Annotated in this window: 51 protein-coding genes and 7 pseudogenes (1 of these 58 running past the window's edge); 29 read left to right on the top strand and 29 right to left on the bottom strand. The window is 69.6% G+C overall.

What is annotated here, in order from left to right:
• Positions 1-2405, bottom strand: partial view of an excinuclease ABC subunit UvrA gene (gene uvrA / locus ACX28W_RS16120; protein WP_458999640.1) — the 5' portion only. It extends 652 nt beyond the left edge of the window; only the first 2405 of its 3057 coding nucleotides appear in the window; it begins with the start codon at positions 2403-2405; its stop codon lies off the left edge, out of view.
• Positions 2406-2627: 222 nt separating this feature from the next.
• Here uvrA and ACX28W_RS16115 point away from each other — a divergent pair, with 222 nt between their 5' ends.
• The 3 genes and pseudogenes from ACX28W_RS16115 to ACX28W_RS16105 all read left to right on the top strand — a co-directional run.
• Positions 2628-3314 (top strand): maleylpyruvate isomerase family mycothiol-dependent enzyme, encoded by a 687-nt coding sequence (locus tag ACX28W_RS16115; protein WP_458999639.1) that lies wholly within the window; start codon positions 2628-2630, stop codon positions 3312-3314.
• 10 nt (positions 3315-3324) lie between these two features.
• The gene (locus ACX28W_RS16110; protein WP_458999638.1) at positions 3325-3981 is read left to right on the top strand and encodes an MBL fold metallo-hydrolase; all 657 of its coding nucleotides are present in this window, start codon (positions 3325-3327) and stop codon (positions 3979-3981) included.
• A 249-nt stretch (positions 3982-4230) separates the two neighbouring features.
• Positions 4231-4433: pseudogene (locus ACX28W_RS16105) on the top strand (ABC transporter permease subunit); the annotation flags it as partial.
• A 1-nt stretch (position 4434) separates the two neighbouring features.
• On the opposite strand, the gene ACX28W_RS16100 reads toward ACX28W_RS16105, so the two are convergent.
• Both ACX28W_RS16100 and aroQ read right to left on the bottom strand, forming a co-directional pair.
• A complete protein-coding gene (locus tag ACX28W_RS16100; protein ID WP_458999759.1) occupies positions 4435-4659 on the bottom strand; it encodes a hypothetical protein in 225 nt (74 codons plus the stop codon).
• Positions 4660-4665: 6 nt separating this feature from the next.
• Positions 4666-5139, bottom strand: coding sequence for a type II 3-dehydroquinate dehydratase (gene aroQ, locus ACX28W_RS16095; RefSeq protein WP_458999637.1), 474 nt, complete (start codon positions 5137-5139; stop codon positions 4666-4668).
• 127 nt (positions 5140-5266) lie between these two features.
• On the opposite strand from aroQ, the gene ACX28W_RS16090 reads away from it, so the two are divergent.
• Both ACX28W_RS16090 and ACX28W_RS16085 read left to right on the top strand, forming a co-directional pair.
• On the top strand, positions 5267-6313 hold the full coding sequence (locus ACX28W_RS16090) for a S66 family peptidase (RefSeq protein ID WP_458999636.1): 1047 nt from the start codon (positions 5267-5269) through the stop codon (positions 6311-6313).
• A gap of 89 nt (positions 6314-6402) precedes the next feature.
• Positions 6403-7704 (top strand): MFS transporter, encoded by a 1302-nt coding sequence (locus ACX28W_RS16085; RefSeq protein ID WP_458999635.1) that lies wholly within the window; start codon positions 6403-6405, stop codon positions 7702-7704.
• A gap of 12 nt (positions 7705-7716) precedes the next feature.
• On the opposite strand, the gene ACX28W_RS16080 is transcribed toward ACX28W_RS16085, so the two are convergent.
• The 6 genes from ACX28W_RS16080 to ACX28W_RS16055 form a co-directional block, all read right to left on the bottom strand.
• Positions 7717-8817 carry a calcium:cation antiporter gene (locus tag ACX28W_RS16080; protein WP_458999634.1) on the bottom strand — a complete coding sequence of 367 codons (1101 nt, stop codon included), beginning with the start codon at positions 8815-8817 and terminating at the stop codon, positions 7717-7719.
• A 199-nt stretch (positions 8818-9016) separates the two neighbouring features.
• The gene (locus ACX28W_RS16075; RefSeq protein WP_458999633.1) at positions 9017-10012 is read right to left on the bottom strand and encodes a TerC family protein; all 996 of its coding nucleotides are present in this window, start codon (positions 10010-10012) and stop codon (positions 9017-9019) included.
• 283 nt (positions 10013-10295) lie between these two features.
• A complete protein-coding gene (locus ACX28W_RS16070) occupies positions 10296-12362 on the bottom strand; it encodes a TerD family protein (protein WP_458999632.1) in 2067 nt (688 codons plus the stop codon).
• Positions 12363-12405: 43 nt separating this feature from the next.
• A complete protein-coding gene (locus ACX28W_RS16065) occupies positions 12406-12972 on the bottom strand; it encodes a TerD family protein (RefSeq protein ID WP_458999752.1) in 567 nt (188 codons plus the stop codon).
• A gap of 208 nt (positions 12973-13180) precedes the next feature.
• Positions 13181-15310, bottom strand: coding sequence for an excinuclease ABC subunit UvrB (gene uvrB / locus ACX28W_RS16060; protein WP_458999631.1), 2130 nt, complete (start codon positions 15308-15310; stop codon positions 13181-13183).
• A gap of 40 nt (positions 15311-15350) precedes the next feature.
• Positions 15351-16238, bottom strand: coding sequence for an MHYT domain-containing protein (locus ACX28W_RS16055; RefSeq protein ID WP_458999630.1), 888 nt, complete (start codon positions 16236-16238; stop codon positions 15351-15353).
• 279 nt (positions 16239-16517) lie between these two features.
• Here ACX28W_RS16055 and ACX28W_RS16050 point away from each other — a divergent pair, with 279 nt between their 5' ends.
• A complete protein-coding gene (locus ACX28W_RS16050) occupies positions 16518-17411 on the top strand; it encodes a glycerophosphodiester phosphodiesterase (RefSeq protein ID WP_458999629.1) in 894 nt (297 codons plus the stop codon).
• Between the two features lie 96 nt (positions 17412-17507).
• Entirely contained in the window at positions 17508-18062 is a 555-nt protein-coding gene (locus tag ACX28W_RS16045) for a methylated-DNA--[protein]-cysteine S-methyltransferase (RefSeq protein ID WP_458999628.1), read from the top strand.
• Between the two features lie 162 nt (positions 18063-18224).
• Here ACX28W_RS16045 and ACX28W_RS16040 read toward each other — a convergent pair whose 3' ends face one another.
• On the bottom strand, positions 18225-18653 hold the full coding sequence (locus ACX28W_RS16040) for a VOC family protein (RefSeq protein WP_458999627.1): 429 nt from the start codon (positions 18651-18653) through the stop codon (positions 18225-18227).
• A 97-nt stretch (positions 18654-18750) separates the two neighbouring features.
• Here ACX28W_RS16040 and ACX28W_RS16035 point away from each other — a divergent pair, with 97 nt between their 5' ends.
• Positions 18751-19656, top strand: coding sequence for a pseudouridine-5'-phosphate glycosidase (locus ACX28W_RS16035; protein WP_458999626.1), 906 nt, complete (start codon positions 18751-18753; stop codon positions 19654-19656).
• A gap of 110 nt (positions 19657-19766) precedes the next feature.
• Entirely contained in the window at positions 19767-20675 is a 909-nt protein-coding gene (locus ACX28W_RS16030; RefSeq protein ID WP_458999625.1) for a carbohydrate kinase family protein, read from the top strand.
• Positions 20676-20748: 73 nt separating this feature from the next.
• Here the strand turns inward: ACX28W_RS16030 and ACX28W_RS16025 are convergent, their stop codons facing one another.
• On the bottom strand, positions 20749-21540 hold the full coding sequence (locus ACX28W_RS16025; protein WP_458999624.1) for a methyltransferase domain-containing protein: 792 nt from the start codon (positions 21538-21540) through the stop codon (positions 20749-20751).
• A 250-nt stretch (positions 21541-21790) separates the two neighbouring features.
• On the opposite strand from ACX28W_RS16025, the gene ACX28W_RS16020 reads away from it, so the two are divergent.
• Positions 21791-22918 carry a magnesium and cobalt transport protein CorA gene (locus ACX28W_RS16020; RefSeq protein WP_458999623.1) on the top strand — a complete coding sequence of 376 codons (1128 nt, stop codon included), beginning with the start codon at positions 21791-21793 and terminating at the stop codon, positions 22916-22918.
• An 85-nt stretch (positions 22919-23003) separates the two neighbouring features.
• On the opposite strand, the gene ACX28W_RS16015 is transcribed toward ACX28W_RS16020, so the two are convergent.
• The 4 genes from ACX28W_RS16015 to ACX28W_RS16000 form a co-directional block, all read right to left on the bottom strand.
• Positions 23004-23432, bottom strand: coding sequence for a CBS domain-containing protein (locus ACX28W_RS16015; RefSeq protein ID WP_458999622.1), 429 nt, complete (start codon positions 23430-23432; stop codon positions 23004-23006).
• A gap of 126 nt (positions 23433-23558) precedes the next feature.
• Entirely contained in the window at positions 23559-23972 is a 414-nt protein-coding gene (locus tag ACX28W_RS16010) for a PPOX class F420-dependent oxidoreductase (protein ID WP_458999621.1), read from the bottom strand.
• A 59-nt stretch (positions 23973-24031) separates the two neighbouring features.
• Positions 24032-24673 (bottom strand): nucleoside/nucleotide kinase family protein, encoded by a 642-nt coding sequence (locus ACX28W_RS16005; protein WP_458999620.1) that lies wholly within the window; start codon positions 24671-24673, stop codon positions 24032-24034.
• 17 nt (positions 24674-24690) lie between these two features.
• Complete coding sequence (locus ACX28W_RS16000) at positions 24691-25089, bottom strand: winged helix-turn-helix transcriptional regulator (RefSeq protein WP_458999619.1); 399 nt, start codon at positions 25087-25089, stop codon at positions 24691-24693.
• A gap of 99 nt (positions 25090-25188) precedes the next feature.
• Between ACX28W_RS16000 and ACX28W_RS15995 the strand changes: the two are divergent.
• The 5 genes and pseudogenes from ACX28W_RS15995 to ACX28W_RS15975 all read left to right on the top strand — a co-directional run.
• Positions 25189-25350 (top strand): annotated as a pseudogene (locus ACX28W_RS15995) (NAD(P)H-binding protein); the annotation flags it as partial.
• Positions 25351-25384: 34 nt separating this feature from the next.
• Positions 25385-25843 (top strand): NAD(P)-dependent oxidoreductase, encoded by a 459-nt coding sequence (locus tag ACX28W_RS15990; RefSeq protein ID WP_458999758.1) that lies wholly within the window; start codon positions 25385-25387, stop codon positions 25841-25843.
• Positions 25844-25914: 71 nt separating this feature from the next.
• Entirely contained in the window at positions 25915-26610 is a 696-nt protein-coding gene (locus ACX28W_RS15985) for a DUF2293 domain-containing protein (RefSeq protein WP_458999618.1), read from the top strand.
• Between the two features lie 336 nt (positions 26611-26946).
• Entirely contained in the window at positions 26947-27426 is a 480-nt protein-coding gene (locus ACX28W_RS15980) for an anthrone oxygenase family protein (RefSeq protein ID WP_458999617.1), read from the top strand.
• 146 nt (positions 27427-27572) lie between these two features.
• Positions 27573-29060: a glutamate synthase subunit beta gene (locus ACX28W_RS15975; protein WP_458999616.1), complete on the top strand. Its 1488-nt coding sequence runs from the start codon at positions 27573-27575 to the stop codon at positions 29058-29060.
• 23 nt (positions 29061-29083) lie between these two features.
• On the opposite strand, the gene ACX28W_RS15970 is transcribed toward ACX28W_RS15975, so the two are convergent.
• Positions 29084-29614, bottom strand: coding sequence for a carboxymuconolactone decarboxylase family protein (locus ACX28W_RS15970; protein WP_458999615.1), 531 nt, complete (start codon positions 29612-29614; stop codon positions 29084-29086).
• 41 nt (positions 29615-29655) lie between these two features.
• Between ACX28W_RS15970 and pdxR the strand changes: the two genes are divergently transcribed.
• Both pdxR and ACX28W_RS15960 read left to right on the top strand, forming a co-directional pair.
• Positions 29656-31125: a MocR-like pyridoxine biosynthesis transcription factor PdxR gene (gene pdxR, locus ACX28W_RS15965; protein ID WP_458999614.1), complete on the top strand. Its 1470-nt coding sequence runs from the start codon at positions 29656-29658 to the stop codon at positions 31123-31125.
• A 600-nt stretch (positions 31126-31725) separates the two neighbouring features.
• On the top strand, positions 31726-32010 hold the full coding sequence (locus ACX28W_RS15960) for a fused DSP-PTPase phosphatase/NAD kinase-like protein (RefSeq protein ID WP_458999613.1): 285 nt from the start codon (positions 31726-31728) through the stop codon (positions 32008-32010).
• 184 nt (positions 32011-32194) lie between these two features.
• On the opposite strand, the gene ACX28W_RS15955 is transcribed toward ACX28W_RS15960, so the two are convergent.
• Together ACX28W_RS15955 and ACX28W_RS15950 are read right to left on the bottom strand one after the other, a co-directional pair.
• Positions 32195-32458, bottom strand: coding sequence for a DUF397 domain-containing protein (locus tag ACX28W_RS15955; RefSeq protein ID WP_458999612.1), 264 nt, complete (start codon positions 32456-32458; stop codon positions 32195-32197).
• Positions 32459-33319, bottom strand: a complete 861-nt coding sequence (locus tag ACX28W_RS15950) for a helix-turn-helix domain-containing protein (RefSeq protein WP_458999611.1) — start codon at positions 33317-33319, stop codon at positions 32459-32461.
• A gap of 191 nt (positions 33320-33510) precedes the next feature.
• Here ACX28W_RS15950 and ACX28W_RS15945 point away from each other — a divergent pair, with 191 nt between their 5' ends.
• The 6 genes and pseudogenes from ACX28W_RS15945 (at position 33511) to ACX28W_RS15920 (ending at position 41303) form a co-directional block, all read left to right on the top strand.
• Positions 33511-34101, top strand: coding sequence for an ATP-binding protein (locus ACX28W_RS15945; RefSeq protein ID WP_458999610.1), 591 nt, complete (start codon positions 33511-33513; stop codon positions 34099-34101).
• Positions 34092-34553 (top strand): hypothetical protein, encoded by a 462-nt coding sequence (locus ACX28W_RS15940; protein ID WP_458999609.1) that lies wholly within the window; start codon positions 34092-34094, stop codon positions 34551-34553. The genes ACX28W_RS15945 and ACX28W_RS15940 overlap by 10 nt, the downstream gene beginning before the upstream one ends.
• A gap of 258 nt (positions 34554-34811) precedes the next feature.
• Positions 34812-35357: pseudogene (locus ACX28W_RS15935) on the top strand (ABC transporter ATP-binding protein); the annotation flags it as partial.
• A gap of 404 nt (positions 35358-35761) precedes the next feature.
• Complete coding sequence (locus ACX28W_RS15930; protein WP_458999608.1) at positions 35762-36928, top strand: site-specific integrase; 1167 nt, start codon at positions 35762-35764, stop codon at positions 36926-36928.
• Positions 36913-38655: a hypothetical protein gene (locus tag ACX28W_RS15925; RefSeq protein WP_458999607.1), complete on the top strand. Its 1743-nt coding sequence runs from the start codon at positions 36913-36915 to the stop codon at positions 38653-38655. The genes ACX28W_RS15930 and ACX28W_RS15925 overlap by 16 nt, the downstream gene beginning before the upstream one ends.
• Before the next feature lie 68 nt (positions 38656-38723).
• Positions 38724-41303, top strand: coding sequence for an integrase (locus ACX28W_RS15920; protein WP_458999606.1), 2580 nt, complete (start codon positions 38724-38726; stop codon positions 41301-41303).
• 198 nt (positions 41304-41501) lie between these two features.
• Here ACX28W_RS15920 and ACX28W_RS15915 read toward each other — a convergent pair whose 3' ends face one another.
• Together ACX28W_RS15915 and ACX28W_RS15910 are read right to left on the bottom strand one after the other, a co-directional pair.
• Positions 41502-42338, bottom strand: coding sequence for an alpha/beta fold hydrolase (locus ACX28W_RS15915; RefSeq protein ID WP_458999605.1), 837 nt, complete (start codon positions 42336-42338; stop codon positions 41502-41504).
• The gene (locus ACX28W_RS15910; protein ID WP_458999604.1) at positions 42335-42928 is read right to left on the bottom strand and encodes a TetR/AcrR family transcriptional regulator; all 594 of its coding nucleotides are present in this window, start codon (positions 42926-42928) and stop codon (positions 42335-42337) included. Before ACX28W_RS15910 ends, ACX28W_RS15915 begins: the two co-directional genes overlap by 4 nt.
• Before the next feature lie 503 nt (positions 42929-43431).
• Here ACX28W_RS15910 and ACX28W_RS15905 point away from each other — a divergent pair.
• Positions 43432-44754, top strand: a pseudogene (locus ACX28W_RS15905) (ABC transporter ATP-binding protein); the annotation flags it as partial.
• 2 nt (positions 44755-44756) lie between these two features.
• On the opposite strand, the gene ACX28W_RS15900 reads toward ACX28W_RS15905, so the two are convergent.
• The 3 genes from ACX28W_RS15900 to ACX28W_RS15890 form a co-directional block, all read right to left on the bottom strand.
• On the bottom strand, positions 44757-44930 hold the full coding sequence (locus tag ACX28W_RS15900) for a hypothetical protein (RefSeq protein WP_362070486.1): 174 nt from the start codon (positions 44928-44930) through the stop codon (positions 44757-44759).
• A gap of 274 nt (positions 44931-45204) precedes the next feature.
• Entirely contained in the window at positions 45205-45903 is a 699-nt protein-coding gene (locus ACX28W_RS15895) for a DUF899 domain-containing protein (RefSeq protein ID WP_458999603.1), read from the bottom strand.
• 138 nt (positions 45904-46041) lie between these two features.
• Entirely contained in the window at positions 46042-47415 is a 1374-nt protein-coding gene (locus ACX28W_RS15890) for an amidohydrolase (RefSeq protein WP_458999602.1), read from the bottom strand.
• A 152-nt stretch (positions 47416-47567) separates the two neighbouring features.
• Here ACX28W_RS15890 and ACX28W_RS15885 point away from each other — a divergent pair.
• Positions 47568-47804, top strand: a pseudogene (locus tag ACX28W_RS15885) (endonuclease/exonuclease/phosphatase family protein); the annotation flags it as partial.
• A 22-nt stretch (positions 47805-47826) separates the two neighbouring features.
• Here ACX28W_RS15885 and ACX28W_RS15880 read toward each other — a convergent pair.
• From ACX28W_RS15880 to ACX28W_RS15865, 4 genes are all read right to left on the bottom strand, one after another.
• Positions 47827-49704, bottom strand: coding sequence for an FUSC family protein (locus ACX28W_RS15880; RefSeq protein ID WP_458999601.1), 1878 nt, complete (start codon positions 49702-49704; stop codon positions 47827-47829).
• A 438-nt stretch (positions 49705-50142) separates the two neighbouring features.
• Positions 50143-50685: a hypothetical protein gene (locus tag ACX28W_RS15875; protein ID WP_458999600.1), complete on the bottom strand. Its 543-nt coding sequence runs from the start codon at positions 50683-50685 to the stop codon at positions 50143-50145.
• Positions 50682-51821 carry a helix-turn-helix domain-containing protein gene (locus tag ACX28W_RS15870; RefSeq protein WP_458999599.1) on the bottom strand — a complete coding sequence of 380 codons (1140 nt, stop codon included), beginning with the start codon at positions 51819-51821 and terminating at the stop codon, positions 50682-50684. Before ACX28W_RS15870 ends, ACX28W_RS15875 begins: the two co-directional genes overlap by 4 nt.
• A 153-nt stretch (positions 51822-51974) precedes the next feature.
• Positions 51975-52484 carry an ATP-binding protein gene (locus ACX28W_RS15865; protein WP_458999598.1) on the bottom strand — a complete coding sequence of 170 codons (510 nt, stop codon included), beginning with the start codon at positions 52482-52484 and terminating at the stop codon, positions 51975-51977.
• 187 nt (positions 52485-52671) lie between these two features.
• Here ACX28W_RS15865 and ACX28W_RS15860 point away from each other — a divergent pair, with 187 nt between their 5' ends.
• The 3 genes from ACX28W_RS15860 to ACX28W_RS15850 all read left to right on the top strand — a co-directional run bounded on the left by ACX28W_RS15860 (position 52672) and on the right by ACX28W_RS15850 (position 54448).
• Positions 52672-53520: a helix-turn-helix domain-containing protein gene (locus tag ACX28W_RS15860; RefSeq protein WP_458999597.1), complete on the top strand. Its 849-nt coding sequence runs from the start codon at positions 52672-52674 to the stop codon at positions 53518-53520.
• Positions 53517-53723 carry a DUF397 domain-containing protein gene (locus ACX28W_RS15855; protein ID WP_458999596.1) on the top strand — a complete coding sequence of 69 codons (207 nt, stop codon included), beginning with the start codon at positions 53517-53519 and terminating at the stop codon, positions 53721-53723. The genes ACX28W_RS15860 and ACX28W_RS15855 overlap by 4 nt, the downstream gene beginning before the upstream one ends.
• A gap of 308 nt (positions 53724-54031) precedes the next feature.
• The gene (locus ACX28W_RS15850; protein WP_458999595.1) at positions 54032-54448 is read left to right on the top strand and encodes a RidA family protein; all 417 of its coding nucleotides are present in this window, start codon (positions 54032-54034) and stop codon (positions 54446-54448) included.
• A 40-nt stretch (positions 54449-54488) separates the two neighbouring features.
• Here the strand turns inward: ACX28W_RS15850 and ACX28W_RS15845 are convergent.
• A pseudogene (locus ACX28W_RS15845) lies at positions 54489-54731 on the bottom strand (aspartate/glutamate racemase family protein); the annotation flags it as partial.
• Here ACX28W_RS15845 and ACX28W_RS15840 point away from each other — a divergent pair.
• Positions 54712-54917, top strand: a pseudogene (locus ACX28W_RS15840) (GntR family transcriptional regulator); the annotation flags it as partial. The pseudogenes ACX28W_RS15845 and ACX28W_RS15840 overlap by 20 nt on opposite strands.
• On the opposite strand, the gene pip reads toward ACX28W_RS15840, so the two are convergent.
• Positions 54914-55876: a prolyl aminopeptidase gene (pip, locus tag ACX28W_RS15835; RefSeq protein WP_458999594.1), complete on the bottom strand. Its 963-nt coding sequence runs from the start codon at positions 55874-55876 to the stop codon at positions 54914-54916. The pseudogene ACX28W_RS15840 and the gene pip sit on opposite strands and share 4 nt — an antisense overlap.
• Positions 55877-56192: the final 316 nt, after the last annotated feature.

Below are 56192 nucleotides of genomic sequence, written 5' to 3'. Positions count from 1 at the left end.
CCGAGGGCCTCCTCGATCGGCATGTCGAGGACCTCGGAGATGGACTTGCCCTTGTAGTGGACTTCCAAGGTCTCCCGATTGTAGCGCGCCCCGTGGCAGACCTCGCAGGGGACGTACACGTCCGGCAGGAAGTTCATCTCGATCTTGATGGTGCCGTCCCCGGAGCAGTTCTCGCAGCGGCCGCCCTTGACGTTGAAGGAGAAGCGGCCGGGCAGGTAGCCCCGCACCTTCGCCTCGGTCGTCTCGGCGAAGAGCTTGCGGACGTGGTCGAAGACTCCGGTGTATGTCGCCGGGTTCGACCGGGGGGTGCGGCCGATGGGCGACTGGTCGACGTGCACGACCTTGTCCACGAGGTCGTCGCCCGCCACGCGCGTGTGCCGCCCGGGGACGCTCCGTGCGCCATTGAGCTCGCGCGCCAGGTGCGTGTACAGGATGTCGTTCACCAGCGTCGACTTGCCCGAGCCCGAGACGCCGGTGACCGCGGTGAGCACGCCCAGGGGGAAGGACACGTCGATGTCCTGGAGGTTGTTCTCGCGGGCGCCGTGCACCGTGAGCTGACGCCCCGGGGCGGTGGGGCGGCGGAGGTCCGGCAGCGGGATCTCCTTCTTGCCCGACAGGTACTGGCCGGTCATCGACTCGGCGTTGGCGAGCAGCTCCTTCAAGGGGCCGCTGTGCACGACCTTGCCGCCGTGCTCGCCCGCACCGGGACCGATGTCGACGACCCAGTCGGCGACCTTGATGGTGTCCTCGTCGTGCTCGACGACGATGAGCGTGTTGCCCATGTCGCGCAGTCGGACGAGGGTCTCGATCAGGCGGTGGTTGTCGCGCTGGTGCAGGCCGATGGAGGGCTCGTCGAGGACGTAGAGGACGCCGACGAGTCCGGAGCCGATCTGGGTGGCCAGGCGGATGCGCTGGGCCTCGCCGCCGGAGAGAGTGCCGGCCGCGCGGTTGAGCGACAGGTAGTCGAGGCCGACGTCGACCAGGAAGCGCAGTCGTTCGTTGACTTCCTTCAGGACGCGTTCGGCGATCTTCTTGTCGCGTGCGTCGAGCTTCAGCTCGCCCAGGAAGTCCGCGCAGTCGCTGATCGACATCGCGGAGACCTCGGCGATCGACTTCTCCATGACGGTGACGGCGAGGATGAGCGGCTTGAGGCGCGTGCCCTCACAGGTGGGGCAGGGCACCTCGCGCATGTAGCCCTCGAAGCGCTCGCGGCTGGCGTCGCTCTCCGCCTCGCTGTGCCGCCGCTTGACGAAGGGGACGGCGCCCTCGAAGGGCGTGGTGTAGACGCGCTCGCGCCCGTACCGGTTGCGGTACCGCACCTCGATCTGCGTCTTGTGGCCGTGGAGCAGGGCCTTCTTGGCACGCTGCGGCAGACCGGCGAAGGGGATGTCGGTCCGGAATCCCAACGCGTCCGCGAGAGCGCCGATCAGGCGGCCGAAGTAGTCCTTGGTGTGCCCGTGCGACCAGGGGTGGATGGCGCCCTCGTCGAGGGACTTGTCCTCGTCCGGGACGATCAGCTCGGGGTCGACCTCCATGCGCGTACCGATACCGGTGCACTCGGGGCAGGCGCCGAAGGGCGAGTTGAAGGAGAAGGAGCGGGGCTCCAGCTCCTCGAAGGACAGGTCGTCGTACGGGCAGTACAGGTGCTCCGAGTACATGCGCTCGCGCTCGGGGTCGTCCTCGGGGAGGTCGACGAAGTCGAGCACCACCATGCCTCCGGACAGGCCGAGGGCCGTCTCCACGGAGTCGGTGAGGCGCCGCTTGGCGGAGTCCTTCACGGTGAGGCGGTCGACGACCACCTCAATGGTGTGCTTCTCCTGCTTCTTGAGCGTGGGCGGCTCGGTGAGCTGGATCGTCTCGCCGTCGACCCGGGCCCGGCTGTACCCCTTGGTCTGGAGATCGGCGAACAGGTCGACGAACTCTCCCTTGCGCTCGCGCACCAAAGGGGACAGCACCTGGAAACGGCTCCCCTCCGGCAGCTCCAGGACCCTGTCGACGATGGCCTGCGGCGACTGACGCGTGATGGAGCGGCCGCACTCGGGACAGTGCGGCTTGCCGATGCGCGCGAAGAGCAGACGCAGATAGTCGTAGACCTCGGTGATGGTGCCGACCGTCGAGCGCGGGTTGCGCGAGGTCGACTTCTGGTCGATGGAGACCGCCGGGGAGAGGCCTTCGATGAAGTCGACATCCGGCTTGTCCATCTGGCCGAGGAACTGTCGGGCGTACGAGGAGAGCGACTCCACGTAGCGCCGCTGCCCCTCGGCGAAGATCGTGTCGAAGGCCAGCGAGGACTTGCCCGACCCCGACAGGCCCGTGAAGACGATGAGCGAGTCGCGCGGGAGGTCGAGCGAGACATTCTTCAGATTGTGCTCGCGCGCTCCACGGACGATGAGACGGTCGGCCACGCCGGTCCGCACCTTTCTTGAGAGAAGTGACAGGGGCGGGGCCCCCGTCCTTTTCAGACTAGGGGGAGCCACTGACAGCGCCGGTTGCTTTCCCTGGTTCACAACAATCCCGGGCCTTCCAGCATGCCCGACGCCACGCTCGAGCCTATAGCACGCACATTCGATTTGCGGGGGTGGCCGACCACCTTCACCCGAACGTGTGGCGGGGCTAGGGTCGGCCTCATGATTGATCATGTGCGCGACCTGGAGTCTGTACGTGACGCGACCGAACGGCTGCTCAACGCAGCCGCCGCATTGGACAACGCCGCCGTGGCCGAGCCGTCACGGCTCCCCGGCTGGAGCCGCGGCCACATCCTCGCCCACCTCGCCCGCAACGCGGACGCGCTCGTGAACGTCCTCGCCGGGCGCCCCATGTACGTCTCCGGGGACGCCCGCGACGCCGACATCGAGCGGGACGCACCGCGCCCCCTGGACGTACAGGTCACGGACGTGCGCGAGAGCGCGGCCCGCTTCCAGGAGGCGGGGACCGCGCCGGCGGACTGGTCGCGCACGGTGGAGCTGCGGGGCGGAGTCACGGACTCCGCGGCCATGGTTCCGTTCCGGCGGTGGGTCGAGGTCGAGCTGCACCATGTGGATCTGGGGATCGGCTACGAGCTCGAGGACCTCTCCGCCGAGTTCACCCAGCGCGAGATCAACTTCCTCACCTCACGGTTCCTCGGCCACCCCGACGTACCCGCCCTCGTCATCGAGGAGGACGACAAGCGCCGGATCCCCTCCGGCCGTCGCGAGGGCGAACCGGTCATCGTCACCGGCCGGCAGGCCGATCTGCTCGGCTGGCTCTCCGGCCGCCGCGACGGCTCCGGGCTGAGCACCGACGGCGGGCCGCTCCCAGAGCTCCCCCCGCTATAGGCTGGCCGTCATGACGTACAGCGGAGCAGTGAAGGTCGGCGGACCTGCGGACGTGCACGAGTTGCAGGACGTGATGATCTCCAAGGTCGCGGTCGGGCCGATGGACAACAACGCCTATCTGCTGCGCTGCCGGGCCACCGACGAGCAACTGCTGATCGACGCGGCCAACGACGCCGGCACGCTGCTCACACTGATCGGCGACGACGGCATCGCGTCCGTCGTCACCACCCATCAGCACGGTGACCACTGGCAGGCACTCGCGGAGGTCGTGGCGGCCACGGGCGCCCGCACCTACGCGGGCCGGGACGACGCCGAGGGCATCCCGGTGGCGACCGACGTCCTCGTGGGCGACGGCGACACGATCCGGGTGGGGCGCGTGGAGCTCACCGCGCGCCATCTCGTGGGGCACACGCCGGGCTCGATCGCGCTCGTCTACGACGACCCGCACGGACACCCCCATGTGTTCACAGGGGACTGCCTTTTCCCGGGCGGTGTGGGCAACACGCGCAAGGACCCGAAGGCGTTCGCCAGTCTCATCCACGATGTCGAGACGAAGATCTTCGAGATGCTGCCGGACGAGACCTGGGTCTACCCCGGGCACGGCGACGACACGACGCTGGGCGCGGAGCGCCCGCATCTGCCGGAGTGGCACGCACGGGGCTGGTGAACACCGGCTTGGTGACCACGGGGCTCGTGACTACGCACCAGGGGGCGTGAAGTCCATGAACGCGCGCCCCGTGTGAATCGAGCGCGCGCGCCGGTGGCACGCGTGCGCTCCCGGCGCGCGCGGTGCCGCAGTCCACTGGAGGCAGCCCCGCACAGGACGACGGCTCCTGTTGCGGAACGGGCCGTCGGCCTATCGATCCCCGCCCTCGACCGGCGGCCCCGGCAGGATGCTCGCCGGCCTGCGACAGGCCGCGCGGGCATCGAGTCCATCCACCCCTCGCAGCGCGCCGCGGCCCGCCCGCTCGGCCTCACCAATCGGCAGGCCCTGCGGTACGTCGTTCTCCCCCAGGCCGTGCGCCGCAAGTGCCTCCCCTGCTCAACGACTTGGTGTCCCTCCAGAAGGACACCGGGCTCGTGTCGATCGGCGGCGCGGTCGACACGATCGCTGCGGCCGTCACGCGAGAACTCGCCGAAGGTGCCCGTAGGCGTGGCGCCGGGCGCCGAGCACTCCCGGCATGCCGAGTCGGTAGAACGTGGGCTGTATCAGGACGCAGCCACCGGGTGCTTCGGTGACGCCCACGAAGCGGTCGGCGAGGTCGTGGTCGTCGGGGTCGAACCCGCGGGGTCCGGTGCCGTGCGGACCCGCGTGACACCCGCCATCGACAATCGGACTCCGCAAGTCCGCTTACGCCTCCGCCTGCCCCGTCCCCGCCAGCGCGGCGACCCGCTCCACCGCGAACGCGTACCCCTGCACTCCGCACCCCGCGATGACTCCGTCGGCCCGCAGCGAGACGTACGAGTGGTGCCGGAACTCCTCGCGCTGGTGAATGTTGGAGATGTGGACTTCCAACACCGGCAGCCCGTCACAGGTGTTGAGCGCGTCCAGGATGGCGACGGAGGTGTGCGAGTAGGCGGCCGGGTTGATCACGATCCCGGCGTGGTTCAGGCGCGCCTCGTGGATCCAGTCCACCAGCTCGCCCTCGTGGTTGGACTGGCGGAAGTCCACCGTGCCACCGTGCGCGGCCGCCGCCTTGGCACACAGGGCCTCGACGTCGGCGAGCGTGTCGGAACCGTAGATCTCCGGCTGCCGTTGTCCGAGAAGGTTCAGGTTCGGCCCGTTGAGAATCATGATCGGGGCGTTGGCGAGGGTGCGGGGCACGGTTCCTCCGGTCCTTCCAGGTCGGCCGGCCCTTTCAGGACCGGTCCTCTGCCGGTCCTTTCGGACCGCTGCTCAGACCCCGGTTTATCACGGTGCGGCGGGCGCTGACGGCCCGTACCCTCCCGCCATGACGACACCCTCGTATCCTCCCAAGCCTTCGCCGGGCGACCGGATGGCGGTGATCTCACCGTCCTCGGGGCTGCCGGGGCTGTTCCCGCTCCCGTACCAACTGGGCCTGGAACGGCTGCGCACGGAGTACGGCCTCGAACCGGTCGAGTACCCGACGACCCGCAAGATGGGCGCGACGCCGCGCGAACGCGCCGACGACATCCACGCGGCGTTCGCCGACCCGACGATCAAGGCGGTCATCTCGTCGATCGGCGGCGACGACCAGATCACCGTGCTGCCGCTGCTGGACCGGGAGTTGATCCGCGACAACCCGAAGCCGTTCTTCGGGGTCAGCGACAACACGAACCTACTCGCCTACCTGTGGAACGCCGGAGTCGTCGGCTACCACGGCGGCTCCGTGATGTGCGAGTTCGGCCGCCCCGGTGCCATGGACCCGCTGACCGCGGAGTCGCTGCGGGCCGCGCTGTTCACCTCCGGTCCGTACGAACTGCGCCCCGCCGACCGCTTCACCGACGTCAACAGCCCCTGGGAGGACCCGGCGACCTTCGACCGCGAGCCCGCCACTGAACCCGGTGGAGGATGGACCTGGCACCGCCCGGACCGCGTGATCGAGGCCCGCTCCTGGGGTGGCAATATCGAGATCCTGTCGTGGCTGCTGATGGCCGACCGCGAGATCGCGCCCGACCCTTCCGTGTACGACGGTCATGTGCTGTTCCTGGAGACCTCGGAGGACATGCCGAAGGCCGACGAGGTCTTCTGGATCCTTCGGAGCATGGGTGAGCGCGGCCTGCTGCGGCGCTTCCCGGCCCTCCTGATGGGCCGCCCGAAGGCGTGGTCGTTCGAGCGGCCCAACGGCGCCGAAGCGAAGGCCCGTTATGTGCGGGAGCAGCACGAGGCGGTACTCCGGGCCGTCGACATGTATGCCCAGGACATGATGGTTGTTCTCGACGTGGACTTCGGTCACACCGATCCGCAACTCGTCATCCCTTACGGGGGCACGATCCGCGTGGACGGCCCCGCCCGGCGCATCACGGTCACGTACTGACGCGGGCGCGCGGCGGTCGCGTACCGAAAGAAGACCGAGCCCCCCACGCGCCCCCGTAACCCACAGTCACCGTGGGTAGTTGACGCGGCATGCACGACGTACGCACCGTAAGGGCGCCCTCCATGCTCCGGCTCGCGGCCGCCTCGCTCGCCGGGACGGCCATCGAGTTCTACGACTTCTTCGTCTACGGGACCGCGGCCGCGCTGGTCCTCGGGCCGCTGTTCTTCCCGACGTTCTCGCCGCTGGCGGGGACGCTGGCGGCCTTCGCGACCTTCGGCGTCGGGTTTGTCGCACGCCCTCTCGGTTCGGTGCTGTTCGGGCACATCGGGGACCGGCGCGGGCGGCGACCGGTGCTCGTCGCCTCGCTGTTGCTGACCGGTGCGGCGACCGTCGCGGTCGGCTGCGTACCGACGTACGAGTCGATCGGTGCGGCCGCTCCCGTGCTCCTTCTCCTGCTGCGCTTTCTGCAGGGGCTGGGGCTCGGCGGGGAGTGGGGCGGGGCGGTGCTGCTGACCGCCGAGCACGCGCCCGCCGAGCGGCGCGGGCTGTGGTCGAGCTTCCCGCAGATCGGTCCATCGCTGGGGTTCGTGCTGGCCAACGGGGTGATGCTGGTGTTGTCGGCGACGCTGTCCGACGCCCAGTTCGCGTCGTGGGGATGGCGGGTGCCGTTCTGGGCCGCGGGGGTGCTCGCGGCGGCGGGGCTGTGGCTGCGCAGCTCGCTCGCCGAGAGTCCGCGATTTCTGGAGATGCGGGACCGTGCGCGTGTGCCGCTCGTCGAGGTGGTGCGCGACCACTGGCGGCTCGTCCTGCTGACGGCCGGTGGACTCGCGGTCGGCTACGCGGTGTTCTACGCGGTGACGACCTGGGCGCTGGCTTACGGCGTCGAACGGCTCGGTGTGAGCCGTACCGTGATGCTGGCCTGCATCATGGCCGCCGTGGTGGTGAAGGGCTCCCTGACGCCGCTGGTGGCCCTGCTCGGCGACCGCTACGGGCGGCGTCCGCTGTGCCTGGCGGGCTGTATCGGCGCGGCGCTGTGGATGTTCCCCATGGTCGCGCTGCTGTCGACCGGCGAACCTCTGCTGATGTTCCTCGGCTTCCTTGTGGCGCTGCTCGCGTTCATCACGATGTTCGCCGTGATCGCCGCGTATCTGCCGGAGTTGTACGAGCCTCGGGTGCGCTGCACGGGCGCGGCCGTGGGCTACAACCTGGGCGGCGTGCTCGGGGGTGCGCTCACGCCTCTCGTGGCGACGGCGCTGGCCGACGGAGAGCGGGTTCCCTGGGGTGTGGCCGCGTATCTGACGGGTGTCGCGCTGCTCAGTCTGGGGTGCTTCGCGCTGCTGCCGGAGACCCGGCCGGTGCCCCGTCTGGCGGTCGCACCGGCCACTGAGTGACCGTCGGGCCGGCTAGGGATTGACCGCGAGCTCCAGATACGCCGCGAACACCACCAGATGGACGCCTCCTTGGAGGGGGGTCGCGCGCCCGGGAACCACCGTCAGGGAGCTCACCACGACGGTCAGCGCGAGCAGCACCATGTGGGTGGCGCCGAGGCCGAGCACGAGCGGTCCGGAGAGCCAGATGGACGCCAGCGCGACCGCGGGGATCGTAAGGCCGATGCTGGCCATCGCCGAGCCGAGGGCGAGGTTCAGGCTGGTCTGCACCCGGTCGCGGCGGGCCGCACGGAGGGCGGCTATGGTCTCGGGGAGCAGCACGAGCAGTGCGATGATCACGCCGACCACGGAGTGCGGCATGCCGGCCGCCTCGACGCCGGACTCGATGGTGGGCGACACGCCCTTGGCGAGGCCGACCACGCCGACGAGGGCCAGGGCGAGCAGCCCCAGGCTGATTCCGGCGGAACGGGCGGACGGGGCGCCCGCGTGGTCCTCCGTATCGATCACTTCGCCCTGGCGGGTGATGGGCAGGAAGTAGTCGCGGTGGCGGACGGTCTGGGTCGTCACGAAGAGGCCGTACAGGACGAGTGAGGCGAGCGCGGCGAAGGTGAGCTGGGCGGTGGAGAACTCCGGGCCCGGCTTGCTGGTGGTGAAGGTCGGGAAGACCAGGCTGAGCGTGGCCAGCGTCGCGACGGTCGCCAGGGCGGCGCCGGTGCCCTCCGCGTTGAAGACGGCGAGCCCGTGCCGCAGCGAGGCGACGAGCAGGCACAGTCCCACGATGCCGTTGCAGGTGATCATCACGGCGGCGAACACCGTGTCGCGGGCCAGGGTCGAGCTCTTGTCGCCGCCGTCCGCCATCAGGGTGACGATGAGGGCCACTTCGATGATCGTGACGGCGACGGCGAGGACAAGGGAACCGAAGGGTTCGCCGACCCGGTGCGCGATCACCTCGGCGTGGTGGACGGCGGCCAGCACCGCCCCGGCCAGGACGAACGTCACCAGCACGACGACCACGCCAGGCAGGTCACGGCCCCAGGTGAAGGCCAGCAGGACCACCGCGGCCACGGGCAGGACAGTCGTCCATTGCGTCACGGGTGACCGGAGCCGAACGATCATGCAGCGATCGTCGCAGGCATGGACGGGCCCCGCATTCCGATGGCAGCCCGAACTCGATCACCACGAGACAGCAGGCCGGGGTGCCCTCAGAACGGAAGCGCTCAGCGCCCGAGCGAGCGCCGGAAGCGGTGCCCGGCAATTTCGCCGTGCACCGCTCCCTGGGGGCGATCGCGTCCGCGTCTTCCCGCTCCTACGAGGGTCAGACGTCGATGCTGTCCTTCTGCGTCCCGTCGGTCTCCAGGACCTCTTCCGCCGCCTGCTTCTTGGTGGCGATGAGGCTGGTGATCGTGGTGATGACGAGGACCGCGCAGATCACGCCGAGTGAGACCGGGATGGAGATCTCGGGGACGTGGACGCCGGATTCGTGCAGCGCGTGCAGCACCAGCTTGACGCCGATGAAGCCGAGGATGACGGACAGGCCGTAGCTGAGGTGGACCAGCTTCCTGAGCAGGCCGCCGATCAGGAAGTACAGCTGGCGCAGACCCATCAGCGCGAACGCGTTGGCCGTGAAGACGATGTACGGGTCCTGGGTCAGGCCGAAAATCGCGGGTATGGAGTCGAGCGCGAAGAGCACGTCGGTGGTGCCGATGGCGAGCATCACGACCAGCATCGGCGTCATGACGCGCTTGCCGTTCTGCTCGATCCACAGCTTGGTGCCGTGGTAGCGGTCGGCCACGCCGAAGCGCTGCTCGGCGGCCTTCAGCAGACGGTTCTCCTCGTACTCCTCGTCGTCCTTGTCGGCCCGGGCCTCCTGGATCAGCTTCCAGGCGGTGTAGATGAGGAACGCACCGAAGATGTAGAAGACCCACGCGAAACTCGCGATGATCGCGGCGCCCGCGGCGATGAAGATCGCGCGCAGCACGAGCGCTATGAGCACGCCGACGAGCAGCACCCGCTGCTGGTACTGCGAGGGCACCGCGAACTTCGCCATGATCAGGACGAAGACGAAGAGGTTGTCGACGCTCAGCGACTTCTCGGTGATGAAGCCCGCGAAGAACTCGCCGGCGGGCTGGCCACCGGAGAAGACGAGCAGTCCCAGTCCGAACAGTCCGGCCAGGACGATCCAGACGATCGTCCAGATTCCGGCTTCCTTGATCGATACGTCGTGCGGCTTGCGGCCGATGAAGAAGTCGATGGCGATGAGGGCGGCGAGGCCCAAGATCGTCAGGACCCAAAGGGTCAAAGAAACATCCACTGCGCCTCCGGCAGTTCGTAACGGCAAATTTCAGCGTCGTCGCTACCGGAGGTCTCTTCCACCCTGGACGGCTGTGACGCGTGATGCGCCCAGTGCCCACGGGCCGGCGCCCCGGGATCTGGCCAGATCCGTATTGACGGGTACGCCGCAGCAGGTAGGGAGTACTCCCCTCCGTACGGAAGACAGTACCTGAATCACCAAGGAAAGGTAAAGAGATTAGTAAAAGAAAGACCAAAAGCGCAGGTCAGATCGTTTACTGATGCTTGGTACAACCCTCCGCAGGTCAGCGATTCCGCGGGTGGCGGGCCGCCGCCACCTGGGAGAGCACCTGCTGGAGCACCTGGCTGCCCGCCGGGACGAGCGCGGGCTCGTACGTCCAGGCGTGCCCGACCCACGGGTCGGCGAGGTGATCGTCGGGCACTGGGGTGAGTCGCAGCAGCGAACGCCAGAGAGGGTCCAGCAGCGGCCCGTAGGCGGCGGCGTCCTCCCTGTCGGCCACCATCATCAGATGGACGCCGACGGCCGGGCCCTCGTCCGCGAGATAGCGCAGCTGGGTCACGGCACGGTCGTCGAAGCCGTGCGGGAAATCGTTGACGATCAGCAGTTGCTCGGCTGTGTCGAGGTCCTGCGGCAGTGCGTCGGCCGCTCCGCCGCGCACCGCCATCTGCACCAGGTCGACGCGCTGGGTGAGCCGCGCCAGGACGTCGGCCACGCCGCCGGCGCCGACCGCGGGCGGGCCGTCGAGCACTCCGGACCGGACCAGCGGCGCGAGGGACGAGGCTCCTGAACCGGCCGGGTCGATGACGTGCACCGCGAACTCGCGTGCGGGATGGACGGCGAGCAGCCTCGCGGCGTGCGCCACCGCCGTGTCCATGGCCAGTCGGCGCAGCTCGTCGGAGTCGGCGAGCGAGTCGTCGAGGGTGGCCCGTCCGCTGTCGATCCACAGGCCGCGCTCGAGCGGCAGCCGGACCAGCATCGGGATGCGCAGGCCCTCGCTCTCAGGCAGATGGAGGTCGCCGAGACGTAGGGCCATGGGGATCTCCATGGGCACCCGGTAGCCCTGCCAGACGGGGTTGTCCCAACGCGCGTAGGCCGCGGGCAGTGCGGGCTCGACCACCTGAGCCTCGGCAGTGAGCTGGGCGAGGTCCCGGTCGAGCGCCGCGCGGGCCTGGTCGACCAGACCGGCGTGCTTGGCCTGAGCCGCCTCGCGCGCGGCGTCACCCTGTCCGCCGATCCGGCTGCGCGGGTCGGACAGGACCTCGTCGAGCTCCTGCTCCATGCGCGAATCGGCGAAGTCGACGGCGCTGCGATACGCGGCCGTGGTGCGCGCCAGGTCCTCGAACATGCCCCACACCTGGTTGTGGAGCCGCTCCTCCATGGACCAGCCCGTCGCGTCGCCCGCCACGGGCCGCGCGGGCTGCCCGGGCGGTGCCGGTGACGCGGTCGGCGAGGGTGTGGGAGGCGCGGCGGTCCGCCGGCCGGGGTGACTGTAGTCGACCGGGCCGCCGACAGCCGCGGACGGACCGGAGATGGCTGAGGGGTCGGTCTGCGCGGGGCCGCTGCCCTGGTAGCTCGTCTGCGGCAGCGCCACTCCTTGCGAAGCGGGCGCGTCGTACGGAGACTGCTGCGGCGGTACGGTCCCGGAGGCGCCCTGCGGTCCGGCGTACGGCTGATCCAGTCCCGAGGCCGAGGTGGCCGCCTGCCGTGAGCGGTCGGCGTCCGACGTACGCGGTGGAGGTGCCGACACCGAGCGGGCCAGGCCCTCGGCGACGGCTTCATTGATGCTGCCCGCGAGCTGCTGGGCCTCCGGCAGGCCCTGGTCGGTCAGGAGTTCGGCGAGGCCGCCCGCGTACCCCTGGCCGACCGCGCGCACCTTCCAGGCGCCCTGCCTGCGGTAGAGCTCCAGAGCGACGACGGCCGACTCGGCGTCCAGGCCGGTGATGGTGTAGCTCGCGACCTCGGCGCCGTCGAGGCCGGTGACCGCGACGTAGGGCGCGGCGAGGGCACCGAACCGGATCGGGCCTCCCGCGCTCTCGGCTTCGCTCGACGCTCGACCTGACGTACCCCCATCGCCGGTCGGCAGCGCGAGCAGCACATTGACCCGGTGTACGGCCACCGGCAGGGCGTCCAGGTCGAACGCGAGGCGGTGGTCGGCCGCCGCCTGCTGGGGGACCTCGAGTCCGGGCAGTGTGGGCGCGCCCGGGTGGGCCACCCATTCGACACCCCGGACCCGGCCCTGCTCGTCGCTGAGCGTGACCCCGGCCACGATCGGCCTGCCGGCCGATACGCGGACTTCAAGACGGACCTGGGAGAGCGGGTGGTTCTGCCCGCGGACCAGCTCGGCCGTCATCGCCTTGTCCCCCTGTATCACTTCGTGGGCCGCGCCCGGCCGCCTACAGGTGCGGCAGGATCGCGGGCATCAGGTCCTGGAAGGTACGGCCGTTGGCCGGCGTGCCGAGGGCCGTCATCTGCCAGCCCGTGCCCGCACGGTGCACCTTCGCCATGATCTGGGCCGTGTACTGTCCGCCGCCCGCCAGCGTGTAGCGGGCGAGCTCCTGGCCGTTGGTCTCGTCGACCAGACGGCAGAACGCGTTCTGCACCTCTTGGAAGGTCTGGCCCGTGAAGGAGTTCACGGTGAAGACGATCTGGTCGATGTGGACCGGGATGCGCTGCAGGTCGACGAGGATCGCCTCGTCGTCGCCTCCCTGGCCGACGCCGCCGACCAGATTGTCACCGGTGTGCCGCACGGAGCCGTCGTCGCTGACGAGGTGGCGGAAGAACACGACGTCGACGGGCTGCTTGTCGGCGAACAGCACGGCGGAGGCGTCGAGGTCGACCTCCCGGGTGCGCGAGCCGAACAGACCGCGCCGGGGAGCCGCCTGCCAGCCGAGACCCATGCGCACCGCGGTGAGGGTGCCCCCGTCCTTCTTCTGCAGGCTGATGGCCTGGCCCTTGGTCAGATTGATACCGGGACCACTGGGCGTACTGCCCTTGGATACGTCCACCACGCGCTGTTCCCCTCTCGAGCTGTCCCCTGTTTCCGCGGACACCGCGGATGACCAGAACCCTACGCAGCGGCATCGACGGCGCCGAACCCTGGGGCGCATTTTGTGTCGGTGTTGCAACACAGTGCGCATATGCCCAGGTCCGGCATCGGCAGCGGGGACGTCAGGCCAGCCCCGCCTCCTTCATCTGCCGCAACTCCTTCTTCATCTCGGAGACCTCGTCGCGCAGTCGGGCCGCGATCTCGAACTGAAGGTCGGCCGCGGCGGCGCGCATCCGCTCGGTCAGCTCCTCGATCTGCTGGGCGAGCTCGGCCGCGGGGCGGTCGGTCGGCACCGTCTCCTTGGCCTTGCCCTTGGCGGACTTGGCCGCCTTGCCACCGAGCGAGGGCACGGGGGCCTTGGCTCCCTTGCCGTCCTTCGTCTTGCGGTAGCCCGAGCCGAGCAGCTGCTCCGTGTCGACGTCCTCGCGGGCGATCTGCGCCACGATGTCGTTGATCTTCTTTCGGAGGGGCTGTGGGTCGATGCCCCTCTCCTTGTTGTACGCGACCTGCTTCTCCCGGCGGCGGTTGGTCTCCTCGATGGCCTTCTCCATCGCCGGGGTGATCCTGTCGGCGTACATGTGGACCTGGCCGGACACATTGCGCGCCGCGCGGCCGATGGTCTGGATCAGCGAGGTGCCCGAGCGCAGGAAGCCCTCCTTGTCGGCGTCGAGGATCGACACCAGGGAGACCTCGGGCAGGTCGAGGCCCTCACGCAGCAGGTTGATGCCGACGAGGACGTCGAACTCGCCCGCACGCAGCTCGCGCAGCAGTTCGACGCGGCGCAGGGTGTCGACGTCGCTGTGCAGATAGCGCACCTGGATGCCGAGCTCCAGGAAGTAGTCGGTGAGATCCTCGGCCATCTTCTTGGTGAGCGTGGTCACCAGGACGCGCTCATCCTTCTCGGTGCGGCTCCGGATCTCGTGCACCAGGTCGTCGATCTGACCCTCGGTGGGTTTGACGACGACCTCGGGGTCGATCAGACCTGTGGGGCGGATGATCTGCTCCACATAGCCGTCGGCGCGGGAGAGCTCGTACTTGCCGGGGGTCGCCGACAGATAGACGGTCTGGCCGATGCGCTTTTGGAACTCCTCCCACTTCAGGGGGCGGTTGTCCAGTGCGGACGGCAGTCGGAAGCCGTGGTCGACGAGGGTGCGCTTACGGGAGGCGTCGCCCTCGTACATGGCACCGATCTGCGGCACGGTGTTGTGTGATTCGTCGATGACGAGCAGGAAGTCTTCCGGGAAGTAGTCCAGGAGTGTGTTCGGCGGGGAGCCGGGTTCGCGGCCGTCGAAGTGCATCGAGTAGTTCTCCACGCCGGAGCAGGAGCCGATCTGGCGGAGCATCTCGATGTCGTAGGTCGTCCGCATCCGCAGGCGCTGGGCCTCCAGGAGCTTGCCCTGCTTCTCGAGCTCGGCGAGGCGCTCCCCCAGCTCCTTCTCGATGTCGTTGACGGCGCGCTCCATGCGCTCGGGGCCCGCTACGTAGTGGGACGCCGGGAAGACGTGCAGCGAGGTGTCGTCGCTGATGACCTCTCCGGTGAGGGGGTGGAGCGTGGAGAGGGCCTCGATCTCGTCGCCGAACATCTCGATGCGGACGGCCAGCTCTTCGTAGACCGGGAAGATCTCGATGGTGTCTCCGCGGACCCGGAAGGTGCCTCGGGCGAAGGCCACGTCATTGCGCGTGTACTGGATGTCGACGAAGCGGCGCAGCAGGTCGTCGCGGTCGATCTCGTCGCCGACCTTGAGCTTGACCATCCGGTCCACGTACTCCTGCGGAGTACCTAGGCCGTAGATGCAGGACACCGAGGCGACCACGATGACATCGCGGCGGGTGAGCAGCGAGTTGGTCGCGGAGTGGCGCAGGCGCTCGACCTCCTCGTTGATCGAGGAGTCCTTCTCGATGTAGGTGTCCGACTGCGGGACGTACGCCTCGGGCTGGTAGTAGTCGTAGTACGAGACGAAGTATTCGACCGCGTTGTTCGGCAGCAGCTCGCGGAATTCGTTGGCCAGCTGGGCGGCCAGCGTCTTGTTCGGCGCCATGACGAGCGTGGGGCGCTGGAGCTTCTCGATCATCCACGCGGTGGTCGCGGACTTGCCGGTGCCGGTCGCACCCAGCAGCACGACATCCTTCTCACCTGCGCTGATGCGCTTGTCCAGCTCGGCGATGGCCGCCGGCTGGTCACCGCTCGGCTGGTAGGGGCTGACGACCTCGAAGGGCGCCACCGAACGTTCGATCTCTGATACGGGCCGCATGGGTTCCACCGTACGACCCCGCACTGACAACGGGGTCGGATCACCAGCTCTGCGGGGTGCGGGAGCTCCGGCGTCCACGGTCTCGTCCGGGGCCGGGCCGGTCCTGGCCGGGGCGGGGCGAGGGGCGGCGGCCGGGGTGCGGGGCGGCGGGGTGGGCCGGGATGCCGGGCTTACGATCCTTGGGGGTCCAGTCGGGCTTGCCCATGACCATCAGCGGGTCGAACATCACGACGACACCAGCGAGGCACAGGAAGACCAAGGGGCCGATCATCATGGGCGCGAGCAGCGCGGCGGCCGAGTCGCCTCCGGGGTTGTTGGACGTGCCGTGGAGATGGACGCTGAGGGCGGCCATGCCCACGTAGTGCATACCGCTGACGGCCAGCCCCATGACGAGAGAGGCGCCCACACTCCAGAGGAATCCCCGGACCTGTCCGGCGGCCCACAGGGCCGCGATGGCGGCGACGACGGCTATGACCACCGAGGCGGAGACGGTGAGCGTGTTGTACTCGAGTTTCCCGTTGAGGCGCATGCCGGCCATGCCCAGGTAGTGCATGGAGGCGACTCCCAGACCGGTGATGGTGCCCCCGGTGAAGAGCGCCGTTCCGGTGGCACCCCGGTAGCCGACGATGAAGATCCCGATGCCGACCATCACGATGGCCACACCCAGGCTCGCGAACGTCGTCGGTTTGTCGTAGCGGATCGGGGTCTCCTCGACCGCGAACCCCATCATGGCGATGAAGTGCATGGTCCATATGCCCGAGGCGATCGCCACCGAGCCGAGCGCGAGCCAGCCGGCGCGCCATGAGTGGGCGACGAGCATCGATCTGGTGGTGCAACGCAGCCCCAGCGCTCCGCCCAGACAGGCCATGAGGTACGCCACCAGCGGTGTGACGAGTCCGTAACTGAAGCCGTCGACCGTGCCCTGCATGCGCGGCTGCCCTTCCCGCCGTATTACACCCGAAATTCCCGGAAATGCCCCACCCTGAGGACCGTAGTAATGGCCAGGGTTGAGTGCAGAGAGTATGACCCCCACCGGAATGGTCGAACGATTTTCCGGCAAAGAATCACGATCCCGCCCCACTTGTGCGGCGCCAGTGAGCGGACTTGGACAACTCCATTCAATCCGTGTCCATCCCGCACCCCTCCTCCGTTGACCCTCTGCTGCCACTCTTGAGCTGTCCGTGATCGCTCGACGCGAGGAGTACGCATGCACGCGCGCGTTGCCGCCACGACCGCCGCGCTTCTCGGGAGTGCCGTCCTGATGGTGCCCGACCCCCACGCCACAGCGCCCGACCTCTACGCCCAGGTCGGCTCCCAGGGGAACCGCCCGATGATCGTCTCCCACCGCGGTGCTTCCGCCGACGCGCCCGAGAACACCCTGGCCGCCATCGACAAGGCGGCCGCGATGGGATTCGACTGGGTCGAGAACGACGTGCAGCGCACCAAGGACGGCGAACTCGTCGTCCTCCACGACGACACGCTGGCGCGTACGACCGACGTCGAGGAGGTGTATCCCGACCGGGCCCCCTGGAAGGTCAAGGACTTCACCGCCGCGGAGATCGCGCGACTGGACGCGGGGGGCTGGTTCAGCCCCTGCTACGCGGGCACGCGCGTGCCGACGCTGAAGCAGTACATGAACCGCGTCTCGCACAACCACCAGAAGCTCGTCCTGGAGATCAAGAACCCCGAGCTCTATCCGGGCATCGAGCAGCAGACCCTCAAGCTCCTCGGCAACGAGGGCTGGCTCGATCCGGACCACGTCGGGAACCGACTGATCGTCCAGAGCTTCAGCGCCCAGAGCGTGCGGACGGTGCACGATCTGCGTCCCGACATCACGACGGCCTTTTTGGGCACGCCGTCGGTCGAGCGGTTGCACGAGTACGCGCGGTTCGCCGACCTGATCAACCCGGACTACACCTCCGTCTCATCCGGCTATGTCTCCGCGGTCCACGCGCTCGACGGACCGCATGGCAGGCCCATGGAGATCTTCACCTGGACCGTAGACGACGCGGACACCGCTCGACGCCTGGCGGGCTACGGCGTGGACGGTGTCATCACGAACAAGCCCGACGTGCTCCGCAGTGCCCTGCAGCAGAGCTGAACGGCCCTCTCGTGGGCTTCTCTCCCCCCGTGGTGCGGACGCGGGGCGGTGTCCGGGCCACGGGTGTTGTCAGTGGCGCGCCGTACGGTGGGTCGCATGAACAGCCATGGGCAGGACGAGCACTGGATCGGGTGGACCGTCGTGGGCACGGACATCGGTCCGCTGCTGCTGGCGGCGACGCACGACGGTCTGGTGTGCGTGGTGTTCCACGCGACGGACGCGGTGCGAGACAAGGCGCTCGAGCGGCTCGCGTCGCGTCTGGGCACCGAGCCCGTCGAGGCTCCCGAGTCGCCGCTCCTGGCCGAGGCGATACGTCAGATCACGGCGTACTTCGCGGGCGAGCGGCGTGACTTCGAGCTGCCATTGGACTGGTCGCTGATCTCCGGGTTCAACCGCCAGGTGCTGCGCGAACTGGCTTCCGGCGTTCCGTACGGGGCGGTCGTGGGCTACGGAGATCTGGCCCGGCGGGTCGGCCAGCCGGGCGCGGCGCAGGCCGTGGGCGTGGCCATGGGCTCGAATCCGCTGCCGGTCGTCGTGCCGTGCCACCGGGTCGTGGAGAGCGATGGCGGCATCGGAGGGTTCGGGGGCGGGCTGGAGACCAAGCGGAAGCTGCTCGCGCTGGAGGGGGTGCTTCCGGAGCCGCTGTTCTGACGGCACCGACGGCACGGCGTCGACGACACTGACGGCACGACGACAACCGCGAGGGGAGGCGGCGAGCCATCATGGCGCCGTGCCCGCGGACGCGATACCGGCCCCGCGGCGATTCGCTTTTCAGGCTCGCGCCCACCGCGACGGTCACCGGGAGCCCGAGACCTACTCGTAGTGCCGTGCCTCGAAGACGTTTCCGTCCGGATCGCGGAAGTAGAAGCTGCGCTTGGCCATTCCACGGGCGCCGTAGGAGTCGTACGAGAAGCCCGAGAGAGGAACGGACCGCTCCTCCAGGCGGGCCCGCAGCGCGTCGAAATCGTCTTCCTGGAGGGACAGGCATACGTGGTTGACCGGATGTCCGGCGCTGTCGGAGCCTCCGGGGACCATGTTCATGTACGCCGCCAAGGGGAGGGGCGCGAGGTCGAAAATGGTCTCTTCATTGAGGCGTACGGAGGGGAACGACGCCTTCCCGGCGGCGTATTCGGCGACCTGCAGAGGCTCCAGGCCGACCGTCTTCCCGTAGAAGTCCGCCGAGGCGAGCGGATCGCGCACCCAGAGGACGACGTGGTCGAGACGTGGCGAGTTGTCCGTCATGCCCCCAGGCTGGTGTCGTACGCCGCAGGTCGCAAGGGTTTGGCCGGGCGCGCCGCCCGCCAGAGATGAGGAAAGGCGACCGACAGGAGGCAGGCGCGTGATCGTGGTGTCCGAAGAGGTACGGGAGGCGCTCGACGCGCGCCGGCCGGTGGTAGCCCTGGAATCGACGATCATCGCGCACGGGCTGCCGCGCCCGCGCAATCTGCAGGTCGCGCTGGAACTGGAGGACGTCGTACGGCGGGAGGGTGCCGCACCCGCGACGATCGCCGTACTGGACGGTCGGCCCCACGTCGGACTGGACAAGGAGCAGCTGGAGCGGGTCGCCAACGAGGACGGGATCCGCAAGCTGGGGCACCGCGACTTGCCGCTGGCGGTGGCGGCGGGCGCGAGCGGGGCGACGACCGTGTCAGCGACGGCGCTGCTGGCCGCGCTGGCGGGCGTCCGCGTGTTCGCGACGGGCGGGCTCGGCGGCGTGCACCGGGAGTGGACGGTGACGCAGGACGAATCGGCCGACCTGGGCCTGCTGGCGCGTACCCGGATCACGGTGGTGTGCGCGGGCGTCAAGTCGATCCTGGATGTACCGGCGACGCTGCAGCGCCTGGAGACGCTGGGCGTCGCGGTGGCCGGGTACGGCACCGATCGCTTCCCCGGCTTCTACCTGTCCGACTCGGGGCATCCGGTGGACTGGACGCTGGAGTCCCCAGGGCAGGTGGCGGATGTCATGCGCGCGCAGGACGCGCTGGACGGCCCGGAGTCGGCCCTCATCGTCGCGAACCCCGTCCCCGAAGAGGAGCAGCTCGATCCCGCGCTGCACGCGCGCGTGCTCACCGACGCGCTGCACGCGTGCGAGGCGGAGGCCGTGACCGGACAGGCCGTGACACCGTTCCTGCTCGACTATCTGGTGCGGCACACCGACGGCGCGTCACTGAGCGCCAATCTGGCGGCGGTACGCGGCAACGTACGACTCGCGGCGCGGATCGCGGCGGCCTGGGCCGGGGCGTGAGCGAGACGGATCGCGGCGGCCCGCGCCAAGGCGGGAGCCAGACGGATCGCAGCGGCCCGCGCCAAGGCGGGAGCCGAGCCGGTCGGGACGGTGCCGGCGCCGGTGCGGACGTGCCGACGGGGGCGCTGCTCGTCGTCGGTGACGTGGTCACGGACGTCGTCGCCCGGTACCGCGGGCCGCTCATGACGGGCACCGACACGGCCGCCGCGATCCGAACCCTGCCGGGCGGCGCCGGCGCCAACGTCGCGTGCTGGGCGGCCCATTGGGGCTGCGCGGACGTGCGGCTGCTCGGCCGGGTGGGAGCAGATGCCGCCGCCTGGCATGAACGCGAGCTGGCGGCTTGCGGCGTACGTCCCCTCCTCGTCGTCGATCCGCAGGCGCCGACGGGAACGGTGATCTGCCTGGTGGACCAGGGCGCCTCGGCCGAGCGGACGTTCCTCACGGACAGCGGGGCCTCCCTGCGCCTCGAACCCGGCGACTGGTCACCCACGCTGCTCGACGGTGTCGCGCGGCTGCATCTGTCCGGCTACCTGTTCTTCTCCGAGCCGAGCCGGGCGCTGGTGTCGGTGGCGGTGGAGTCGGCACGCGCGCGTGGCGTACCGGTGAGCCTGGACCCGGCGTCGGCGGGGTTCCTCGCGGAGCTGGGTGTGGACCGCTTCCTCGCGCTCGCCGAGGGCGTCGACCTCCTGCTGCCCAGTCGCGACGAAGCGTTCCTGCTCACGGGCCTGCCCGATCCTGCGGACGCGGCGGCCAAGTTGAGCCGCCACGTCCCGCTGGTCGTCGCGAAACAGGGGAGTGACGGAGCCCTCGTGGCCCGTTCGGGCGCCGTGCAGGCCCATGTCCCGGCGGCGCCCGCGACACCCCGCGACACCACAGGCGCCGGTGACGCCTTCACCGGAGCGTTCCTCGCCGCCCTCCTCGCGGGCGCCGAGCCCGAGGTCGCGGCGGTGGACGGGTGCAGGGCGGGAGCGGCGGCGGTGCAGCGGACCGGGGGGAGGCCGGAGGGGGCGAGCCGGTAGCGCCCGGCGCCCGCGCCGGCCCCTCTCCCCTATCCCTCCTTCTCCTGTCCGCCTGCCGGTGCGCCGCCGATCCCTACTTGCGCCCCCACGCGGAGATCATCGGCGCAGTCGCGAGATCCATCGTGCCGGAGGCCACGTTGGTCAGGTGGCGGTCGATGTCCTGGTGGGTGGCGAGGCCCGCGGCCACGAGCCGGTCGCGGATCTGACGGATCGTCGCGGACTCCAGGGCCGCGCAGGCGGGCGAGGTGACGGGGAAGTACCCTTCGGCCTCCACCTCGCGCAGGCCCGCCTCGCGGAGCAGTCGCGGGAGTTTGCGGCCGTAGGCGAGGTCGGCGCCGCGCTCGGCCAGCAGGGTGCGGAAGCCTTGGCGCAGCCGGTTCGCTAGCTGCTGCTCCGGACCGTACTCGTCGGGGCAGAGCAGGGGCTGCAGAGCGGGGTCGGCGTCCTCGAGGAGAAGTCTGCCGCCGGGCCGCAGCGCCTTGATCATTGACCGCAACGCCCGTTCCCGGTCCGGCACATGGACCAGCACGAGCCGTGCGTGCACGAGGTCGAAGCCCTCCCACGGTGGTTCCTCCGCGCCTACGTCGTGCACACGGACCTCGACCGGCGGGCGGGCCGCCGAGGCCGCCCACGAGGTGTCGATGTCGGTCGCGATGACCCGCCCGGTCGGGCCGACCTTTTTGGCCAGCCAGGACACCACCGACGTGCCGCCCGCGCCGACCTCCCAGCAGCGCCAGCCGGACCCGATGCCGAGGCGCTCGATGTGCCGGAACGTCGTGGGGTCGAAGACAGTGGCGAAGGCGTCGAAGCGCTGTGCCGTCTCGGCCTGCCGGTTGGCGAGGAGATATCCGTCGATTTGTGTCATACCGAGATCATCCCAGTTGACCCGCCTGACCGGAATGGCCGACGCTCCCGATGTCGACACCGGCGCGATTTGACGAGGTCCGCCCGTCCGCAGCTGCGGATTCCTCCGGGCGCAGGGCGCTCACCCCACCTCATGGGCCGGAACGGAATCTTCCGTTCCCACAGGCTTTTCCGGCGATCGATTCAGCCTGGCAAACTGTCGTGTCAAGGCGCAAAGTGCGGCGCGGGGAGATCCACGCAAGGAGATCCAGATGTCCATGGCAGGGAATCTGCGGAAGGTCACGGCCCTCGGCGCGGTCGACGGCCTCCGCAAGGTGGCACGGCTGGCACGGCGGCGCGCCCGTGTCGACCTGAGCCACCCCGCCCGGTCCCCGCTGGGCTCGGCGGTGGTGAACTGCGTGGCATATCAGGACGGCGCCCGAGTGCCCGGCGGCAGTGATCTGGTCGACACGGTCGAGCGGATCCGCAAGAGCGACGAGGGGTTCGTCTGGCTCGGCCTGCACGAGCCGACTGACCGGGAGTTCGCGGGCGTCGCCGAGCTCTTCGACCTGCACCCCCTGGCAGTCGAGGACGCGGTGGAGGCTCATCAACGCCCGAAGTTGGAGCGGTACGGCGAGACGCTGTTCGCGGTGTTCAAGACGGTTTGCTACGTCGAACACAAGGAACTGACAGCGACCAGCGAAGTGGTCAACACCGGCGAGATCATGGTGTTCGTCGGACCCGAGTTCGTCATTACCGTGCGCCACGGTCGGCACGGTTCCCTGGGCCCCCTGCGCGAAGAGCTGGAGGCCGACCCGCAGCAGCTGTCCAAGGGGCCGGCCGCGGTGCTGCACGCCATCGCGGACCACGTGGTCGACGACTATGTGAGCGTCACGGACTCCGTCCAGGCCGACATCGACCAGGTCGAGGCCGATGTGTTCGCCGAGGATGGCGCACGGGTCGACGCCGGCCGGATCTACCAGCTCAAGCGTGAACTCCTGGAGCTGAAGCGGGCCGTGGCCCCGCTCGCCCGCCCGGTCCAAGAGCTCGCCACTCGGCCGATACGCGTGGTCGACCCGGAAATACAGGCGTACTTCCGGGATGTCGCCGACCATCTGCTGCGGGTCACCGAGCAGATAGCCGCCTTCGACGAACTGCTCAACTCGATCCTGCAGGCGCACCTCGCGCAGGTGACGGTGGCGCAGAACGAGGACATGCGGAAGATCACGGCATGGGCGGCGGTCATCGCCGTACCGACGATGGTCTGCGGGATGTACGGCATGAACTTCGACCACATGCCGGAACTGCACTGGAGGTTCGGCTACCCCCTGGCCCTAGGCGTGATCACCGTCCTCTGTCTCGTTCTGTACCGGGGATTCAGGCGCAACGGCTGGCTGTGAGACGCATGAGACGCACCTCGCCCGGCGCGGCCGGCCGGACGAGAGCGTGTTCTCATGACCCGTGTGATCGGGGGATTCAGCGCGGTCAGGGCGTCGCGCTCCTCGCGTAGACGCTCTCGACCCAGGCGGCGAGCTGTTCGTCCGTCAGGTGCTGGGCCAGGTCGGCCTCACTGATCATGCCGACCAGCCGCTTGTCCTCGATCACGGGAAGTCGGCGTATCTGGTGCCCCTTCATCTCTTGGAGCACCTCGCCGACATCGGCGCCCGCCTCGATCCAGCGCGGGGTGCCCTGGGCCATTTCGCCCGCGGTGATCCGAGCCGGATCGTGGCCCATGGCCACACAGCCGACGACGATGTCGCGGTCGGTGAGGATGCCGCAGAGCCGTTCGTTCTCGTCGCTGATGGGCAGCGCACCCACGTTGAGCTCGCGCATCAACTGGGCGGCGCGGTCCAGGGTCTCGTGGGCGGGAATCCACTGGGCACCACGGTGCATGATGTCTCTAGCGGTGGTCATGAAGTACCTCCCGGTGCCGGACGGCCGGCGCGGCGCGGAACACACCGCGAGTCCCGGCGCCCTACATTCTTGCCGCGTCGCCAGGGATGCGCACCCGGAGGTCCACGGGGCGCGCAACCCCGAGGTTCAGACAGAGAAACCGACGATCTTCTGGGGAACGACGCGGATGATCAGGCGCACCTCGTCGTCCTTCTCACCGGGAGGGTCGATGCCGAGGTACTTGTGCGAGAGCTCGTAGGGGAGGCGCTTGTGCTCGTCGGGGAGGATTTCGGCGACACCGCGGATCTCGACCGAGGTGTAGGGGTTGGCGAGATCGAAGACCGAGAGGCTGACGCGGGGGTCGCGTTCGAGGTTGCGTACCTTTTGGCGGCCGGCGGTCGACGAGAAGACCACGGTGTCGCCCTCGCGCTTGATCCACACCACCGAGTTGTGCGGGGCGCCGCCGGGGCCGAGGGTGGCGACGTTGGCGAAGTTCTTGCCGTCGAGGAGCCTGCGCACAGAGTCACTGAAGGCGACCGATTGGCCTGAGGAAGGCGTCATGACCCCAGACTAACTACATGCGCATGCATATAAAAGTGCTGTGGGGTCGGCCCGTGCGATCAGCCGTTCCACGCGGGGCGACGGGGGTCGTCCGCGCGGACCAGCACGTCGGCCGTGGCTCCCGGGTCCACTTCCGTCTCGTAGCGCGCGAAGGCGGGGAGGGTCCAGTGCTCGGGCTCCGGAGTGCGGCGGCTCAGGGCACCCGGAGAGAGGAGGACATGGACGCTCAGGTCGAACGGGAACCAGTGATGCAGGAGGAGGGGGCCGTGGAGCAACAGCAGTCCACCGGGCGAAAGTTGGACGTAGGGGCTGCGGGTGGCTCGGTCGGCGGCCGGGTCCCAGAGGTCGGGCAGTACACGACCGTCGCCCCCGGGTTCGAGGGGGCCGAAAACCTCGCGCCACAGGGCACCGGTGTCGAACCAACCGTTGTAGTACACCTCGACGTCCTCGTGGCCGTACTCGAACCGGAGCGACGCGGGGCGCAGGAAGCCCTCTGTGCCGATCACGAGCGAGGACCGGCCGCGTGTGCGCAGCGCCTCGGACACGCGGTGCGCGAGGTCGCCGGGGCGCGCTGCCGGGGCTCCGTCGAAGGCGATGCGTGGCCAGGGGCTGCCGTCGTCCGGTTTCAGGTCGAGCAGACGATCGGCGAGGAGGTCGCCGAGCCGTTCCCAGGTGATCGCTTCGAGTCGCACAGGGCCCATGATGCGTCAGCCCCCGGTCAGGACGCGTTCCCCCCGTGCGTGCGGCGGGCGGCGAGCAAGTGCGGGAGGTGGGTCTCGCTCCAGGCTCGGGCGGCGTCGAGCAGGGGAATCAAGGTGCGACCGAGAGGGGTGAGGGCGTATTCGACGCGGGGCGGGTTCTCGTCGTATTGGGTGCGGGTCAGTAGGCCGTCGCGTTCCATCGCGCGCAGGGTCTCGCTGAGGACCTTTGGGGTGACGGACTTGAGGGCGACACGGAGTTCGGTGAAGCGGCGCGGGCCGCCTTCGAGACAGCGGACGACCATGCCGGTCCACTTGTCGCCGACACGGAAGGGCATCGCGGAGGAGGGGCAGACGGGGTCGAACATGTCCGCGTGCAGCGGGGCGAGCCGTATGCCGTCGTCGGTGGAGTCGGTCATCGGTCGAGGCTAGCGCCGATACCGTTGAAGTAACCGGGCACCCGGCCCATAACGTCCAGGCAAGGCGGCGAAAAGCGCTGCCGGGCAAGGGGGTTGGGCATGGCGGGGATCGTCGTCTTCGGTGCCGGAGGGCGGGCCGGGCGGGCGGTGACGGCGGAGGCACGCGGGCGTGGGCACGAGGTGACGGCCGTGGTGCGGGAGCCCGGGCGGTATCCGGATCTCGGGGCGGAGGGTGTCGCGGTCGTACGCGGTGACGTGACCGATCGCGGCTGCGTCGGCGCCGTCGCGGGCGGGCATGTCGCCGCCGTGCACGCCGTGTCTCCGTTCAGCGGACCGTCCGGACTTCTTCGTCAAGGCCGCGGACGCGCTGCTCGGCGGTCTCCACGTCGCGGGGGTGCGGCGCCTCGTCGCCGTGGGGCTGTTCGCCGACCTTCTCGGCCCTGACGGGCGGCCCGTGATGGACGACCCCGTGGCGTTTCCGCCGGAGATACGGCCGTTCGCGCTGGCGCACACGGCGGGACTGCGACGGCTGCGGGCCGAGGGCGACGAGGCTGCCGTGGACTGGGTGATGCTCACCCCGGCCGGCGGGCTGGAGCAGGGCGCGCCGCGCACCGGGCGGTACCGGCTCGGCGGTGAGCGGGTCCCCGATGGCGCCCACGTCCTGTCGTACGCCGATCTGGCGGTGGCGGTGGTCGACGAGATCGAGGGGCCGACTCAGCACCGTACGTGGGTGTCGGTGCGGCCTGGGGTGTAGCGGGCGGGCGCGACGGGGAGCCCACGACTTCCCGGGTTCCTCCGTCGGCCACCACGGGGAATGAACCGCGTATGGCTCCGATCACAACTCCACCGCCCCGCAACGGGCTTCTCGTCATCCAGCCGCTCAAGAAACGGAACTGTGCCGAGTGCCGGACCGGGCCACTGGCGCTGCTGGTATTGGAGGAGGGATCTCCGTGGTGTCTGGACTGTGCGGATCTCGGGCATCTGGTGTTCCTGCCGCGGGGCGACACCGCACTGACGCGCAGGGCTCGGGAGGGCAGTGCGCTGTCGGCGGTGGTGGTGCGGTTCAACCGGCGGCGGAGCCGGTACGAGCGACAGGGCGTGCTCGTCGAGGAGGCGGCGCTCACCCGGGCCGAGGAGCGCTGTCTGGCCGACACGGAGGCGCGCGGGCGGCGGCGCGCGCGGGACGCGCGGCGGCGGGATGCGGAGGATCTGCGCTTCACGGACGCGTTCGCGCAGGAGATACGCCGGCTGTTTCCCGGTTGCCCGGCCGACCGGGCGCGGGCGATCGCCGCGCACGCCTCGGTGCGCGGCAGCGGCCGCGTCGGGCGCAGTGCCGCCGGCCGCGCACTGTCCGAGGCCGCGGTGACCTCGGCGGTCCGTGCCTCCGTACGGCACACGGATACGCCGTACGACCAGCTGCTGATGAGCGGCGTGCCGCGGCACGAAGCGCGCCGACGGATCACGGCCGCGGTGGAGGCGAGCCTCCAGGAGTGGCGCGACGAGTTCACAGCACGAGCATGACTGGACACTGGCCCTCGCCGGGCCGCGCACGGGTGCGGCCGAGGACCCGGCACGCACGGGGCCGGAGCCCCGGCGCTCCCCCGCCCGGAGATCTGCACACCCGCCCGCCCGTCTGCGCACATGCCCGCCCGGAGATCCGGCACCTCGCCCGGAGACCTTCGCGTGCCCCGCCGGAGGCCCCACGCGTCGGTGGCGGGGGCCCGGTGCATGGCTGGACGCTCGCGTATGCCTCCGCGCAGCTCGGCCATGGTCACTGTCGTCGTACGGGATTTCACTTGTGGTGACGGTGAGGGCCGTGCAGGATCTTTGGATCCGGGGATCGACGCGGGAGTTGTCATGATCGATGGACCGTATTTCGTGCTGACGGTGCTGGGTGTGCTCGGCTGCGGGCTGGTTGCCGGGGTGTTCTGCGGCTTCTCGACGTTCGTGATGCGGGGGCTCGCGGAGCTGCCGCCCGCGCAGGGCGTGGCGGCGATGAACGCGATCAACGTGGCCGCGCTGCGCCCGGCCTTCATGCTCGTGTTCGTCGGGTCGGCGGGACTGTGCGCCGTGCTCGCCGTGGTCACCTTCGTGCTGCTGCCGGACGAGGGGACGGTGGAGCTGCTGCTGGGTAGCGCGCTGTATCTGTTCGGGTCGTTCGGGGTGACGGTCGTGGCGAACGTCCCGCGCAACGAGACACTGCTCAAGATGGACCCGGGCAGCCCGGAAGCCACCGTGTACTGGCGTTCGTTCGTGCGCGAGTGGACGACGTGGAACCACATCCGCACGGTCGCGTCGGCCGCCGCCGCGGTCTCGTACACGCTGGCCCTCACGTGATCCGCACGCCCGCCCTCACCTGAGCGGCGGAGCTCACGGAGGCGACGTATCGTGGCGGGAAAGGAGTGTCGCCCAAAAGCCGTGGGCCCAGGTCGCCGACGGTCACGCGGCCCCGTACCGGTACGCGTACGAAAAGGGAGACGGCCATGGCCGATCCCAAGGGATTCATGACCACGCCGCGCGAGGAGTACCCGCGCCGCCCCGTCGAGGAACGGGTGCGGGACTGGAACGAGGTGTACGTCCCCGGGGCCCTGCTGCCCATCATCAGCAAGCAGGCCGACCGCTGCATGGACTGCGGAGTCCCGTTCTGCCACGAAGCCTGCCCGCTGGGAAATCTGATCCCCGAGTGGAACGACCTCGTCTCGCGCGAGGACTGGCGGGCGGCGAGCGACCGGCTGCACGCGACGAACAACTTCCCCGAGTTCACCGGGCGGTTGTGCCCCGCGCCCTGCGAGGCGGGCTGTGTCCTCGCGATCAACCAGCCCGCGGTCACCATCAAGAACGTCGAGGTGGCCATCGCCGACCGCGCCTGGGAGGAAGGTTTCACGCCACCACGCCCGCCGGACCGTCTCTCCGGGCGGACGGTCGCGGTGATCGGGTCGGGGCCCAGCGGGCTCGCCGCGGCACAGCAGTTGACCCGGGCCGGGCACACCGTCGCCGTGTACGAGCGGGCCGACCGGATCGGCGGGCTCCTGCGGTACGGGATTCCCGCGTTCAAGATGGAGAAGCGGCACCTGGACCGGCGGCTCGACCAAATGCGGGCGGAGGGCACGAAGTTCCGTACGTCGACGACGATCGGCCGGGACATCACGGCGGCGGAGCTGCGGGCGCGCTACGACGCCGTCGTGATCGCCGTGGGCGCCACGGCCTGGCGTGAACTGGACGTACCGGGCAGGGAGTTGGGCGGCATCCATCAGGCCATGGAGTATCTGCCGCTGGCCGACCGGGTGTGCGAGGGCGATCTGGAGGTCTCGCCATTGTCCGCGGCCGGCAAACATGTCGTGATCGTCGGCGGTGGTGACACCGGGGCCGACTGTCTGGGGACGGCCGTGCGCGAGGGAGCCGCGTCCGTGACCCAGCTCGACATCTATCCGCTGCCGGAGGCGGAGCGCGACGAGGACACCGAGCCGTGGCCGACGTACCCGAAGATCTACCGGCTCTCGGCCGCGCACGAGGAGGCCCGCGATCTGGAGACGGCACCCGCGGCGGACGCGGACGCCCGGCTCTTCGCGGCGTCCACGCTCCGCTTCACCGGGGACGCGACGGGACGGGTGCGCTCGCTGCACCTGGTCGAGGTGGACGCCGGGCGACGCCCCGTCCCCGGATCCGGTCGTACCCTGCCGGCCGACCTCGTCCTGCTCGCCCTCGGCTTCTCGGGCCCCGACCGCCACGACGGTCTGATCGACCAGCTCGGCCTCACCCTCGACCCGCGCGGCACGATCGCCCGCGACGCCGACTTCGCGACCAACGTTCCCCAGGTGTACGTCGCCGGGGACGCGGCCCGTGGCCAGTCCCTCATCGTCTGGGCCATCGCCGAGGGCCGCGCTGCGGCTGCCGCCGTGGACCACGCCCTGACGGGAGCGCCGACTCTGCCGGCCCCGATCGGCCCGTACGACCGGCCGATGACGGCATAGAGGTCCCGATGACGGCATAGAGGTCAGCGACTGTCCGTGCCCGCCGGCTTCGCCGTGGACAGCGCCACCCGGTTCCAGGTGTTGATCGTGAAGATCAGGGCCAGGACGTGGGCGAGTTCCTGGTCGTCGAAGTGGGCGGCGGCCTCCGCGTAGACGTCGTCGGGCACACCCGCGTCGGCGACCCGCGTGACCGCCTCCGTCAGGGCGAGGGCCGCCTGCTCCCGCGGCGTGAAGAAGTGCCGGGCCTCACGCCACACCGCGACCATGTGCAGCCGGTCCTCGCTCTCGCCGGCCTTGCGGGCGTCATTGGTGTGCATGTGGAGGCAGTACGCGCAGTGGTTGAGGTGCGAGGAGCGGATCTGGATCAGTTCGACGAGGGCCGGGTCGAGCCCCTCGCGGGCCGCCGCGTCGAAGCCGATGAGGGCGCGGAAGACCTTTGGGGCAGCCTTCCCGAAGTCAAGGCGAGGGTTTTCGGCCACGGCCGTTCCCGCGTCCGTACCGGTGTTCGTGTGCGTCGTGTTCGTCGTGTTCGTCGTGTTCGTCGTCATGACCATGAATCTACGGAGCGAAAAGACCGGCTGTAAGGTGCATTTTCATGGCGGAACCATGGGTCAATTCTGCGGAGCGGATCGGTGCCGATCTGCATCTGGAGCTGTCCGGGTCCGGCGGGCGCCGCAGCGCGCTGATCCGCGCGCTGCGTGAGGCCGTACGAAGCGGCAGGCTCGCTCCGGGCACCCGGCTGCCGCCGTACCGTTCGCTCGCCGCCGACCTGGGCGTCGCGCGCAACACGGTCGCCGACGCGTACGCCGAACTCGTCGCAGAGGGCTGGCTGACCGCCCGCCAGGGCTCGGGCACCCGGGTCGCCGCGGGGGTACCGCCCACGGCCTCAAGGCAGTGGGGGAGCGCCGAACCGCTGGGCGCCGCGGTACGCGTACCCAAAAAAGCACCTCCACGCACGCGTGGGCCCCGGCACGATCTGCGGCAGGGCACGCCGGACGCGTCGTCGTTCCCGCGCACCGCCTGGCTCGCCTCGTACCGGCGGGCTCTCCAGCAGGCACCGAACGATGTCTTCGGGCCCGGCGATCCCGCGGGCCGCCCCGAACTGCGCCAGGCCCTCGCCGAGTACCTGGCACGCGCGCGTGGCGTGCGCACGGAGCCGGAACGGATCGTGGTCTGCTCCGGTTTCGCGCATGCCCTGCGGCTGCTCTTCCCCCAGGTCCTGCGCGGGCCGCTGGCCGTCGAGTCGTACGGCCTCGGCTTCCACCGCGAGCTGCTGGCCGCCGCGTCCGTACGGACCGTGCCGTTGCCCCTGGACGAGGACGGCGCCCAGGTGGACGACTTGGGCCGGGAGCGGGCCGCGCTGCTCACGCCCGCACACCAGTTCCCGACCGGCGGCCCGCTGCACCCGGCACGGCGGGCCGCCGCGATCGACTGGGCACGCGCGCGTGGCGGCGTGATTCTGGAGGACGACTACGACGGGGAGTTCCGCTACGACCGCAAACCCGTCGGCGCCCTGCAGGGCCTGGATCCCGAGCGGGTCATCCATATCGGCTCGGTCAGCAAGAGCCTGTCGCCCGCGCTGCGGCTCGGCTGGATGGTTCTTCCGGAGCGGTACGTCGATGCCGTGCTCGCCGTCAAGGGGGAACGGGAGGCTTGGGCGAGCGTCCTGGAGCAGCTGACGCTCGCCGACTTCCTCGCTTCCGGGTCGTACGACCGCCACGTGCGCCGCATGCGGCAGCGGTACCGGAGACGGCGGGACCGGCTCGTCGCGGCGCTCGCCGAGCGGGCGCCGCACATCGAGGTCACCGGGATCGCGGCCGGGCTGCACGCGGTGCTGCGGCTGCCGCCCGGGTCCGAGCAGTCGGCGGTCAAGGCCGCGACCTGGCAGGGCGTCGCGCTGGACGGACTCGCGGAGTTCCGGCATCCGGCGGCGACGATGCCCGCGCCGGACGGGCTGGTGGTGGGGTACGCGACGCCGTCGGAGCATGCGTACGGGGCTGCGCTGGAGGCGTTGTGCGGGGTGCTGCCGCCGTCATTCACTGGCCGGAAAGCGACGTCCAACTGACGTGCGACACCACAGCGGTGGGATCATTGGAGGCAGGAGGTGTGTTGCCGCCGCGGCCGTGAACCGGTCGACGCGGTGATCCGCCCCCATCCTTCGTTCCGTCGTCAGGCACAGGGCCAGCCCCGCGCGTCCCCCCTGTTGGCGGTCGGTCCTGGAGGGTGATGGATGACGACGCTCGACGAACGTCATGAAGACGGTGCGCGCGACGGGGACGAGGTCAGGGGCAGGAGCGCGTTCGGGGCGCGCAGCCTCGGTGCCGTCCCGTTGGATCAACCCGCGGCCGCAGATCCCCGACTCGCAGGTTCCAAAGCCGCCCATCTCGCAGGGGCGGCACGCGCGGGGCTGCCGGTGCTTCCCGGGTTCGTGGTGCCCCGCGAAGCGGCGCCCCATGAAGGGGACGGTGATCACGCAGCTCTCCGACACGCCTGGCACCGCCTCGCCGACAGCCACTGATTACCCTGCATACGCAAAATCGCCCTGCGTTCCCTCGTCACAGCAGCCATCGGCTACGTCGCCCTGTGGGCGACCGGCGCACTCGGCGTCCTCGCGCTGTCGTACTGGGTCCGCGAGGAGACGCCGCCGCCCCGGGAGACGCAGGCGGTGCAGGGCATTCACCACTTCCAACGGGTCGACACCCGGGGGACGTTGTGGCGCGGTGGCGCACCCTCGCCCGCGGGCTACCGGGCGCTGGCGCGGCTGGGATTCGTCGCCGTCGTCGACCTGCGCGCCGAGGACCTGACCGCGGCGCAGCTCGCCGCACCCGGCAAGGCCGGACTCGACGTCGTACGCCTGCCCGTCCGCGACGGACAGACCCCGACGCCCCGACAGGTGGAGCGTTTCCTCGACCTGGTTGACGCGCCGCACCGCATGCTGTCGTGGTTTTAGTGTTTCAGCACCGTTTCATTGTTTCAGCACTTGTCTCAGTACCGCTTTATTGGTTCAGCACTTGTCTCAGTACCGCTTTATTGGTTCAGCACTTGTCTCAGTACCGCTTTATTGGTTCAGCACCATTTTAAGGAAGTTCAAGAAGCAGAAAAGGCCCAAGAAGTTCAAGAAAGACCAAGTCGGTTCAGGAGAGAAGGAAGTCCGCATCCCCCGCCTTCGCCCCTTGGATGAACGCGGTCATCTCACCGGGGGTGTAGATCAGAGCCGGCCCGTCCGGGTCCGCCGACTGGCGGACCGCGATGCGCCCGTCCGCGAGCTTCATCGCCTCCAGGCAGTTGCCGCCATTGCCGCCGCTCCAGGGCTTGTGCCAGCCCTCACTGCCCAGTTCACGGGCGGGCATGCCGTTGTAGATCCGCTCAATGCGCATCCGCTGTTTGATGTTTTCCATTCACAGCTCCTTGCGGAGATCCTGGAGGATCTCCTTCGTGCGGTGTGCCGTGGCGGCCTGAGCCGCCATGCGGTCCATGACCTCAAGGTGGGTCGCCACCTCGGAACGCCCGTCCAGATAGACGGCGCCGGTCAGGTACTCGCTGTAGACCATGTCCGGGAGCTCCGGCATGGCAAAGCGGAACAGCACGAAGGGCCCGTACGTGCCGGGGTGCGGCCCCGTGGAGAACGGGACGACCTGCAGCGTCACATGGGGCAGCTTCGTGACCTGGAGCAGCTTGTCGATCTGGGCGCGCATCACCTCCGGACCGCCGACGGGGCGGCGCAGGGCCGTCTCGTCCATGACGGTCCAGATCCGGGGTGCGCCCTCACGAGTGAGCAGATCCTGACGTTGTATGCGCAGCGCGACATGGCGCTCGATGTCTTCGGGTCTCGCGTGGCCGACGGCGCCCGACTCCAGGACGCCACGGGCGTAGTCCTCGGTCTGCAGAATGCCGGGGATGAAGTGGGGTTCGTACGAACGGATGAGGGTGGCCGCGCCCTCCAGGCTGACGTACATCGAGAACCAGCCCGGCAGGATGTCGTGAAAGCGCTGCCACCAGCCGGGCCGGTTGGCCTCTTCGGCCAGTTGGACGAAGGCCTCGGCCTCGTTGTCGGAGACCCCGTACGACTTCAGCAGGAGCTGGAGGTACGGGATTTTGAGGGCGACCTCGGCCATTTCCATCCGGCGGACCGTGGCCGGCGCGACACGTAGGATGCGCGCGGCTTCCTCACGCTTGAGACCCGCGCTTTCCCGCAGGTCCAGCAGGCGCCGACCGAGGACGACCTGGCCGACCGTCGGCGCGGACCGCGGTTCGCTCACGTCCTTGCACCTCCACTGAGTCCCGACAGACCGGCGGGCGCCGTTCGGGGTCCTCCTCGTCTCCTTCGACGATCCCAACTGGCGCCGCTCGACATGCTGTTGTCAGCAGTGTGCCACGGCCCTTCTCGGAGTCACATGGCACTCTGCATCTTTCAGAGTGACTCTTGCCAAGTGTTCATGGCGGGGCGATAGTGGCACCCGTGACTCCGTCCGCGCCCTTAGGAACAGACGCCTTCGAAGGCCGCTCCCGTCTGCGTGCCACCGCAGGGGCGCGCCCCGGCGCGGCCGCCGTGCGCCGGTTCCGCTTCGAGCTGGCCGCACACCCGGGTTCCGTGGCTCAGGCCCGGCATCTGACGCGCGCCCGGTTGTCCGGCTGGGCGGTGTCGAACGACACCTGCGACACGGCGGTCCTCGTCGTGTCCGAGCTGGTCACCAACGCCATCGTGCACAGCGCGAGCGAGCGTGTCGTCTGCGAGCTGCACGATGACGACAACCTGTTGCGGATAGCCGTACGCGACGAGGGACGCGCTCCGGGTGAGCCGCACCCTTCGCCCGGGCAGCCCGAGGAGGAACACGGGCGGGGACTCCTTCTCGTCGCGGCCACGTGCAGGTCCTGGGGCGCCCAGGCAACCGGGCCGGGACTGCTCGTCTGGGCGGCTCTGCCACGCTCCCCGGACACCGAGGCGCGGTCCGACCTCGGGTGGGGCGCGAAGAAGCCACCGGCCGACGGCCGGGGCGCCGGGACGGAAGCGTCCTGGGGAACGGTGTCCGAATGGGTGTGAGAGGCGTGCGGGATACGTCGGCGGCAGGAACCAGGGCTCAGGTGCTGAGCCTGGACACGCTGGTCCGCCTGAAGCGCGCGCAGTCGGCATCCGGAGCGTTCAGGCGTCTCCCCGTGCCCGAGGGCATGACGATCCCACTGGGCTGCGACGCGGTGTCGGTGCCCGCCCGGTTCGGCCCGCTGCTGCTGCCGCGGCTGCCCCGTGTGGGCTGCGTCTACGCCGACGGGGCGCACTGGTGGTGGCTGGTGCCCTCCGAGTCCGACGTCTCTCTGGACTGGCCCGCACCCGCCCACTACGCCACCGGCGCGGTCGTACCGGACACGCCTCGCGCCCCCGGGCTCATCCACAAGCCGAGCGGCACCCTGCCGTACACCCCGCCGATCCCCCTCTATCTGGCCCTGTGCCGGGTCACGGGGACGACACCCGTCTGGTCGCGCCCGATCAGCGCGTAAACCTCCTGTACGGGGCGCCGAGCGTGTGCGAAGTGCGCCGGTCGCCCCAACACTCCGTCGCCACCACGGGTGGAGCGCCGCGTTCCTGGGGAATGCACCGTTCGTCCATTCCCGGGGAGGCCCATGGTGGGGAAATCGGCGAGGAAGACGAGGAAGACGAGGAAGACAGGGAAGACCGAGCGGAAGAAGCGCGGCGACGACAAGCCGCCACCCTCCGCATCGGAACGCCTGCTCTTCGGCGGCCCGCTGCGCTACGACATGGGGTGGTCCCAACACTCCGACGCGTTCCTGGAGTTGAACTTCCGCGCGATGGTCACGCGGCTGCCGTCCCTGCTCGCGTCCAGTTTCCGGCTCGCCTGGACGGCGGACCGCCGCGCCGCCCGGATCGTGCTCGTCGCCGAACTGTCGCGGGGTGTGGCGCAGGCGGTGAGCCTGCTGGCCGTCAACAGCGTGCTGGGCAGGCTGATGACGAGCGGCCCGGTCGAGGACCGGCTGCGCGGCGCGGTTCCGGCGCTGGTCACGGTCGCCGCGGTGATGCTGCTCGGCGCGCTGCTGCGGGCGGCCTCGACCTACGCCATCGGGCGCCTGGAGCCGAAGGTGGAGCGGGTGGCGACCGAGCTGTATCTGGAGCGGGCGGCGGCCGTGGAGTTGTCAGCGATCGAGGACGACGCCTTCCACAAGCTGCTGGACACCGCGCAGTACGGCGCCCAGTCGGCCCGGCGCATGATCGCGATCGCCACCCGCGTGGTGAACGCGATGATCTCGCTGATCGCGGCCGCGGGCGTACTGACCGTGCTGCACCCCGAAGTCGCTGCTTAATCATCGTGTCGCTTTCCTCGCGGTACACCTTGGAGTGATTCCTCCAAGTCTGTTGCACTGAGGTCGTGTCGGATATCTAGGCTCCGCGCCATGCAACTGATCGGCTTCTCCGCCACCGGCTGGGAGTCCTGGGATGTGGGTCAACAGCCACTCATCCGGGACCGGATGCCCGTGCTCATCGACGACGACCTGAGATTCGAGGACGCTCCAGGAGTGCCCCGGCCGGCGGTGTTCGTCAATCGCTGGCTGCGTGAGCTTCCCCTGAACGGTGCCCAGCCACGCGCACTTGGCAGAACAGCGCCAACTGCCTCCGCGACTGGCTGACGTTCCTCCAAGTCCGGGGTGTCAGCCCTCTGGGTGACGGTCGGGACCTGCGCGCCGCCCTGGGCATGTACGCCGAGTACCGGCTGGCCGGCGAGCTGAAGGACCGCTGGGACCCCAGCACGTGGAACCTGAACATGGGCATCCTGTCGGGCTTTTACACGTGGGCCCGTGACGAAGGCATCGCCTCCGCCGTGCCGTTCGGCTACCGGACGGGCCGACGCATGGCAGAGGGGGTGCTGGTCGAGGTGGAGCGGAACCTCGCCAAGCTGCGCACCCCGAGGCCGCACACGACGATCAAGTACCTGGAAAGGGACTTCGCGGAGGTGTTCGTGCGGGGTCTGGCAGGGCTCGGCCCGGATGGTGAGCCGGACCCGCGCTACCGCGGCCGGGAAGGGGCTCGCAACGCGGCGATGGCCCGTCTGGTGCTGTCCAGTGGCCTGCGGCGGCAGGAGTTCACGCACCTGACGATCTACGAGGTGCCGCCTCTTCCGTCCCGCCCGCGAACGCTGCCCGTGCTGTTTCCACTGAGCCATGCGATCACCAAGGGACAGAAGGCCCGTACATCGTGGATCAGCTATGAGGCGCTCGCCGAGGTGCACCAGTACATCGAGTTGGACCGGGCGGCGTCGGCAGAGGGCTTCACGTGGCGGCCGCCGTCGAAACTGGGTGAGCCGCTGGTGGTGGAGGAACCCGACTGGGAGGGCGCATTCCTCAACGGGGAGCGGAGGTCGTGGCGGAAGTTGCGGCCGGCCGAGCGGCTGCGCCTGGTCGGTCCGGATGGCGGGTCGCCGCTACTGGGCCTGCAGTCCTCGGGGAGGCCGTTCGTGGACTGGGCGACGGTCTTCCGTCGGACGTCGGCGCGTATCCGCGAGCGGTTCGAGCCGCGGTTTCCGACGGTGGCTCCGCACCGCCTGCGTCACTCGATGGCGATGGCGACCCTGGAGTGGCTGGTCACGGGCTACTACCAGCGGGCGGCTGCCCTCGCGGCGGACACCGGAGACGACGCCGCGATGGCTCTCTATCTGACCCGGAACGATCCGATGCTGATCCTGCGGGACTTGCTCGGCCACCAGAGCGTCCTGTCGACCGAGCTTTACATCGCTCGCCTGGACGTCACACGGATCTATCGCGAAGCCTACAACGACACGACTGGCGCACTGCATCCGGAGGCCGCCGCCGAAGCTGCGGCCGAGTTCGATGACGAGGAGGCCGGCGCATGCCCGGGTATGTGATGGACGAGCCGTTGGCCGTGCACTTCGTGTTCCCCAACGGTCGTGAGTGGACGGCCGTTCTGGACGGTCTGCCTAATCCCGGGCTGGCGTGCGACCTTGCGAAAGGGCTCGCGGCCAACGCGCATCCGGAGGGCGGCATCGGCGCGAAGAACACGGCCAAGGCGTACGCGGTGGCCCTGCGCCAGATGGTGAGCGCTTTGGCCGAGGCCGGGTTCACCGGGCGTGTCCCGGATCTGACGCGGGCCACCCTGGTCCGCTACTGGATGGCCAGCACGTATACGCGTGAGCGCGAGACCCGCATGCTGTTGAAGGGCTTCGACGCGGTCACCGGAGCCCTGCGTCCGGAGGTGCGCACGTACCTTACGGGGAACCAGATCCAGGCGTATCGAAGCACCAGCCCGTACAAGGCGTACACCGATGGAGAGTGGGAGCGACTGGAGACGTCGTGCCGGGCGGTGGTGGACGACGGTTGGGCCCGTCACCGGCGGGCTCTGGGGCTGGCCGCGCGGGGCAGCGAGCCGTCGACGAGCGCGCACCACAGTCCGCAGGACATCGCCTGGCTGCTGTTGCGGGACGGCCCCTTCCCGGACCGGCCCGTGTACCGAGCGCAGACCCAGGGCACGAAGTCGTCGCAGTGGGACCTGCGCCGGGCAGTGCGTCAGGTACGCAGCGATCTGTTTCCGCACCCGGTCGTCCAAGTCGCCTACTCCGTCTTGTTCGGCATGTACTGCGGGGTCGTGCCGGACGGCATTGACGATCTGGGGTTGGACGGTCTCGAGTGGACCGGCGACGCCACGATGCTGATCACCTACATCAAGGGGCGCACTGCGCGTGAGAGTTCCAATCTTCCGGCTCGGGCGGTGCGGCTGCTGGAGCGGTGGCTGGCGTACTCGGCGCCGCTGCGAAACTTCGCTGACCCCGAGATCCGTGGGCAGCTGTGGATCTCGTACACACCGAAGTGGTTCACGGCGAGCGGGAAGTTCAGCCCGGTCGTCGGCCCCCCGTCGGGCACGGGCCGTCATCGTGATCTGGTGAGGCAGCTGGGCCTGGTGGACGATGTGGGAAAGCCGTTCGTGATCCATCGCGGCCGGATTCGTGCGACGTACCACGAGCGACTGGCCAGGCGGGGGTGGACCGGGCGGGCCACGATCGATCCGAACCACACGGCCCGCACCGAAGGCGATCACTACGTCACTCCGACCAGTCCTGCTCAGCTTGATGCGGTGGAGTCGATTATCGAGGACGGCCAGGCCGACATCCTGCGTAAGGCGCTGCCGCCGGTGGTGCTCTCGGCGGAGCAGGCAGCGCGGTTCGCCGAGGATTTTCCTGACGAGGTGAAGCGGCTCAAGCTGGATGCCACGGCGCTTGCCGAGCTGGTGGGCGGCGAGCGCGATGTGTTCACCGCTGCGTGCGCCGATCAACTGGCCGGGGTCCACGGTCCGGCCGGGCAACCGTGTCCGGCCCGGCCGTGGGTGTGTCTTCTGTGCCCGCTGGCGGTGTTCTTGCCACGTCATGCGGCGAATCTGCTGCGGCTGAACGCTTTCTTCGCACGGCAGTTCCGGCAGATGCCCACGGAGAACTTCGTCCGGGTCTTCGGTCCGTACGCCGACCGTCTGGCCAACGAGATCCTGCCGAAGCTCTCCACCGAGGCCAAGGCGAAGGGTGAACGCGAGGTGGCGGACGACGACACTGATCTCCCGCTGAGGCCCGAGGAGGCCACACTGTGACGTCCCATCCCGTACCTGCACACCTTTCTCGTCGCCGTCGGCCAGCCTCGGTCTTCGCCCAGAGTGATGTGTGTGAGATCGCCGGGCTGCGGCTGGTCGATGGCGCACCACGCCCGCGGTTCGAGCAGGACCGTTGGGTGTTCTCCGGCCTCGCGGACGCACACCGGATGATGTCCGACCACGAACAGATCTGGGACTTCACCTGGATCGTCAATCCGAGATGGCGGGTCGTGGCCAAGGAGGTCCTGCTGGCGATGCTCGCCCCGCAGTACGAGGCGGTGCTGGAGTGCGCGCATGCGCTGCGGGCCGCCCGTTCTCCCCGGACCTGTTTCAACTTCCTGCAGCGATACGCCGAGTGGTTCAACTGGCTCACCGAGCAGGGGATCACGGCTCTGGAGGATGTCACGCAGGAGATGTGCGAACGGTACCTGGAGCACTACTCGTGGAGCGTCCCGGTCCCCGGGCGGCCGAGGCGACGTCTCGAACCGTACTCAACCGTGGCGCATGTCCGGATCCTCAAACTGATCGCCCAGTACGAGGAGCTGCTGTCCAGTGACTGCTACGAAACCGGGTTTGTCCCGTGGAGGGGGAAGGCCGCCACCCAGGTCGTCGGCTACAAGTCGAAGGGGCCGAACCTCACACCGCCCGTGCCGGACTCCATGCTGCAGCCGCTGTTGGCCACCTGCCTGTACTTGGTCAATGAAGTGGGGCCGCATCTGGCTGACCTGATGGACGCGGCGCGCACCTCCCGAGCGGACACCACGGTGTCAGCGCGCCTTCCCGCTCTTCGACAAGTCCTGGCCCGCATGCGCGCCAATGGCGAACCACTGCCCGCGGTTGATGACGTTCAGCTGCGGAAGCGGACCACGCTGGGGCAGGAGGGCCCTCTGAAGCACCTGGGGTGGGAAGCGCTCGCCCGCACCGTCGGCGCCCACAGGTTCGGAGACGACGCGCGTCGGCGCCTGATCCCGGAGCTGACCACGCTTGCCGCCGAGGCCGGATTCCAGCCGCCGCTGGCCCGCCAGGCCGCAGCCATCCCGCGCATGGGGGACGGCGAACTGATCCCGTGGACATTACCGTTGGCCGAGGGCGATCTCGTCTTCATGGCCGACCATGCGGTGACAGCCTGCCTGGTGGTGACCTGCGCCCTCAGCGGAATGCGGACCAGTGAACTCCTGGAAATCGAGGCAGGATGCCGCCTCCCTGCTGTGGCGACGCCCGGGGGTGGCTGCCGGTTCCGGCTCGCCAGCCGCCTGATCAAAGGGCAGAAGTTCGGAGGAGTCCCCGACGAGTGGGTAGTCATCGAGCAGGTGGACCGGGCCGTGGCCCTCGCCGAACGCCTGGTCAACCGGCCTGCCGGTGAGGCACTGTTCGGCAACATTGACCTCTCCGGCCGGTTGAAGAACCTGCGTGGCTGGCTGGAGCGGACCGGCAACCGGGAGCGCTGGGGACTCCCGGTCATCCCCCAAGGCCCGCTCAATGCCAGGATGCTGCGACGGACACTGTCCCTGGCCATCGCGGAGCGGCCGGGCGGTCTGCTGGCGGCGAAGATCGCCCTCAAGCACATCTCCGTGGCCACCACGGAGGGCTATGCCGCTCGCCCCGGTGGATCCCAGCGCCTGTTCCATGCCGAGATCGAGGAGGCCGAGGAAACCCATCACATACAGCTGACGGTGCAGGCATTCCGCGATGTCCAAGCGGGACGCATGCCCGCCGGTCCCGGTGCACGCAGCCTGATCGATGCATTCCACCACGTGGATGCCCAGCTGAAGGACGCGGCCCGCACAGACCCGAAGATCCTCAAGGACGACCGCCACCTGGAGAATCTCCTGCGTAAACAGGCCAAGACACTCCACGTCGGGCCTGCCAACTTCTGCTGGTTCCGCGACCCGTCCAAGGCCCTGTGCCTGCGCCTGGCCAGCACACCAAACGCGACGAAGCCGCTGGTCGGGATGTGCGACTCGGCTCGCTGCCCGCAGGCCACCCACCACCCCTGCCACCGTCCCGTCTGGGCCGGACAGGCCACCGCCATTGACGTGTTCATCGGGTGGCCAAGGGCGAGAAAGCACGGCTGGCACCCGAGCGCGATCGCGCCCTGCGGGTCGTCGCCGAGATCGACGCCGCCCAGGCCGCGTCCGGTGGAGAGGATTGAGATGGCCCGGCTCACCCAGGATGACAAGGCTCGCAACGAGGCCGCAATCCGGACTGCTATGGAACGGATCCTGAGCGGGAACCTGCCGCCCGGGGGGAAGGCGGACCTCAAGACCCTCGCCGCCCTGGCCGGGGTCACCCGCACCGGCTTCTACCCCAAACCCAACCGCGACGGCACCGTCAGGCCCGGCGCCTACCAGCACCTCGCCGAGGAGTTCGAGCGGCGGCTCAGGGAACTTCAGGACGCCGGAGAAATCCTCGATCCCCGAGTAGCGCAGATCGAGCGGCTCAAGAAGGAGAACGCTGAGCTGAGGAGACGCATCAGCGCCCGCGATGAGCAGTTGACGGAATTGACCGATTTTAAGACCTTGGCGATCTCTCGGCTGGCCGCGCAACACGACGAGATCGAGCGTCTGCGCAAGCAGGCGGCAACCCATCACAACGTCCGCTCACTGTCCGCGCCCAGCAGCTCCGCGCCCTTCGGCTCATGCAGCTGACACGCGACGGGTGGAGGAGGCTCGCCTACGGATTGCCTCCTCCACCCGCTCTGCTCATCGCACACGATCATTGACTCATTGAAGGAAAGTGGCCGCTCCCCCTCGACAGCGGCCACGAGGTTTGACCAGGGACGGCCAGTTGCGATGTACGTTCAGTGACCGTCTTCGGGCGTTGACCAGGGCGAGCCGGATTCGGGTCTAGGCACGGAAGGCCTTCCGAAGTCGTTCTCCGAACTCGGCGGGGTGCGTGGTCAGGCCGGTGTGCCCACCGGGGAAGTGCTGGAGTTGCGTGCCGAGCCGTTCGGCCAGGAAAGCGGCCGGACGGTAGGGCAACTCGCCGCGTGAGTCCTGGCCGCAGGCGAGCACGAGCCGGTCCGACAGCGCCTGAAGCCGGTGGATGTCCGGGGCGTAGGACATGAAGCTGGGCACGATGCGCCCGACGAAGTACGGCAGGTTGGTCATTGTCTGCTCGGCCCGCGCCGCGGCTTGGGGCGGAAGCTTGATCTCGGCCTTCAGTTCGGTGGTGTCGCCGTCCTTCTTCAGCCCCGCAGCGAACACCGCCATGGCCGGCATGAGCCCCTGTGTGCGGAACGTCTCCTGCACGCGCGCGATGAGCGCGCGATGTTCGGAGGCGTCCGGCAGGACCTCCACTAACGGCGGCTCGTGCGCCACGACGCGTCCGATGCGTTCGGGATGGGCGGTGAGCAGATGCACGGCGGCGATCGCGCCCGAACTGGAGCCGAAGACCCGCGCGGGCTCACCGGGCGACAGCAGTTCCAGAATCCGGAACGCGTCATCGGCATGCTCGGCCACTCGCTGCTCGGCCTCGGGGTCATCCAGGGTGCTTCGGGACATGCCGCGCGGGTCGTAGGTGGCGACTGTGTATTCGGCGGCCAGGTCGTCGGCGATGCCGTCGAAGGAGGCCGCGCCGCCCGTTCCTCCGGGGATCAGCAGCAGGAGCGGGCCCTGGCCGCGCATTTCGTAGTGCAGGGTCGCGCCGTTCACGCGCAGGCCGCCGATGGTCGGGTCGGTCATGAGGAGTCTCCTTCTCGGGACGGGGGCCAGTGCTCCAGGAGGGTGTGCAGGGCGTCGAGGGCGCGGACCCAGGACTGCTGCGGCGAACGCTCGTGCGCGAACCCGCCCGCGGACTCCAGCGCGACGAACCCATGGAATGTGCTGCGCAGCAACCGGACCGCGTCGGTCAGGTCGGGCTCGGCCAGTCCGTAGCCGTGCAGCATGCCGTAGGTCAGCTCGACCGCGCGCCGCGGTCCGGGTGCTTCCGCGGCCAGCTCAGGGTCGATCTGGATCGGGGTCTGCGTCGCCATGTAGCGGCCCGGATGCTTGCGGGCGTATTCCCGCCAGGCGTTCGCAAACGCGACCAGCGCATCCTTGCCCGCCCGCCCGGCGGTCGCCTCCGCGATACGGATCGTCTTCTCGTCCGCCGCCAGCAACGCGATCCGTCCGCGCAGATCCTCCAGACCACGGACGTGCGTGTAGAGGCTCGCATCCTTCACGCCGAGCCGCCGCGCCACCTGCGACATGGTCACCTGGTCGAGTCCGACCTCGTCCGCCAGCTCAGCGCCTGTGATCGTCACCCGCTCCGCCGTCAGCCCGGCCCGCGCCATACACCCTCCCCTCAATCCTAGGAGCCCTAGGTATAACCTAGGGCTCCTAGGAACAGCAAGCGAAGGCGCATTTGGGCAGGTACCCGCTGTTGCGGATGGCTCACTGCGCGCTCGGCTTCCGCCAAATCTGCGTCTTTGACTTCCGCACCATCACAGGCCCTCCCCGGCAGATGCGCCGCACCGCCGACGGGTCGCGGCCGACGGACAAGGGTTTCCGGACTCGAGCCCGTCAAGTCGCTTCAGCACCCCTCCGGGCATCCATCGCGGCGGTACGACCCCATGGTCGAGCGCCACGACCAGGGGTGTCCCGGCGCCGACACCACAGAGGAGGCGTCGTCTGCAATCCTGAGCCTGGAACAGAAAGCTCTCCTGCCGTGGAGCCCTCGTCATGCAACTGGGCTAGGAAAGGGACACAATGCCGCTTCGGAGCGCGACACGGGCCAAGGCCCCGCTCCAGCCGTAATGCGACACGACCTGTGCGGGACACGGCAACTGCAACGACTAACCCCGCCCTGCTGCCGCTGCTCGTGACGATGACCCTGCCCAGCGCCTGGAGTTCCCTGACCATCGCGCGGCGTCGCTACGAGTCCTTCCACACCTGGGTGCAGCACGCCCGCGCCGGGCATCTGATCAGCAGCCTGCTCACCGAGCCCGCGGCGGCTCCGGAGATCCGCGTGCACGGCGTCGGCCCGTTCCTGCTGCGCCACTTCCGCCAGATGTCGGAGACCGCCGAGGCGGAGCAGGCCCGGCTGGCCTGGCTCTCGGCCCGCACCGGCCTGATCGCGGCGGCCTGGACGGGACTTGCCACCGTGGCGACATACGCGACCCTCGGCGGCCTCCTGCTGGCCGGCGCGATGGCACTCTCGGTTGCGGGTACGGCCGTGATCGCCATCCGCACCGGCTCCGCCAGCCTCGACACCCTCGTGCTCGAGGTCAACTCCCTTCACGAGGAAGCCCTGTTCGTGGGCGACCTGCAACGCCTGTACGTCGAGGCGGCCGAGCGCGCGATCCCGCTGGGCGGCGATCCGCTCCCCGACGATCCGAGCGAAATCCGCTTCGAGAACGTCACGTTCACCTATCCCGGCGCGTCGACCAGGCCCGCGCTCGCCGACGTCACCCTCACCGTGCCGCTCGGCAAGATCGTGGCGCTCGTCGGGGAGAACGGCTCGGGCAAGACGACCCTGGTGAAACTGCTCGCCGGCCTGTACGCGCCGCAGCGGGGCCGCATCGTGTGGGACGACGTCGACGCGGCGACCGCGGACCGGCATCAACTCGCCGAGCGCATCGCGATGGTGGCGCAGGACTTCAAGCGGTGGCCGTTCACGGCCCGGGTCAATGTGGCGGTCGGGCGGGCCTCGGCGCCGCTGACGGACGAGCGGCTCGCCTCCTCGGTGACGGAGGCCGGGGCGGAGGACGTCGTGGCGGATCTGCCGCGCGGCCTCGACACGCTCCTCGCCCGCGGATTCAGCGGCGGCCACGAACTGTCGGGCGGGCAGTGGCAGCGTCTCGGCATCGCGCGGGCCGCGTACCGGCGTGGCGCCATACTGATCGTGGACGAGCCGACGGCGGCGCTCGACGCCCGGGCCGAGCTGGAGGTCTTCGAGAAGATCCGGGCGCTGGCGGGCAGCGGCCAGACGGTCATCCTCATCACGCACCGGCTGGCCTCGGTCCGCCATGCCGACCTCGTGCACGTCCTCGAACAGGGCCGCCTGGTGGAGTCCGGCAGCCCCGAGGAACTGCTGGCCACGGGCGGCGTCTACGCCGAACTGTACTCACTGCAGGCGGAGCAGTTCACGACGAAGGTGCCGACCGGGGAGGCCGGTTGACCTCACTCGACGAGTTCCCCGCCCCGTACGATCACCAAAAACGCGTCCGTGGCGAGGTCCATGACGACCTCCGCGGGCTGCCCCTCGAGGCGGCACGCCTGCGCGAACTCCTCGGCGGGCCACGATCCGCGCGGCCCACCGGCGGGAAAGCGCTCCAGCACCATTCGCCCGTTCACCCTGCACCTCCATGTAGCGCCGTACTCCATAGAGTTAAACGCCGACATCGGGGTGAACGGATCGCGAAGTGACCGTACTGAGACGTAGTCAACACTCGTTCACTACCCTGATGTGAGGGAAATCTCAGGGTCTCAGAGCGTCAGAGTCGCAGTCCACCGTCCTCAATCCACCGTCCTCAGTCCTCAGTCCTCAGTCCTCAGTCCTCAGTCCTCAGTCCTCAGTCCTCAGTCCTCAGTCCTCAGTCCTCAGTCCTCAGTCCTCAGTCCTCAGTCCTCAGTCCTCGTATTCGTCGTGGTACCGGATCCGCTCGCTGCCCGCCGGCGCCCCCAGCGCCGACGCGCGCCCCTGGGGCTCCTCCCACTCCTCCTGTCGGCCGAGTGCCGTGAGATCCAGCAGGGTGGTCGTGGAGCCGAGCCCGTCCAGGCCGCGTTCGTACGTCGAGTACGTGTGGAAGACCCGGTCCCGGTCCCGCAGGAAGCAGCTGATCCCCGGCCGCTCGGAGGGCTCATCGCCGCCGGAATCACCCCTGAAGGACACCTGGAAGTCGTAGTTGAAGTCGTTCTCGTACGACGAGTACCAGGGGGCGGTCCACCCCATACGGGCCTTGAACGGCAGGATCTTCGTGTACGGCGCCCGGGACACGGCGGCGAACTCGGTGCCCCGCGCCCGCAGATGCGCGAGGTGCCCGATCTGGTCGAGGAACGCCGAGCAACTGCGGCAGCCCGCGTCCCACTCGGGCGCGAACATGAAGTGATGGACGACGAGTTGCTGCCGTCCTTCGAAGAGGTCGAGCAGCGTCGCCTTGCCGTCGCCGCCCTCGAACACGTACTCCTTGTCGATCTCGACCATCGGCAGCCGCCGCCGCGCCGCGCCCAGCGCGTCCCGCGCGCGCGTCGCGGCCTTCTCCTCGACCAGCAGTTTCTCGCGCGCGGCGCGCCACTCCTCGCGCGTGACGATCTGCGGAAGCGTCATGTGCCCCTCCTAAGGAACGGTGCCTTCGGTGTGGTGACCGGGCGCGGGAGCGGAACTCATCGGCGGGACGGAGATTTTCTGGACTTATTTCAGATCAGGTCCGGATCAGGCTGGGATCGGTCTGGGATCAGCTTCGGATCAGGTGTCGTACTCCTGGATCCGCTTCCCATGGGTCCGGTCGACCAGGGCGGGCAGCCGCTCCCCCAACTCCCGTACGGTCGAGGGAAGATCGAGCGTCAGCAGCGCACGGTCGCGCATCAGGACGCGCCCGTCGACGATCGTCGTCCGTACGTCCCCGGAGCGCGCGCAGTGCACGAGCGTGGCCGCGAGATCGTGCACGGGCTGGGTGTGCGGGCCGGTGAGGTCGACGAGGACGATGTCCGCGCGCCGCCCCGATGCGAGGCTCCCGATCCGGTCACCGAGGCCGACGGCCCGCGCGCTCTGCAGCGTGGCGTGATGCAGCGCCTGCCGGGATGTCAGCGTCCGGGGATCGCCCTCGGCCGACTTCTGCACGAGCGAGGTGAGCGCCATCGACTCCCACACGTCGAGGGAGTTGTTCGACGCGGCCCCGTCCGTGGCGAGCCCGACGGGGATGCCGATCTCGCGCAGGGCGCGTACCGGGGTCGGGTCCCAGGCGAACTTCAGATAGCCGCGGGGTGCGGTCGCGACGGCGACAGGTCCGCCCGCGCCGGCCAGCACGGGCAGGTCGTGGTCGATGATGCCGGTGCCGTGCGCGATGAGCAGACCGGCCTCGTTGTCGAGGAGCCCGGCGCCGCGAAGGATCTCGATGGGTGTACGACCGTATCGGGCAAGGCTGTTGTCGGTCTGCTCGCGGTTCTCGGCCGCGTGCAGATGCACGGACAGACCGTGCTCGCGGGCGAGTTCGGCGGTCGCGGCGAGGTCGGCGTCGTCCACGGTGTACGGGGCGTGCGGGGCGAGGGCCGTGGTGATGCGACCGTCGGCGGCGCCGTGGTGCCGCAGCGCGAACGCGAGGGACTTCTCCCGGCCTTCGACACCCTGCGACGAGAAGAACGCCTCGCCGAGGTGTGCCCGCAGCCCGCTTTCGATCGCGACGGCGGCGACCGTGTCCATCGAGAAGTAGTGATCGGCGAAGCAGGTGACACCCCCGCGGATCATCTCGGCGCAGGCGAGCCGCGCTCCCAACTCCACGTCCCGCTCGGTGAGGTTGGACTCGATGGGCCAGATGAAGTCGTTGAACCACTCCTCGACGGGCAGGTCCTCGGCGATCCCGCGCAGCGCGACCATCGGTGAGTGGGTATGACAGTTGATCAGACCGGGCATCGCCACCTGGCCGCGACCGTCGATGCGCTCGACGGCGTCCACCGCGCACGCCTCGCCTGTGACCGCCTCGATGACCCCGTCGCGTACGACGATCGAGGCGTCCTCGACGAACCCGATCTCCTCTTGATCGTCGTGCACGAGGGCGGTGCATCCGGTGATGATGAGATCAGCGGGGCCCGATGCGGACGGGCGCACGGCAGACGGCGTCATTGCGTCACCGTACGACGGGGTCGTCCCGCCGGGGTACGTGAACCGCACATCCGGGCAGGGCCCTGTCGCCGGGGCGGAAGCGCGGGCACGCCGGCCTGCGCCACGAGACGCTGCCCTACTTCCCACTTCCTCCCGCGGAGAGCCGCAGGCGGGACGTGGCCCCGCTCATCCCGGCCGACCAGCGCTACTCGCGCGTCAACTCCGGGCGCCGCGAGCTGATCGACCACATACTGGTCAGCCGCCGTCTGGTCCACCGGATCACCGCCGCGGGTACGGGCGTGCCGGGCACGGAGCCGCCGCGGCTGCCGTCGGTCGGCCCGGACCCGGCCGCGCGACGCGGGGCGCCCAGGTCGGACCACGCACCGGTATGGGTGCGGTGGAAGTCCTGATCTCCGGGAGCCCTGACGGTTCTCAGCCCGCGAGCGGCAAGGCGGCCCCCTGCCCCTCCTTCACCACGAGTCCCGCCCGCTCCCGCCGCTCGGCCAGCTCGTCGAGGAGCTCGGCGATCCGTTCGGTGTGCCGGAGTGTGAGCCGCCCGGTGTCGTCGAGCTGCACGGCGCACGCGGTCGTCGTGTCCACGAGCCGTTCGAGGATGGCCACCACCTCGCCCGTACCCTCGGCGTGCCGTGCCAGGGCGGGGAGTTCTGCGGCGGCGAGGTCGATCACTGCGCGGGCCTCGGCGAGCGCGCGATAGGCCTCACGGCGCAGGGCCCACCGGCCGGCCCGGTCGTCCGTCGTGCCCTCGCTCAGCACATGGGCGAGATACGCGTGCGCGGCCTCCGCGGCCCGGCCGAGCCGCGCCCGTACCCCTCCGCCGCGCTGCCCGAGCGCGGGCAGGTGCCCGACGAGCAGCACGATCGCGCAGGCCAGCAGCGTCTCGCCGATCCGGCTCCAGGAGGCCTGCGGCTCCCCTTCCACCATCACGAGGGAGAGGACGAGCACGGTGACGACGGCGGTCTGCGCGGCGAAGTGCCGGGTGGCGACGGGGATCAGGGCGCCGCACAGCGCCACGAGGGCGACCAGCCCGGCGGGCCGGGGCAGCAGCGCCGCGAACCCGGCGAAGAGGACGGCGCCCAGAACCGTTCCCGCCGCCCGGCAGATCACCCGCGAGGCGAGCGGCCCGAGATCGGGCTTGACCAGGAAGACGGCGGTCGCGGGGAGCCAGTACCAGTGGGAGTGGTTCCCGTACCAGCGGGCGTGGTGCAGGGCCTGTGCCACGGCCACGGCGACCCCGAAGCAGAGGGCGACCCGGAGCCCGTACTCGCGTCCGCCGGAACCGAAGGCGGTGCGGACGAGAGACGTGGCGGTACGACGCCGGGTGTGCAGCAGGTTGTCGTCGCTGCCCCGGTCGAAGGCGTCGGCCGCGTGGAGAAGCGCGTCGTCGAGGGAGCGAAGGGCGGCCGCGGAGCGGGCGGGCGCGGGCAGCGGCCCGGTGTGCGTACCGCTCCGTACGGCGAGGGCGAGCCGCCGTGGCCCTTCCGCGGCCCGCGCGGGCACCGCCTCGCCCGCCCAGGCGAGCGCGGTGGCGGCCTCGGCGAGGGGCAGCGCGGCGGCGTACTGCGCGTGCAGCCGCCGCTCGGCGGCGGAGCCGGCGTACCGCCGCAGGCGAGGCCCGCCGAGCGCGTCCTGCGCATGATCGAGCGCGGCGGTCAGGGCGACCCGGCGGCGGCTCGCGTCCGGCCCGCCGACGGCTTCGAGCAGCGCGGCGACGGCGTCGTACACGGCACCGACGGCGTCCCGCTCCCCGTCGAACCGGTAGTCCCCTGCGGTGGCCCCGGGCGTAGGCAGCGCGAGCCGCAGAGCCAGCAGCCACCCGGCGCCGCCGACGAAGAAGAGCGCCCGCTGCCAGCCCGGCTCGGGCAGCGGCATCCCGGCCCCGATGGCGGCGGCGACGAGGAGCTGGGTCCCGGCCCCGGACGCCACGGGCCCGATGGCGCTGACGGCGCCCGCGATCAGCCCGAGCATGGTCAGCAGGACGGTGAGCGTCACAGCCCCGACGTGCTGTCCGGCGTACGACCCGACGAGCAGGCCACCGGCCCCCGCCAGCGCGGGCACCCCCAGCCTCCGTACGGCTGCCCGGCGACTCCCCGGCCGGTCGTTGATCCCGGCGAGCATGGCCCCCAGGGCGGCGACGACGCCGATGGAGGTACGGCCGCACAGCACAGCCACGAGCAGGAGCGGCCCGGCGGCCAGGGCACCTCGTACGACCGCGTTCCAGGGCACGGGGCCTCGCTGTGCGCGCAGGGCATGGGCGAGCCAGGGCGGTACGGCGACACTGAGACGGGACACGGGGCTCCTGTCGGGCGAGGGCGGGTGCCTTCGGGCGACATCGGCCGGGCTGTTGTCGTACCTACCGTAGATCGGGTTGCTGGAGAGAAGGGAACGTAGACATTTCCGCGACGTGACACTTCGCGGGGATGCCGCGTTCTTTATGAACGCAATCGCCATCGCGAGCGGGATACCGGTGGCGCGTCGGTGGCGGGGAGCGGGTCCGAGGGCGTAGCCGGCCTCCGGACCCTGTGATGCCACCCATGTCACACGCCGGCACGCTTGAGGACCCAGGTCAGTCGTCATGTCGCCGCGTCCTGCCTTTGGACCACCGCACATCGAGCTGTGCGGGCTGGACTCGAACCAGCATTTCGACGTCCCGGGGCCCGGGCCCGGTCGATCCGGCGATCGGCGGCGAATACTGCCCCCGCCGGAGAACAGAAAGTGATCAATGTCGGTCTAGAACAAGAGATCTTCAGCACGCTTCGAGACACGGTGCAGATGACGTCCTGCGGCCACCATGCGGCCGAGGAGGCCATGACCGTCGGGGGCACTGACCAACCCGTCGACGACAGCCTCGTTCATGAGGTCGAAGGTCTCCTTTGTGGTGATGCCCCGCCGCCGCGCGTACGAGCCGGCCGACCGGTCGTCGGTGATCCACACCGAATCACGGAAGTCTGGGCGCATGGTGATCAGTACGCAGGTCTCGGCCTCACCGAGGTGTTTGGTCGGCGCCGACGCGACACCGCCGAAGACCGCTCGACGCAGTCGGTCGACCGCGGCGATTTCCTCGAGGTCCGTGATGGCGATCGGCTCGCCGAGCATGCCGACGGACACGATGTCCCGTAATCGAGGAAGGTGTTGGGCGGATTGCTCGGCTTCGTGAGCCACGGCCTCGGTCCAGCGGCCGCGCCCGTCGAGCACTTTCTCCAGCAGGGGCAGGCGGTCGACAGCCGCGAAGTTGCACAGGACGGTGTTGTCCGGGAACCAGCAGATTCTCATGGCTGGAAGATCAGGTCCCCTTCTTCCACTTCACTGCCGGCAAGCTCCGGAGCGTTGGGCTCGGCCGGGTCGAGAAGGTTGTGCAGGTGGTCCACGTCCATGCCCAGCAGGGCGGCGAGGGGCCGGAGTGTGGTCTCCCCCTCGGCGTAGCACTTGTAGAGGGCAGCGACGAGGCGCACCGGGAATCGCTCGGCCGCAGCCCAGGCGAGCTGCCGCTGGAAGGCGTCCGTCGCGCCGGCCAGCAGGTGACAGATCTCGGTGGTGAGACCCCGGTAGTGGAGCGCCGACTTGGCGTCGATCAGCCGGAGTTGACTCAACCGTGCGCCCATCGCGCTGGGCGAGACCTTGAAGGCGACGACCAGCTCGGAGAACGCCTCGTCGGTGAGCCTGCCGTGCTGGTCGGCCACCTGCCGGAACTTGTCGCGGACTTCGGGCGCGGGCATCAGCAGATTGGAGGCGAAGACGTTGGCCCGCACCTCGGTCAGGTCCTTCTGCCGCCCCGGCGCGACATGCGACTCGACGACGAGTTCCTGGGCGTCTCGGGCCAGGATGTGGCCGAGTTCGTGCGCCAGGGTGAACCTCTGCCGGGTCCAGGTCTCCGTGGGCCCGATGAGAACGAGCCGGAATGTGTCCGTCTGCCAGGTGAGCCCGTCGACAGTGTCGGGAAGGCGCGTGACCGCGACATCCACACCGAACGTCTGCGTACAGGCCGTGATCAGCACATCGGTCTCCAGACCGGCCACGGTCCGGGGGCCGGCGGCCGCCGTGAGGACGCCGACGGCGTCCTGCGCGAGCTGCTTCCCCTGGTCCACGTAACGCTTCAGATCGGAGCGCACGGAGGGCATCGGCGGCAGCTTCGGCGGCCTCCCCAACAGCTCCAGCACCTCGTACGCCGCCGTGAACCGGTCCGCGGCATCGCTGACGCGGCCCCGCCCGGGAGCCGCTCCGGCAGTGGTCCGAGCCGCGAACGACGGACGCAGCGGATCGCGTCCCGTGAGCAGCCAGTCCACCGTCCTGCCGCCCGCCTCGGCGATCAGCGCCAGATCGAGCGACGTGAAGCGGCGCACCCCCGCCAGCGACTTGGACAGCTTGTCGGGCGTGAGCCCCACCTTCTCGGCGAATGCAGCCTGACTCATCGAGGCCGCTTCTATAACTCTGCGTACACGATCGATCACAGATTCAGGCATGCACCCACCGTAACCGCGTATTGCGAAAATCGCAACGTATTGGCCAGAGCATCTCTGTCTGCGTCGGCGGACACCGAGACGTACGGCGACCAGCGCATCCGCTCATGCCCGCGCAGCGGGCTCTTCGGCCGGTGGCCCCGGTGGCGTGCCTGCTGCGCCTGTACCGAGTACCGCCCATACACACTTGCCCGGGGCTGCGTCGCGGGCCATCACGCCCCAGCGATCGGCGAGGTGGGCCACCAGAAGGAGACCTCGGCCGGCCTCGGCGTCGGCTGGCGGCGGGGCCGGAGAGTCCGAGGCGGGACAGCGGTCGCCGCGCGTATCGCTCACCTCGATGCGGAGTGCGGACGGCGTGGCCGCGAGCCGGAGGTGGAAGTCACGGCCAGGGACGTGGCCGTGGCGGACGGCGTTGGCGGCCAGTTCGGCGGCGATGAGGGTGAGGTTCGCGTTCGCCTCGGAGTCGTACGGGTAGCCCCAGTCGTCGAGGCGATGCGAGACGAGACGACGGGCGAGTCGTGCACCACGCGGAGTGGACGTGAAACGCATGGCGAACTCGCGTGCGAGCGCCGACCGTTGCGGCATATGCCCGTTGGGTGGAGTTACTTGCTTCATGGCACTGACGGTCTCGGCATCTGCGTAGCGTTGACCAGGAGTGACGCGCTGACCGCCGTGGGTTGTACGCGGCGGTGGCCTGCTTGTACGCGACTTGGGGCGTGACCGGCTTCGGGTGCGTTGCGTTTTGGCGGGCGCGGGAGTGCGGGGTGGTGACGGTACGGCTGCGGTACGGGAGGTGGCGGGCGTGGAGGAGCGGGAGCCGTCGAGGGTGGGCGCCGGGGCGCCGGAGTATGAGTTCGGGGCGGGCGTTCTGTACGTGTTCGGGCGACAGTTGAAGCTGTTCCGGGTACGGGCGGGGCTGGAGCGGGCGGAGTTCGGGGCGTTGACGGGGTACTCGGCGTCGACGATCGCCTCGTTCGAGCAGGGGCGACGGATCGCTCCGCCGAAGTTCATCGACAAGGCCGATGAAGTGCTTGATGCGGGTGGGGTGCTGAAGGCGGGGAAGGAGGAGGTGGCTCGGGCTCAGTATCCGGCGTTCTTTCGGGATGCGGCTCGGTTGGAGGCGGAGGCGGTTGCACTCCACGTGTACGCGACGAAGGCGGTACCCGGCCTCTTGCAGACTGAGGAGTACGCGCGGGCAGTGTTCACGATGTGGCGGCCGCTGCTCGACGACGAGACAGCCGGGCAGCGTGTTGCAGCTCGCTTGGCCCGTCAGGAGATCTTCTCTCGCACCCCGTTGCCGACGATCAGCTTCGTCATCGAGGAGTTCGTGCTGCTGCGACCCCTGGGCGGGAGAGCTGCGATGAAGGGACAGCTTGAACAGATCCTGCTACACGGCCATCGACGCAACGTCGAAATCCAGGTGATGCCGATTGCCCGAGAGGAGCATGCTGGGCTCGAAGGCCCCTTCACCTTGATCGAGACGAAGGAAGGGCAGAGGATCGCCTACGTGGAGGCGTACAAGGACAGCCGTCTCTACACGGATCGGACGTCCGTCCGGGAGATCGAGGAGCAGTACGGGATTCTCCGGGCGCAGGCGCTCACTCCACGCGAATCGCTGGCCCTCATCGAGAAGTTGCTGGGAGAAGCATGAACGTCGAAGAGTCCCGTCAGGCGGCCCCCAAGTTGGCCTGGTTCAAGAGCAGTTACAGCACCGGCTCGGGTGGCGAGTGCGTCGAGGTCGCTGCTTGCCCTGGCTCCACGTACGTCCGCGACTCGAAGGACAAGGCAGGCCCGGTTCTGTCCTTCACCACTGGCGGATGGACCGCCTTCATAGAGTTCGCAACGCAGAACTGACCCACACGCTCGTTGGCGGCAATACGTGGCCACAGCTGTCACTGTCCGTGCGCCCGTTGATCCGGGGAGAGGAGCAGTGGGCCGACGCGGACGGGGGGTACGAACATCGGGGAGCCGGAAGGACTCGCGTACAGGATCGGCGCATTCGAGCGGGCGGCGCGCGAAGACGGGTGGCAGGTGGACAGCCCCTACGGCGGCGTCGGGGCCTTCGGTTGGGAATGAGTCGGGGGTAAACCTGATGCGGTTTCCGTCTATGCGCCCTCATCATGGGCAGGTTGCCCGCCCAGCCGAAGATCCCAGGAGGTCCCGTGCTCGCACGCGTCACCGTACCCAGCCTCTTCCCGCCTCCCGGCTACGCTCACGCGTCGGTCGTCGAGGCGGGCACCCGGCTCGCGTTCCTCGCCGGTGCCGTGCCGCTGGATGCGGCGGGGGAGATCGTCGGCGCGGGCGATCCCGTACGGCAGGCCGAGCAGGTGATCGCCAACCTCGGTGAGCAACTTCGCGCGGTGGGCAGCGACTTCGCGCATGTGGTGGCGACCGATGTGTACGTCGTGAGCGGTGAGCCCGCGGTTCTTTCCGACGTGTGGGGTGTTGTCGAGGCGTCCGGGCTCAGTACGGGCCCCCACTCGTCGACGCTGCTCGGGGTGGCCTGCCTCGGGTACACGGGGCAGCTGGTGGAGATCACGGCGACGGCCGTCGTGCCCGAGTCCGACGACCATCGCTAGGAACACGGTCGTCCCTCCAGGAGTGCGTGGTCGTTCCTGCTCACCCTTGGTCGCCACCCCACACCCGCCGCTTGGGAAGTGGTCGCGCATAGCTGCCCACCCGACTCGTCCCCAACCCCAGCGACACCAGGGACTCCGCGAGCTTGACGGCCGCGGCGATGAACGCCTCCTGTGTACGCCGGGCGTCGCCGAGGTCGAGGACGCCCAGGCCGGTGCCGACGACGACGGCGCAGTTCTGGGCGATTCCCGCCGTGTGCAGCCGCCTGCCGATCTCCGTCACGGAACCGGTCGCCGGCCGTCTGCGCCGGCTCACCCGGCGGAACGAGGAGTGGCCCCACCTCCTCATCGAACACCGCGAGTTGTATGAGGCCATCGCCTCCGGCGACCCCGCGCCCACGCGCTCACCCACGTGCAGACCAACTACCGCTCGACGGTACGGCAGCTGTTCGGCGAACCCGAAGTTCCCTAGCGGTGGGCGTACTTGTCCGTCGCCGCCACCAACGCGTCGACCACACCGGACGCGCCCATGGTGTGGCCCACGTCGTCGATCACGGTCAACTCACTGCCGGGCCACGCCTGGTGGAGCCGCCATACCGTGCCCAGCAGATTCCCGAAGTCCAGGCTGCCCTGGACGAGGGTGCCGGGGATTCCCTTGAGCAGGGGCACGTCGCGGAGCACCACGCCTTGGTCGTTCCCCTCCCCCAGGAAGTGGTCGTGGCCGAAGTAATGCGTGACGGTTCGGGCGAAGCCCATACGGAACGCCGGGTCCTCGTAGCGCTCCACGGAACGCTGCGGCGCGGGAACGATCGCCGTCTCCCAGTCGGTCCAGGCCCGCGCCGCCCGCGCCCGGACCTCGGGGTCGGGCGATTCGAGCAGGCGGCTGTACGCGGCCGCGAGATTCCCCTCCCGATCGCCCTCGGGCAACTCGGCCAGGAACCGCTCGAACGCCTCGGGGAAGATCCGCCCAAGTCCCCTGGTCAGCAGGGCGACTTCGGCGTTCGATCCGGTGGCCACCGCGGTCAGCACCACCTCGGAGACGACGTCCGGGTGCGTCTGCGCGTACCGCAGCCCCAGCACCGAACCCCACGACACTCCCCACACCAGCCACCGCGCGATGCCCAAGTGGCTGCGCAGCAGCTCCAGGTCCGCGATCACGTGAGCCGTCGTATTGACGCCCATGTCCGTCCCGTACGCGCTTGCGTGCGGGGTCGAGCGTCCGCAGCCGCGCTGGTCCAGCAGCACGATGCGATACGCGGCCGGGTCGCAGTAGCGCCGGAAGGCGGCACCGCAGCCGGATCCGGGCCCGCCGTGCAGCATGACCGCGGGCTTCCCGTCCGGATTCCCGCAGACCTCCCAGTACACGCGGTTGCCGTCCCCTACGTCGAGCATCCCGTGGTCGTACGGTTCTATCTCCGGATACAGACCCACCGGGCGAGGCTAGGGCCTGTCCGGCGGATCAGGTCGGAGGGAAGCAGCGGCGCCCTGTCAGCGCAGGTGAGCGGGGTCTGGTGCGTCGAGCTGCAAGGCGGAGGAGGGCGTCGACGCGATGGGGGTCCCCCCTGTTCGAGCGAAGCCGAGAACTTGGGGGAGTCGGCAACCGACGACAACGCCGCAGATCGGCGTGCCAGACCCCGCGTCTCCGGCATGATCCGCCGGACAGGCCCTAGTACTCCAGCAGCGTTTCGCTATCTGGTCTGGTCAGAGGCGTCGTCCGGAGTGTAGTTGGCTGATGGTGTGTCAGGGG

Source organism: Streptomyces sp. SD15, assembly GCF_054462255.1.
Note: the sequence above shows the minus strand (reverse complement) of the source record. Positions and strands in the feature narration are given on the sequence as shown.

Bases quoted from the DNA above. Each gene is read 5' to 3' on its own strand.
- ACX28W_RS15930 (WP_458999608.1), top strand. From the start codon at position 35,762: ATGTACGCCGAGTACCGGCTGGCCGGCGAGCTGAAGGACCGCTGGGAC.
- ACX28W_RS16055 (WP_458999630.1), bottom strand. From the start codon at position 16,238: ATGCAGGGCACGGTCGACGGCTTCAGTTACGGACTCGTCACACCGCTG.
- ACX28W_RS15875 (WP_458999600.1), bottom strand. From the start codon at position 50,685: ATGAGAATCTGCTGGTTCCCGGACAACACCGTCCTGTGCAACTTCGCG.
- ACX28W_RS15895 (WP_458999603.1), bottom strand. From the start codon at position 45,903: ATGACGCTTCCGCAGATCGTCACGCGCGAGGAGTGGCGCGCCGCGCGC.
- ACX28W_RS15970 (WP_458999615.1), bottom strand. From the start codon at position 29,614: ATGGTCATGACGACGAACACGACGAACACGACGAACACGACGCACACG.
- ACX28W_RS15915 (WP_458999605.1), bottom strand. From the start codon at position 42,338: ATGACCGACCCGACCATCGGCGGCCTGCGCGTGAACGGCGCGACCCTG.
- ACX28W_RS15990 (WP_458999758.1), top strand. From the start codon at position 25,385: ATGTCGCCGCCGTGCACGCCGTGTCTCCGTTCAGCGGACCGTCCGGAC.
- ACX28W_RS15955 (WP_458999612.1), bottom strand. From the start codon at position 32,458: ATGGAAAACATCAAACAGCGGATGCGCATTGAGCGGATCTACAACGGC.
- ACX28W_RS15855 (WP_458999596.1), top strand. From the start codon at position 53,517: ATGAACGTCGAAGAGTCCCGTCAGGCGGCCCCCAAGTTGGCCTGGTTC.
- ACX28W_RS16050 (WP_458999629.1), top strand. From the start codon at position 16,518: ATGCACGCGCGCGTTGCCGCCACGACCGCCGCGCTTCTCGGGAGTGCC.
- ACX28W_RS15870 (WP_458999599.1), bottom strand. From the start codon at position 51,821: ATGAGTCAGGCTGCATTCGCCGAGAAGGTGGGGCTCACGCCCGACAAG.
- ACX28W_RS16090 (WP_458999636.1), top strand. From the start codon at position 5,267: ATGACGACACCCTCGTATCCTCCCAAGCCTTCGCCGGGCGACCGGATG.
- ACX28W_RS16005 (WP_458999620.1), bottom strand. From the start codon at position 24,673: ATGGGCCCTGTGCGACTCGAAGCGATCACCTGGGAACGGCTCGGCGAC.
- ACX28W_RS16015 (WP_458999622.1), bottom strand. From the start codon at position 23,432: ATGACCACCGCTAGAGACATCATGCACCGTGGTGCCCAGTGGATTCCC.
- ACX28W_RS15975 (WP_458999616.1), top strand. From the start codon at position 27,573: ATGGCCGATCCCAAGGGATTCATGACCACGCCGCGCGAGGAGTACCCG.
- ACX28W_RS15865 (WP_458999598.1), bottom strand. From the start codon at position 52,484: ATGAAGCAAGTAACTCCACCCAACGGGCATATGCCGCAACGGTCGGCG.
- ACX28W_RS15925 (WP_458999607.1), top strand. From the start codon at position 36,913: ATGCCCGGGTATGTGATGGACGAGCCGTTGGCCGTGCACTTCGTGTTC.
- ACX28W_RS16045 (WP_458999628.1), top strand. From the start codon at position 17,508: ATGAACAGCCATGGGCAGGACGAGCACTGGATCGGGTGGACCGTCGTG.
- ACX28W_RS16085 (WP_458999635.1), top strand. From the start codon at position 6,403: ATGCACGACGTACGCACCGTAAGGGCGCCCTCCATGCTCCGGCTCGCG.
- ACX28W_RS16020 (WP_458999623.1), top strand. From the start codon at position 21,791: ATGTCCATGGCAGGGAATCTGCGGAAGGTCACGGCCCTCGGCGCGGTC.
- ACX28W_RS16000 (WP_458999619.1), bottom strand. From the start codon at position 25,089: ATGACCGACTCCACCGACGACGGCATACGGCTCGCCCCGCTGCACGCG.
- ACX28W_RS16070 (WP_458999632.1), bottom strand. From the start codon at position 12,362: ATGACGGCCGAGCTGGTCCGCGGGCAGAACCACCCGCTCTCCCAGGTC.
- ACX28W_RS16010 (WP_458999621.1), bottom strand. From the start codon at position 23,972: ATGACGCCTTCCTCAGGCCAATCGGTCGCCTTCAGTGACTCTGTGCGC.
- ACX28W_RS16040 (WP_458999627.1), bottom strand. From the start codon at position 18,653: ATGACGGACAACTCGCCACGTCTCGACCACGTCGTCCTCTGGGTGCGC.
- ACX28W_RS15980 (WP_458999617.1), top strand. From the start codon at position 26,947: ATGATCGATGGACCGTATTTCGTGCTGACGGTGCTGGGTGTGCTCGGC.
- ACX28W_RS15910 (WP_458999604.1), bottom strand. From the start codon at position 42,928: ATGGCGCGGGCCGGGCTGACGGCGGAGCGGGTGACGATCACAGGCGCT.
- ACX28W_RS15985 (WP_458999618.1), top strand. From the start codon at position 25,915: ATGGCTCCGATCACAACTCCACCGCCCCGCAACGGGCTTCTCGTCATC.
- ACX28W_RS16025 (WP_458999624.1), bottom strand. From the start codon at position 21,540: ATGACACAAATCGACGGATATCTCCTCGCCAACCGGCAGGCCGAGACG.
- uvrB (WP_458999631.1), bottom strand. From the start codon at position 15,310: ATGCGGCCCGTATCAGAGATCGAACGTTCGGTGGCGCCCTTCGAGGTC.
- ACX28W_RS16080 (WP_458999634.1), bottom strand. From the start codon at position 8,817: ATGATCGTTCGGCTCCGGTCACCCGTGACGCAATGGACGACTGTCCTG.
- ACX28W_RS15890 (WP_458999602.1), bottom strand. From the start codon at position 47,415: ATGACGCCGTCTGCCGTGCGCCCGTCCGCATCGGGCCCCGCTGATCTC.
- ACX28W_RS16115 (WP_458999639.1), top strand. From the start codon at position 2,628: ATGATTGATCATGTGCGCGACCTGGAGTCTGTACGTGACGCGACCGAA.
- ACX28W_RS16110 (WP_458999638.1), top strand. From the start codon at position 3,325: ATGACGTACAGCGGAGCAGTGAAGGTCGGCGGACCTGCGGACGTGCAC.
- pdxR (WP_458999614.1), top strand. From the start codon at position 29,656: ATGGCGGAACCATGGGTCAATTCTGCGGAGCGGATCGGTGCCGATCTG.
- ACX28W_RS15940 (WP_458999609.1), top strand. From the start codon at position 34,092: ATGGGTGTGAGAGGCGTGCGGGATACGTCGGCGGCAGGAACCAGGGCT.